Genomic DNA, 57,671 nt, shown 5'->3' with positions numbered 1-57,671 from the left:
CAAGCAGGATTGGGAAGAAAATGACAATGCCAGAAGTTGGACAAGCATGCTTTTAGTGTGTGCACTATCCTACATCAGGCATACGAGGGCACAGCCGAAACCCAAGGGTTTAGGGTAATTTTGGGGCTCATTTCATCTAATGATTCACCCATGAAAAGATTGTTGTTATTCGTGCTGCTACTGGCGCTAGTGGCGGGAGGATACTATTATTACCGCAGCCTCAAGCAAGGGCCACAGGGCGCGCTGGTAGCTGCTGCTGCTGCAGTGCAAACCCACGACATGGCAACGTTTGAGAAGTACGTAGATGTGAGCAGCGTGACCAGCCACTTGGTAGACGACATATCTCAGCAGGGTTCGGTGCTCTCTTCCCTGGTGCCCGGCGGAAGCCTGATGATGGGCGGGGCCATGCGTATGCTCAAGCCAGCCCTAGCCAAAGCAGCCCACCAGGAAGTGCAGCGCTACGTGGAAACCGGTTCGCTGGAAGAGGCAGCCGCGGCCGCTCCGAAGCACGTAGTGAATGTTTCGCTCACCGGGTTGGTGGGCAAAGTGGTTAGCCCCGATAGCCAGTTCAAGGGCATTAAGTACAGCCGGGAGGAAGGCGATAATGCCTTCGTAGGCCTGGAGGTATCGCAGCCGAAATACGACACCACGATGGTAGTGGAGGTGAAGCTGCGCCGCATGGGCGACCACTGGCAGATGACGCAAATCACGAACGGAGGCGAGCTCCTACGAGGTGTGGCCCAGCTCGAGAAGAAGCGTCTGCTGAAACGCTAGCAACACGCGCCCTATTTGACCGAGCACACAACTCGCCAGAGGTCATAAAAGAGAAAGCCCCGGCCAAATCTGGCCGGGGCTTTCTCTTTTATGACCTCTGGAAAGACCTGCTACTTGCGGCCTGAGAAGAGAAAGTAGATGATGGAACCACCAAAGGGGAAGAACCAAATGATGAGGCCCCACATGATTTTCTTACCGATGGACCAATCCTGCTTGATAAGGCTTAGGAAAGCAAAGACGGCAAAGAGGAGGTAAACAACACCGAAGATGGTGAGGGAGCCATCGTCGCTGCGGCCGCTGCCGCAGGCTGTGAGCAAAACAGAAGTGAATAGGCTCAGCAGTAGTGCCAGGGAAGGCAGACGATGGCCAACTGAAGTGAGGAAACGCATTGCGGAAGTATTTAAGATGAAAGGAAATAGGTGATTACCTATCTGCCACCTCTTACGCAAACATCTCCAAATGGATATAGCAAAAGGGACTTTTTTTTATACAAGTTATTGATTATGAAAGCTTTGATTGAATAAACTGACTAATTTGCACAATAAACTCGGGGCCTGCCGAGGGCATGAGGGCCAGCATGAGCACCACGCCGTAGAGTGCGCCGTAGAAGTGGGCATCGTGGTTTATGTTATCGCCCCGGCGACGGCCCATGTACCAGGAATAGCCCAGGTAGAGAAAGCCGAACAGGAAGGGCTGGATGGGAAACGGGATGGGGAAGATGATGATGCCGCCTCCGCTGTTGTTGACCGGAAACAGCAGAATGCTGGCAAACACCACCGACGACACCCCGCCCGAAGCCCCGAGGCTGCGGTAGCCGGGGTCGTTGCGGTGCTGGAAGTAGGTGGGCAAATCGGAGATGATGATGCCGCCCAGGTAGAGCAACAGAAACAGTCCGATGCCCGCGCCCGGCCCGTAGTTGCCGGCCAGCGTCCCCAGCACAATGGGGCTGAAGGAATAGAAGGCAAACATGTTGAAGAGCAGGTGAGCCCAGTCGGCGTGCAGAAAGCCAGAGGTGAGCAGGCGGTACCACTGCCCGCCGGAACGCGCCATAAGGTAGGGATGCATTATCCAAGATTCCATCAGCTGGCTTTTCGACCAAGCGTAGGCGGAGATGGCGACCGTGAGGCCGATGAGGATTAGAACGGGGTTAAACACGTAACGCCAGAAAAGGGTGGATAAAGAAAATCAGATACGGGGCTGAAGCGCATGCGCTTCAGCTAATGCCAGCGGCATAGCACAGGAGCTGGAGCAAGCGCTATACTAGCTTTCGCGGTCCATGAGTTGGAGCGCGAGGTGATGCAGTGGCTCCTTGCGCGCTGCGGGCGCCGCTACACGCTCCAAATGCTGGAGAGCATCCTGGAAGTAATCGTTGATAAGAGCTTCCGTCTGGGGGCGAATTTCGAGCTCGTCGTAGATGGCGCGTACTGCCGTCACCTTGGCTTCGGCATCAGTGACGGGCTGGGCGATGAGCTGGCGCAGGATAGCTTGCTGCTCGGCGTTGGCCTGCGCCTGTGCAGAGAGCAAAAGGAAGGTTTTTTTGTCGGCAATGATGTCGCCGCCCACGCGCTTGCCGAAGGTGGCGGCGTCGCCATACACGTCCAGCAAATCATCGCGCAGCTGGAAGGCCAGGCCGATGTCGGTACCGAATTGCCGGAGGTGGTCGCCATCTTCCTCCGAGGCACCGGCGAGGCGGGCGCCCAGTTCCAGGCAGAAACCGAGGAGGACGGCCGTTTTCAGGCGAATCATGTCTAGGTATTGCGGAATGGTTACCTGGGCTTCGGTCTCGAAATTCATGTCCCACTGCTGGCCCTCGCAGACCTCAGCGGCTGTTTGGCCGAAGCGGCGCAGGATGGTGGGAAGCAGTGCCGGCTCTACGTCCAGGAACAATTCGTAGGCCCGTACCAGCATCACGTCGCCGCTAAGGATGGCCACGTTGGGGTTCCACTTCTCGTGCACGGTGGCCTGGCCGCGGCGCAGGGGGGCCTGGTCCATGAGGTCGTCGTGAAGCAAGGTGAAGTTGTGGAAGACTTCAGTGGCCACTGCGGGCTTGAGGATGGGCGTTAGCTCGTCGGTGAAGAGGTGGGCGCCGAGCAGCGTGAGCAGCGGCCGGATGCGCTTGCCGCCAAGCCCCATGATGTAGCGGATGGGGGCGTAGAGGGTATCGGGTTGCTCACCGTAGTTGAGTTGGGCGAGGGCGGCAGTGATTTGAGCGGGGAAGTCAGCAGTGGTCATAGTGCGTGCAAAGAACGGGGGCGTTTGTCATTGCGAGTGGAGCGTGGCGGAACGCGGCAATCCTTCTACCCCATGCTACCAGCCCTGAAATGCGACAACCCAGACACACCAGCCCAGGTTATTGCTACAAACCCTCATACTTCTCTTCTACATTCGCCAAGACTTCGCAGTCACAATAGCCGCCAAGTTCGCCCAACCATTGCTTGACGGGTTCAAATGCGAGGTTTTGGGTAGCGGCAAATTCCTGGGTGAAACGCAATGTGTCATCGCAATCATGCTCCGTCAGCTGCTGGTCGAGGTAGTCGAAAAAAGCCGCTAGCTTGGGTTTGGGCATCGGCAGCGCTGCGAGCTTCTCCTCGTCGGCCTTTTGCCTTAGCTCATTTTGAATGGCCTTTCGGCGTTGCTTTTCTTCTTGAGACGGCATGATTGAAAGATGAGGCAGGATGTTTACAAACCAAAGACAAAGCCCCGACTCTGGGCAGAGCCGGGGCTTGTCACATCTTAAGGTTGGTCGCATTGAAAGGACGGATTGCCGCGTTCCGCTACACTCCACTCGCAATGACAAACTACTTAGCGGCGCTTGTTGCCTTTGTGAGCACCTTTCGCCATGCCGCTGCCCGAGTGTTCGCGGTAGCCGCGGGGGGCTCCGCCGCCACGGGTCTTGCGCTCGTCGGCTTCGCGCTTTTTCACGTGGTCGGGACGGTCATCCACTAGCTCAAAGTCAATAGTGCGGTCGAGCAGGTTGGCTGATTTCACAACCACTTCCATCACGTCGCCAAACTGGATGAAGCGCTTGGTGCGACGGCCTACTATGCGGTAGTTGTCTTTGTCAAGCTCGAATTCATCGCCGGGAATGTCCGAGAGGCGAACCATGCCTTCGCACTTGTTCTCCTCGATTTCGATGTACATGCCGCGCTCGGTCAGGCCCGAAACCACACCCTTGAAGGTGTTGCCGATTTCATCGGCCATGAACTCCACCTGCTTGAATTTGATGCTGGCGCGCTCGGCGTTGGCCGCGAGTTTTTCGCGGGCCGAAGAGTGCTTGCACTCTTCTTCCACGGGGTCGACGGGCACGTTCTTGCCGCCGAGCAGGTAGTGCTCGAGCAGGCGGTGGGCCATCATGTCAGGGTAGCGACGAATGGGCGAAGTGAAGTGTGAATAGTGGTCGAAGGCCAGGCCGAAGTGACCGAGCGGCTCGGTGCTGTAAATGGCCTTGGCCATGGTCCGAATGGCGAGGCCCTGGAGCACGTTCTGCTCGGGCTTGCCCACCACTTCGGAGCTCAGGTTGTTGAGCTCGGTGCTGATTTTTTTCGGGTTTTCGAGCTTCAGCTTGTAGCCAAACTTCTGGGCGAAGAGGGCGAAAGTCTGCAGGCGTTCGGGCTCGGGCGCGTCGTGGGTGCGGTACACCATGGTGAAGCGCGGCTTGGTCTTTTTGAGGTTGAACACAAACTCAGCCACCTTGCGGTTGGCGAGCAGCATAAATTCCTCAATCATCTTGTGCGCGTCTTTACGCTCTTTCACGTACACGCCAAGGGGCTTGCCATTCTCATCGAGGCGGAACTTCACCTCCTGGGTTTCGAAGGTGATGGCACCTTGCTTGAAGCGCTGGGCGCAGATTTTATGCGCCATGTCGTTGAGCACATTTATCTCCTCGGCGTAGTCGCCCTCCTTGCTTTCGATGCGCTCCTGGGCCTCCTCGTAGCTGAAGCGACGGTCGGAGTGGATGATGGTTTTGCCAAACCACGACTCGTAGAGCTTGCCGTCTTCATCGAGCTCAAACACGGCCGAGAAAGTCAGCTTGTCTTCGTGTGGACGCAGCGAGCAGAGGCCGTTCGAGAGGCGCTCGGGCAGCATGGGAATCACGCGGTCGACCAGGTACACCGACGTTGCGCGGTGCTTGCCCTCACGCTCCAGCTCGGTGCCGGGGCGCACGTAGTGGGTCACGTCGGCGATGTGCACGCCTACTTCCCAGTGACCATTTTCTAGCTTCTGGATGCTCAGGGCATCGTCGAAGTCCTTGGCGTCGGCGGGGTCAATGGTGAAAGTGGTGACGGGGCGGAAGTCGCGGCGACGGGCAATTTCATCCTCTTCGATAACCTCGCTGATGCCTTCCGATTCGGTCTCCACTTCCTCAGGAAACTCGAAGGGCAAGCCGAACTCAGCCATGATGGCGTTAATCTCGGCTTCGTTGCCGCCGGCCGCGCCGAAGTTGCGGATGACCTCTCCCACCGGCTGGCGGTTGCTGTCTTCCGGAAACTCGTTGATGCGGACCAGCACCTTGTCGCCATTGCGGGCATCACCCAAAGCGTGCGGCGGCACAAACACATCGAAGTACACCTTGCGGTTATCTGGCTTCACAAAGCCCAATGTGCCCTGCACCTGCAGGCGGCCCACTACCTCGGGGCGCTGGCGCTTGAGCACCTCCACCACATCGCCAACGGGGCGGCCGTCGCGGGAGCTGCGCAGGCGCACCCGCACCACGTCGCCCTGCAGGGCAAACTTGAGCTGGTCGGTAAACACGCGGATGTCATCGCCGCCGTCTACCCCTTCGGGCACCACGAAGGCGAAGTTGGGCGTGGCCAAATCGACGGTACCAATGACCGTGTTGGACGGCGCACGCTCGGGGCGGTCGTCACCATCCACGTAGTCGAAGCCTGCGGAGCGACGGCGGTGGACGATGGGGTCCTGGCCAAAGGTGGCCTGCACCGAACGGTTGCGCGGGGGTTCAACGGGAGAAGCCGCTTTTTTGGTCGATTTACGGGCGCTGGACGGCATCAACGCCGCCGCAACAGCTTCCGTATCGGCCAAACGGTATTCGTCGTTCTGAAGCAGCAAAATCAAGCCTTGCTTGCGCAGCTGCTTGATGTGGGCAAAGATTTCCTCGCGCTGGCCCTTGGTCGTGACGCCGAGGCGGCGCGAGAGCTGGCGATAAGCGAGGACTTTGGTGGGGTTGTCGGTAAAGGCGCTCAGTACTTGTTCCTGACTGATGGGCGCAGGTTCGGGCTTTTCGCGCTTGGCGCGGGGAGCCTTGGGGGTTTCGGGGGTGTTCATGTAAAAAGTGGCCGCCGAAAAGTGATTGGTCGCAGGCGGCGAGAGCGGAAAAATGAATGGTCCGGTGAATCGGGTCGCTGGTATTAGAACGCGACACCGGCCGGGAGGTTGTAGCGCGGACTTTTAGTCCGCGCCGGATATCGCAGAGCGTCCTTTGAGCGCATGTCGCGAACAACGGAATATGAAGTGCGGCAGCGCAAGGTATCTGTTGGGGCGCGGACTGAAAGTCCGCGCTACCGCGGTCTAAGCCCGGCTGGCAACGGCGGCCTCGATGTCCGCCAAACTATCCTTCGGAATGGCGGCCAGCAGGCCTTGGGTGTATTCGTGTTGCGGCGCAGCGTAAATGGCCGCCGCCGGGCCGCTTTCCACGATGCGGCCCTGGTGCATGACCAGCAGCCGGTCGCTCATAAACCGGGCCACGGAAAGGTCGTGCGTAATGAAAAGATAGGTGATGCCGAACTCGCGTTTGAGGTCGTTGAGCAGGTTGAGGACCTGCGCCTGCACCGAAACGTCGAGGGCCGAAACCGATTCGTCGCACACAATCAGCTTGGGCTGCAAGGCTAACGCCCGGGCAATGCAGATGCGCTGCCGCTGCCCGCCGCTGAACTCGTGCGGGTAGCGCTGGAAATGCTCGTCGCGCAGCCCCACGGTGCGCAGCAGCTCCATCACTTTCGCTTTTTGCTGCTGGCGGGTGCCGCCCACATTGTGCACACGCATCGGCTCCCAGATGGCCTCGCCCACCGTCAGCATGGGATTGAGGGCGGCGTAAGGGTCCTGAAACACGAGCTGCAAATCGCGCCGACGGCGGCGTAAGTCACCGCTGGACAGTTTGGCCAAGTCGGTCCCTTCAAACAGGATGCTGCCCGCCGTTGGTTCCGTGAGGCGAAGCAGCGCCCGACCCAGCGTGGTTTTGCCGCAACCGGACTCCCCTACCAGGCCGATGGTCTCGCCGGGGTAGAGGGTGAAGCTGACATTGTCTACGGCCCGCACATAGTCGGTGGCCCGGCGGAAAAAGCCCTTGCGGAGCGGGAAGTAGACCTGAAGGTTTTGAACCTGGAGAAGCGGTTCGGTTGAGGTGGGCTTTTCAGCCACAACGGGCTCGCTAACGGGCACCGAAATAAGCTCAACAGGACGTGGAACATCGACAATTTGCCCATGTTCCACGGGGAACGTTTTGGTGGTTTCAGTTTTATCCCGTAACTGCTGTTGCTCCACTTCGGGCGAAGATTCCGCAAGTGCCTCATCTGGCAGCGGAAGCACGGGAGCCGGCTGGGCGAAAAGCTGCCCGCTAGCGTCTTCTCCCATGAAATCGGCCACGACAGGCAGGCGTTTTTTGCCCACTGAGAGGCGCGGGCGGCACGCTAAAAGGCCTTTTGTGTACGGATGTTGCGGATTTGAAAAAATATCAAGCACCGTCCCCTGCTCTACTACCTTGCCCCGATACATGACCATAATGCGGTCAGCAATTTCAGCTACCACGCCGAGGTCGTGGGTGATGAATAGTACTGCCGTGTTGTGCTGGCGGCGCAGGTCATCAATCAGGCGCAGCATTCGTGCCTGTACCGTCACATCGAGGGCGGTGGTGGGCTCGTCGGCAATGAGCAGGGCCGGGCGACAGGCCATGGCCATGGCAATCATCACGCGCTGCTTCTGGCCACCCGAGATTTCGTGCGGGTAGCTGTTGAAGATGGCTTCGGGGCGCGGCAGCTGGGCTTCGGCAAATAGCGCGATGGTGCGCTCCTTGGCGGCCTTGGGCGTGCAGTCGGTGTGCAGCAGCAGAGCCTCCACCACTTGGCTACCGCAGGTGTACACGGGGTTCAGCGAAGTCATCGGCTCCTGAAAAATCATCCCGATATCGTTGCCGCGCACCTGGCGTAGGTCAGTTTCGGAGAGTTTCAGCAGGTCAGTATTGCCGAGCTTTTCGGAAAGGAAAACGGTGCTGCCGCTGGCAATGCGGCCAGGCGGCATCGGAATCAGCCCCAGCAGGGCCAGCGAAGTCACGGATTTGCCCGAGCCCGACTCACCCACTATGGCCAACGTTTCGCCCCTATCCAGTTCAAACGACACGTTGTCCACGGCCCGCACGTCGCCGCGGTGGCTGGAGAAGTCAATGGTGAGGTTGGAAACGGTAAGGAGGGGGTTGGGCACGGAAAGAGGTATGACGTTCTAAGAAGCTGTTAAAACAGTAATTACTGCTGAAAAGAATCAATAATTGCGGTTCCCACTAGGCTTACTGCCATGACTGAAGCAAAGTAAATCATTATGTTTTTTGACCTCTTGGTAAAGGCTGCGAACTCCCGATTCGTGTAAAGGCTTGGGTAATCCTTCATATTGGGAGAAAACTTTGAATAGCCCATAAAAGAAGTGTAGCCATCCAACAACTCTGAAAAGTCCCGTTCTGAGAGCTCCCTACCTCTACTTAAGCTTATGTACTTGATAAGCTGCGTGATGCGGTATCTATTATAAGCAACGAAGGCGAAGATGTGAATGAACATAACGCCGAAAAGAAAGAGAGAAAGAGTCTCCATAGATGCATATGTCGCTTTTATTACGCAAGAACGTCATGCTGAGCTTGCCGAAGCATCTCTACCACGATAGTAAACCAATTGAATGATTTAGCCACACGGTAGAGATGCTTTGGCAAGCTCAGCATGACGTTCAAGTTAGGCGTCAGCTCGCTCATCAGCCCGAAGTGTTAGACTTATGCCCGGTTCTCAGAATCAGGGGCTACTAGTGGAGCGCGTTCCGTAGCCACAGCTTGATTTTCTTCTTCTTGCTTGAAAAAACGACTCTGATTGAGCAGAATCAAGGCGACTCCTACGAAAATCGAGGAATCAGCAATGTTGAAGATAGGCCAGAGCGACACGTACTTCCCTCCTAGCAGCGGCCAGTTTTGAGGCAAGAAGCCTTCGTAGATGTCTACGTACAGCATGTCAATCACCTGACCGTAGAACCAACGTGTGGGCGAGGCAAAGGGCGCGTTGTTGTAGATAACGCCGTAGAAAACCGAGTCTATAAGGTTACCAACGGCACCGCCTAAAATCAGGGCCATGCAGGCGATGTAACCACCGGAAGCACGCTGACGGCAGAGGCGAACGATGTAATAGCTCAGGCCAAAGACAGCTACTAGGCGAAAGGCCGTGAGGACCAGTTTACCATAGGGAGCCGGCAGCTCTGCCCCGAAAGCCATGCCTGGGTTAAGCGTGTAATGAAGCTTAAACCAGTTGCCGATGAGGGGAATTTCTCCTGCCATACCGGGCTGCATGTAGGTGTGCACGGCCCATTTCGAGAGCTGGTCGAGGGCAATGATGAGCAAAGCCAGCAGGAAGAATTTAGCGGCAGATTGCTGGCGATTGGAGAGGGTTGGGTGCATTCAGACGGTGCCAAAAGTGGCGAGAGCGACGGCCTTATTTATTACCGTCTTTTTGTACCTTTTATAACTGACTGTCTGACCTTTTAGGCCGATAAAGACGAGCTTATTGAGCGTTTGTGCGACTAAGGACTCACCAGGGTTTTTCGGCCCCAGCGAGTCGTTCAGCATCAAGCAGTTGCAACCTCCAAATGCACGGGCACGGAGTAGTCATCAAATTCGAGCACGGAACCGCCGTTCACATCGGCCGCAAAAGTCAGCGCGAGGGCCTGCGTTTCGGTGCGGATGTAGTCGCCGAACGCAGCCACGGCGGCCGTGAGCTCGGGCTGCTGGTCTGCCAAAGTGACGCGGATTTTGTCCTGCACTTCCAGGCCCGAGTCTTTGCGCAGGTTCTGCAGGCGGTTCACCAGCTCGCGGGCGAGGCCTTCCTGGCGCAGCTCGTCGGTCAGAGTCACGTCGAGGGCCACGGTAAGGGGGCCATCGGTGGCCACGAGCCAGCCGGGTAGGTCGTCGGTGCGGATTTCCACATCGTCCGGGGCTAGTGTGATAGGCTGGCCATCCACTTCCACCGCGAGGCTTCCCTCCTTCTCCAGCTTGCTGATTTCAGCCGCCGTCATCTGCTGAATGCGGGCACCCACGGCCTTAAGGCGCGGGCCGTATTGCTGGCCGAGGCGCTTGAAATTGGGCTTCACCGACTTCACCAGCACACCGCTTTCGTCGTCAAGGAATTCGATGTGCTTCACGTTGATTTCGGCGCAAATCAGGTCCTCCACGAGGCCGACTTGCTCCTTGGTCGAGTCGTTCAGCACCGGCACCAGGATGCGCTGCAAGGGCTGCCGAACCTTCAGCACCGACTTTTTGCGCAGCGAGTGAGCCAGCGAGCTGATGCGCTGAGCCAGTTCCATGCGCTCCTCCAGCTTGGTGTCGATGCGGGCAGTATCGGCTTCCACCAATAGCGTCAAATGCACCGACTCCGGGGCCAGGGGCGTGTTTTTGGCCACGGCTTCGGTGCGCATGCCGTCGGTCATGTTCTTGTACAGCCACTCGCCGAAAAACGGCGCGATGGGCGACATCAGCTGGGCCACCACCACCAGGCATTCCTGCAGGGTTTCGTAGGCAGCGCGTTTGTCCTGGGTCAGTTCGCCTTTCCAGAAACGGCGGCGCGAGAGGCGCACGTACCAGTTTGAGAGCTGGTCGGTCACAAAATCCTGGATAGCACGGGCGGCCTTCGTGGGGTCGTAACCGTCGAGGTGGCCGCGCACTTCCACAATCAGCGACTGCAGCTTGCTCAGTATCCAGCGGTCCAGCTCGCTCAGTTCCGACTGCGAAATGCGGTCGAATTCGCGGGTCTGGAAATCGTCCAAGTTCGCGTAAAGCGCATAGAACGAGTACGTATTGAACAGCGTGCCGAAGAAACGGCGCTGCACTTCGGTCACGCCGGCGGGGTCAAACTTGAGGTTGTCCCACGGTGGCGCGTTGGCGATGAGGTACCAGCGGGTGGCATCGGGGCCGAACTGCTTGATGGTGGCAAACGGGTCTACGGCGTTGCCAAGGCGCTTGCTCATCTTCTGGCCGTCTTTGGCCAACACGAGGCCGTTGGCCATCACGTTCTTGAAGGCCACGGAATCTTCCAGCATCACCGCCAGGGCGTGCAGCGTGAAGAACCAGCCGCGGGTTTGGTCCACGCCTTCGGCAATAAAATCGGCGGGGAAATTCTTCTGGAATTTCTCACCGTTTTCGATAGGGTAATGCCACTGCGCGTAGGGCATAGCGCCAGAGTCGAACCACACGTCGATGAGGTCGGCCTCGCGGTACATGGGCTGGCCGCTAGGGCTCACGAGGAAAATATCGTCCACGTAAGGCCGGTGTAGGTCGATTTGCTCGCCGTTGGCGTAGGGGTTGTGGGTCATGACTTCGGCCGCCACGGCCTTGTCAATCTCCGCCTTCAGCTCGGCGATGCTGCCGATGCAGATTTCCTCGGTGCCGTCCTGCGTGCGCCAGATGGGCAGCGGCGTGCCCCAGTAGCGCGAGCGGCTGAGGTTCCAGTCCACCAGGTTTTCGAGCCAGTTGCCGAAGCGGCCGCTGCCGGTGCTTTCGGGCTTCCAGTTGATGGTTTTGTTAAGCTCGATGAGCCGGTCTTTCACCGCCGTGGTCTTGATAAACCAGGAGTCGAGCGGGTAGTAGAGCACGGGCTTGTCGGTGCGCCAGCAATGCGGGTAGGTGTGCTCGTACTTCTCTACTTTGAAGGCCGTGCCATCGCCCTTCATCTTAATGACGATGCTCTCATCCAGCGTTTTGTAATCGACGCCGGTCTCGTCGTGCCCGTCGTAGTTCTTCACCCAACGGCCGCCAAATTCGCCCATTTGGGCCACGTAGCGGCCCGTCCGGTCCACAATGGGGCCGAGCGTACCTTCCGCATCCGGCACCATCAGCGCCGGGATGTCCGCCAGCTGCGCAGCCCGGAAGTCATCGGCACCAAACGTAGGCGAGATGTGTACGATGCCAGTGCCATCCTCCGTGGTTACGAAGTCGCCGTTGATGACGCGGAAAGCCCGCTCCTCGCCTTCAAACGGCGTGAAATCAAACAGTCGTTCGTACTTGATATCGACTAGTTCTGCGCCAGTAAACTCACCTAGCAAGCGCCAGGGCAGCACTTTGCGGTCGCCTTCAGCATAGCCCTCCAGCGGAGCACCGGCGCCTTTTTCGTTAAAATAACGGCCCACCAGCGCCTTGGCCAGCACCACGTGAATGGGCTCGTAGGTGTAGGGGTTGAAGGTGCGGATAAGTTGATACGGGATGTTCTTGCCCACGGCCAGGCCGGTGTTGGCGGGGAGGGTCCAGGGCGTAGTCGTCCAGGCCAGAATGAACACCTGGGCATCATTGCCAGCCAGGGCGAACAGCTTCTCCGAGGCCGGGCCGGGCTTCACTTTGAACTGCGCTACTACGGTCGTGTCCTTCACGTCGCGGTAGGTGCCGGGCTGGTTCAGCTCGTGCGAGCTGAGGCCGGTGCCGGCGGCTGGCGAATACGGCTGAATGGTGTAGCCCTTATAGAGCAAGCCCTTGTCGTAAAGCTTCTTGAGCAGCGCCCAGCAGCTTTCGATGTACTCTGGCTCGAAGGTCACGTACGGGTCGTCGAGGTCTACCCAGTAGCCCATTTTCTCGGTCAGGTCGTCCCACTGCGCCTTGAAGCGCATGACGGTTTCCTTGCAGCGCTGGTTGTACTCCTCAACGGTGATTTTCTTGCCGATATCCTCCTTCGTAATGCCCAGCTCCTTCTCCACCTGCAACTCGATGGGCAGGCCGTGGGTGTCCCAGCCGCCTTTGCGGGGCACTTGCTTGCCCAGCAGCGTCTGGTAGCGGCAGAAGATGTCCTTCACCGTGCGGGCCATCACGTGGTGGATGCCGGGGGCGCCGTTGGCCGAGGGCGGGCCTTCGTAAAACACGAACGTGGGCTGGCCTTCGCGGCTGCTCACGCTCTTTTCAAAAATGCCGTGCTCTTTCCACCAGGCGAGGATGTCCTCGCCCACCTGGCCGTAATTGAGCGGCTGCTTGTATTCGGGGTATTTCATGTTTGACTTGTTCAATCGTCTCGTTTCAGTCGTGGTCATGCTGCGCTCTGCATGACAGTCTTTTTTAACTGTGCAAACAGCCAAGCTAGCTACCTAACTCGCCGCGGCTTTTCACAGTCATTCTATCCAGGTTTAGCTCCAAGTCATCGTCTTCTTCGTGGTACGACTCGTCGTAGTGCCGAATCAGCGCGTTGTCGTCAATGAAGTTGCCTTTGCCGTGTTCGAAGGTGACCAACAGGCAAGGCAACAAAATCAGGTTGGAAAAATTCGTAATCAGCAGCGAAGCCGACATCAGCAGGCCCAGGGCCTTGGTGCCGCCAAACTCGCTGAAGGCAAAAATGCTGAAGCCCACAAACAACACAATGCTGGTGTAAATCATGCTGGTGCCCGCCTCACTCAGCGTTACCGATACGGCTTGGCGCACGCGCTGGCCATTCAGGGCCATTTCCTGGCGGAATTTGGCCAGCAGGTGAATGGAATTATCCCCATCAATACCCAGGGCAATGACGAAAATCAGGGCCGTGCCGGGCTTGAGCGGGATGTTGAAGTAACCCATGATGCCGGCCGTGAGAATCAGGGTCACGGCGTTTGGCACCAGGGCAAACAGCACTGTGCGGGCCGAGCGGAACAGGATGAGTACAACCAAACCCACTAGTCCGAAGGCGAGCATCAGACTCTCGCCCAGCGTATTGATGAGGTATTCGTTGCCCTGCGTGAACAGGATGGTGGTGCCGGTGGGTCGCACGTCCATGCCCGTGCCGTTGAAAATGCGGCGCATCTCGGGCAGGATTTTGCGGTTCAGGAGCGTATCGAGGTTGCGCGAGCCAATGTCGGCAATCTTGAGGCTGATTCGGGCCTGCTGGCCGGTGCTGTCCACGAAGGAGCGGAGGAGCTTGCTGTCGGTGCCCGCGCCGGTGCCTTTGGAATTGGCCAGACTGCTGAGAATGAAGTTTTTCTCGGTGTTGTCGGGCAGGCGGTAGAATTGCGGGTCGCCGTTGTAATAGGCCTGGGTGGTGGCCTTCAGGAAGGTGACAATGCTGATAGGCGAGGTAACCTCAGGCTGAGTGCGCAGGTAGTTCTCGAACTGGTTGATTTTCTCCAGGTTGCTGAGCTTGAGCAGGCCGCGTTTTTTGTGGGTATCGACCACAAATTCCAGCGGCATCACGCCGTTGAAGTGGCGCTCGAAGAAGGTCAGGTCAGAGTTGACGGTGCTGCCTTTGGGCAGGTCATCAACCATGTACGACACGGCTTCAATGCGCCGGATGCCGATGGCCGCGCCCACCACGAGTATCAGAGCCAGCACATATACCGTGGGTCGGCGGTGCATCACCAGGTCGTCGAAAAACTCCAGCAGCTTGGTGAGCGGTTTGGCATCGAGGTGCTCAAGCTGCTTGGGCGTGGGGGGCGGCAAGTAGGTAAACACAGCCGGAATCAGGATGAAGCTGATGATGAAGGCCACGAAAATATTGACCGTGGCCACCAGCCCAAACTGAAACAGAATGGCGATATCGGTGAAGCAAAACACGAAAAAGCCGATGGCCGTGGTCGTGTTGTTCATGAAAGTAACGAGGCCAATTTTGCGGATTACCCGCGTCATGGCCAGCATCTGGTTACCCGATTTGCGGAAGTCGTAGTGGTAGCGCGACAGCAGGTAGGTGCAGTTCGGGATGCCGATTACAATGATGAGGCTGGGAATGAGACCGGTGAGCAAGTTGATTTTGTAACCCATCAGCACAATGGAGCCGATGGTCCACACAGCTGTCACGGCCACCACCACCAGCGGAAATACTACCGCGGCCCAGGTGCGGAAAAACGCCAACAGCGTCACACCTGTTACCAGCAGGGCCATGATGGTGAAGAAGGTCATTTCTGAGCCCACCTTGCTGGTCATGGTGTAGCGCACGTAGGGCAGGCCAGCGTAGTGCAGGCGAATGCCGGTCTTCTTCTCGAAGGCCTTGGCGTGGCCCAGAATGTTCTTCATCACCCCCTGTCGCTGCGAGGAGTTGAGGTATTTGGGGTCCATCGTCAGGGCCAGCAGCGTGGCTCCGGTAGTGGGACTGATGAGCTGGCCTTTGTAGAATTCGACCTTGTTGACCTCGCGCATCAGGCTGTCGAGCTCACGCTGGGAACGCGGGAAAGTCTTGAAAATGAGTTCGGTTTTAAACTTGTTGGTGGCCGTGTCTTTGCGGATGGCCAGCAGCTTGGTCACGCTCAACACGCCGTTCACGCCCGTCTCTTTGGCGAGCGTATCGGTGAGGGAACGCAGCTCGTTGAAGTTGCCCAGCTTGTACACGGCGCTATCTTGGAGGCCCAGTACCAGCACGTTAGCATCTTCTCCGAAAGTCTTTTTGAAACTTTGGAAGTAGACCATCTCCGGGTCCTGCGGGCTTACGACTTGGGCGAAGTCATAGGTCATCTCCACGTCCTTGGCTTTCCAGGCCATGAACACGGTGATGACCGCCAGCACCGCAATCAGCGAGCGACGAAACCGGATAATGAACAGCGCGAGATTAGCCCACATAAGTCATGTTAAAAGGCAAAGTTACGTAAGGGCGAGGGCCCTAGCGTTGCAACATTGCGCCTGTAGAGCCTCGCGTCGGAAACCTCACCCCCGGCCCCTCTCCAAAAGAGAAGGGAGCCCGATGGTAATTGTCATTGCGAGCGCAACGCCGTGGAGCGCGGCAATCCGTCCTCTCAATGCGACCAACCCTGAGAAGTGATAAGTCCTTTATGGAAAAGCCCCAACTCTGTTCAGAGCCGGGGCTTATTCACAATAAAAGGTTGGTCGCTGAGACCAGGACGGATTGCCGCGCTCCACGGCGTTGCGCTCGCAATGACAGTTCCTACAGCTTCTCAAAGATGCGGCGGAAGCTCACGGCCTCGCCGATGTAGCTGCGCAGCTCCGAAATCGGCATGCGGGTTTGCTCGCGCGAGTCGCGGTGGCGCACCGTCACAGTGTCGTCTTCCAGGGTCTGGCCGTCGACCACGATGCAGAAGGGCGTGCCGATGAGGTCCTGGCGGGTGTAGCGCTTGCCGATGGCGTCGCGCTCTTCCAGCACCAAGCGGAAATCGAAACGCAAGGCGTCGAAAATCTCCTGAGCTTTCTCGGGCATGCCGTCTTTGCGCACCAATGGGAAAATGGCGGCTTTCACCGGCGCCACCGCGGGGTGCAGTTTGAGGAAGGTGCGGGTTTTGGTTTGCTGAGCATCGCCTTCCCCTTCGGTAATGGTTTCCTCGGCGAAGGCGTTGCACATCGTGGCCAGGAACAGGCGGTCGGCCCCGACGGAGGTTTCCACCACGTAGGGAACGTAGTTGCCGTAGGGCTTGCCGGTGGCGGGGTCCACGTCGTTGTCGAAGTACTGCTGCTTTTTGCGGCTCAGGTTCTGGTGCTGGGTCAGGTCGAAGTCGGAGCGCGAGTGAATGCCTTCGATTTCCTTGAAGCCAAAGGGGAATTCGTACTCGATGTCGACCGCGGCCTTGGCATAATGGGCCAGCTTGTCGTGGTCGTGGAAGCGCAGCTTCTCGGCCGGCAGGCCCAGTGCTTCGTGAAACTTGCGGCGGGCGGCCTTCCAGGTTTCGTACCACTCGCCTTCGGTGCCGGGGCGCACGAAGAACTGCATCTCCATCTGCTCGAATTCCCGCATGCGGAAGATGAACTGGCGGGCCACAATCTCATTCCGGAAAGCTTTGCCTATTTGGGCAATGCCGAAGGGAATCTTCATGCGGGCCGACTTCTGCACGTTCAGGAAGTTCACGAAAATGCCTTGGGCGGTTTCGGGGCGCAGGTACACCGGCGGAGCGTCCGAATCAACGGCCGAGCCCTGGGTCGAGAACATCAGGTTGAACTGGCGCACCTCGGTCCAATTGCCGGTTTTTGATACAGGGCAGAGGATTTTTTCGTCGATAATGAGCTGGCGCACGCCGGCCAGGTCGTTGTCGGTGAGCAGGCGGCCCATCTCGGCGGTGAGGGCGGCGCTGCGGGCGGGGTCGCCGGCCTTCTCGTACTCGGCGGCTTTTTCTTCAAGCAGCACGTCGGCGCGGTAGCGCTTCTTGCTGTCGAGGTTGTCCACCATGGGGTCGTTAAAACCGTCGACGTGGCCCGAAGCCTTCCAGGTTTGGGGCGCCATAAAAATGGCTGCGTCGATGCCCACCACGTCGTGGTGCAGCTGGGTCATGGCTTCCCACCAGAGGCGCTTAAGGTTATTTTTCAGCTCCACGCCGTTGGGGCCGTAGTCGTACACGGCGGCCAGGCCATCATAGATTTCCGAAGACTGAAATACGAAGCCGTATTCCTTGGCGTGGGCCACAATATCCTTGAGCTGGGTGGTTTCGAGTGCTGGGTTCATGCTTGCAAAAGTAGGCCGATGTGGCCCAAGGTAAAAGTTGTGCGTAGAAGGCCCGGCTTTCTGTCCGTCATACTGAGCTTGCCGAAGCATCTCTACCGCTTCGTTGAGCTATCATTGATTACTACTGTGGTAGAGATGCTTCGGCAAGCTCAGTATGACGTTCTTTTTAGAAACATGTGGTCCGAGGTCACAATTCGGTAACATAACGTCTGTGAGCTACCGCCCTACCTTTGCCCCATGATTGAAAATATATTCCCACAAACCCGCTGTTTATGTTTGGTTTAGAACCTCACGTGCTGCTGCTTCTCGGCGTGTGCCTGTTGGCCGCCTGTGCGTTCGAGTTCGTCAATGGCTTTCACGATACGGCCAATGCCGTGGCCACTGTCATTTATACCAACACGCTCCGGCCCTGGGTGGCCGTGGTGTGGTCGGCCTTCTGGAACTTCATTGGCGTATTTGCCGGTGGCATTGCCGTGGCCATGGGCATTGTGTACCTGCTGCCGGTCGAAAGCCTAGTAGACTCCAACGTGTACCATGGTATTGCCATGGTGGGTGCCCTCATCCTGGGCGCCATTATCTGGAACGTCGGCACCTGGTACTACGGCATTCCCGCCTCCAGCTCGCACGCCCTCATTGGCTCTATTCTGGGCGTCGGCATTGCCTTTTCGCTGCTGCCCAACGGGCAAGGCGCAGCCGTAAACTGGAGCAAAGCCGGCGAAACGGGCATTGCCCTGCTGGTGGGCCCGTTGCTGGGCTTTGCGCTCACCATCGGCATGATGTTCTTGTTCAAGCGCTTCATTCGCAACAAAGCCATTTTTAAGGAACCCCACAAGCGCAAGCCCCCTCCCCTCTGGATTCGGCTGACGCTCATTGTAACCTGTACGCTGGTGAGCTTTTTCCACGGTTCTAACGATGGCCAAAAGGGTGTGGGCCTCATCATGCTGATTCTAATTGGCATCGTGCCCAGCTTTTTTGCTCTCGACCAATCCAAAAATCCGCTCGACCTGCGTTCATCTCTCAGCAAAGTCGAACAGGTAATGTCCCGTGTTAACCCCAACGAGCTCAGTCCTGCCGACCAAAAGGTGCTGGCCGAAATCCGGACGCAGACCAACGACCTGGACCGCATTTTTGCTAACACCACCCGCATTGAAGACCTGCCCCGGCAGACTCGATTTGAGATTCGCCGCGACATTCTCCTCATCTCCAACCGCGCCAAAAAGCTGCTCGGCTCCGAAAAAGTAAGTATCAGCACCGCTGACCGAAACACCTACGACGCGGCCATTACCGACATGCGCACCTTCACCGACTATGCCCCTTGGTGGGTGCTGTTCATGGTGAGCATTTCGCTGGCCTGCGGCACCATGATAGGCTGGCAGCGCATCGTAAAAACCATTGGCGAGCGCATCGGCAAAGAGCACCTTAGCTATGCCCAGGGCGCCTCCTCGGAGTTCGTAGCCGCTGCCATGATTGGCGTGAGCACCCAGTTTGGCTTGCCGGCTTCAACCACACACGTACTCACTTCCTCCATCGCGGGTTCCATGGTGGCCAGCCGCGGCGTGAAGAACATCAACCCCGGTATGGTGCGCAACATTGCCCTGGCCTGGGTGCTCACCCTGCCCGTAACCATGGTGCTGTCGGGTTGCTTGTTTCTGCTGTTCCGCGCCGTGCTCGACTAGTGCGCTTAGGCACGTTGCCACACAAAAAAGGCTGACCTTGATAGGGTCAGCCTTTTTTGTGTCCGGTTATTTAGCAAGCAGAGGTCTTGCTATCAAATCACGCAAAAGGGGGGATAACCCGACCGTTTTTAGTGACTTGTCCACTTATCCACAGGAAAAAATGGCGATAATGTGGATAACTCAGCTTTATTTGGGCCATTGCACCTCCATGTCGTCGTTGATAAAGACACCGAAATTCACGAATTGCAACTGGCCTTCCTCGAAGTACAGGTCAATCATCGACTTCTCGTAGGAGAGCCGCACGGCGCCTTCTTCCATGGTTTCGAGCTCGGGCGTGGGCAGGTTGTGCTGCTGCATCAGCGCCTTCACCTCGTCCACGGTTTTGCCGTAAATCACTTCGCCGAAGAGGCGCATGTTGGGGTTATCGGTTTCGATGCAGCTCAGGCGGAAGTCGTCTTCGCGGTCGAAGTAGAGCGAGAGCAGGTAATCCTCTTCGTGGTAGTTCCAGGCCTGGTGCTCGAAGTCGTCGTCGTCGTCCGACTCTTCGATTTCCTCGGGCTCGCCCACCAAGGTGCGTACCTCGTCCATGGTTGCGCCAAAGCGCAAGGGTCCCATGCCGGTACCCAGGATAATTTCGTTTTCGTCGATGCTGGAGGGTTGCGTGGTGTTCATGGTGTTGGGGTGAAGGATGGATGGCAAAGGTAGGTAGCAGGGTTACTTCCCGTATTTGGCGATGAAGGCTTCTTTCTGGCGCAGGTACTCGGGATGAACTTTGGCCTCGTCCCACTTGCGCTTGAAAATAGCAGCGGCTTCTACTTTATCCACATCGGGGTGGTCGATGCGCGGGAGCTCAGCGCGGCCGTGGGCGCCGCTCTGGCCTTTCTTGTCGTCGGGTACGGGGCCGTCGTACTTCTTGCCGCCTCGGTGGTTGGCGTAGCGTCGGGCCCGGGTAAAACCCATTTGAATAAACTTCCGGGCCATGTCGGCCCCAACAAAATCCTCGGCCTTCAAATAAGCCTCAAACAGCCCGTAAATCGTCTCCGACGACTCGGTGGCTGCTGCCGCGTCTTTGAAGCGCCAGTGGGACAGGATTTCGCCCTTGTAGGGCTGCACCAGCAGCACGCCCTGCTCGCCCCGGCCCACGCGGTACAGCTCGGGGTGCTGGCGGAAATCGACAGCGTGGAAATCGAGGGTGTAGTCAAACGGCATTGGGCGCTATACGGAAAGCGGGCAGCGCGGGGATATCCGGTACAGTGGTAGGCCCCTGTTGCTCGGTGTCGCCTGTTAATTCCTGTCTGTTGCCGCCTGTCATGCTGAGGCACGAAGCATCTTATCCCCGCCGCACGAAAAGCTCTGACCTGACAGGATGCTTCGTGCCTCAGCATGACAGGCGGCGCAGAGCAAACCCTTGAACCGGGAACAAACCCTTGAACCGGGTTTTCCCCAACCTTAATTTTTTGTTAAATCATTTTTTTAAAAAACCTTTTTTATTCCCACCCATTAGGTCGGTTGATAAGTGGATAAGCTTGGAAGGTTATCCCCAGCGTGGATAACGTGGGGGTAAGCAAGGTCTTATCCACGCACTATACACCGGCATTGTGGAAAACAATTAGCTGATTATTAATAGTTTATTAGTATTTTCAACATTCACACACCCTTTCCACATTTTCATTATCCCCTCTAAAACGGGCGTGTGGGAAGGGCGGCTGGCGTGGAGAAGTTATCCCCGGTTATCCCCCACCGTTTTCCCCTGTGTGGGCTCCTGAACCACCAAAAAAACTTCTACCCCACTTATCCCCGTGTGGCCTTGCTGTTTCCCCCAGGTTATCCCCGAAATTACCCCCAACGCAAAATGAGTGTGGAAAAGCCAGTGGAAAACCGGTGGATTAGTCCTCAAAAAGGCCGTCAGTAACTGGAATCAGCCATTAGTTATCCACGAATGTGGGTAAAGTGAATCAAAATCCTTGTTTTGAGGCTCGCTGGCAGCATTGGGCAGATAATCGACGAGGTTCCGGCTGAGGCAAGACTAATGGTCGCATTTTCCTTGCCTCTCTTGATGAGTTTGGCAGTAAAAGGCCATAAGGAGTAAGTCTTGCGAAAGAAATCCTTATGCTCACATAGATACATGTTGAGCCAGAACGCTCATTTGGGCGCCCGCAAAAGCAAAGGGCCCCTCCCCTTCTGCCAGCAGCCGGGGCAGGCTGACGACTAAAAAGGCAGGGGCCCAGGTAGTAAAACCGTTTCTGCTCGCTGTTCTAAAACGTGAGCGGGGTCACAATATCAAAACCCGCCCGCACTTGCTGAGGTCTGGGGTCGAGAAACACTGGCTCTGGGGGCAAGAGCAGGTTGGGGTCGCCGTTGCGCCACTTGCCGTCGCCGTCGCGGTCAATGAGCACGCGCAGGCGGTAGGTGCCAGGAGCCACGTCGGAAAAGGAATAGGTACCCTTGGGAGAAACCAAGGTGGATACTACTTGCAGCTTTTCATCGAGCAATTGCAATTCAAAATTCTTTTCCTTGGTGGTGATGGTGCCCGACAAACTGGCGGAAACGTCCTGCTCGCTGATGCCCAGGCGCAGGGGCCGCAGCCGCAACGGCTCACCCGTGATGGCTGTGATGGCCGTGCTGTCGAGCACAATTTCCAGCCGGGCTTTGGCCTTTGAGCGGAAGCGTACGGTCAACTGCGTGCGGTCGGTATTCAGCTTGCCATCGGCGGGCAGTGCCAACGGCCGGCGTTTGGTGGAGTCTTCGATGAGGGTGCCAAACGGGCGGCCAGTGGCCAGGCGCACCGGCACGGCAAACACGAATTTAATTTGGCCCTCTGGGAATACGGAACGCGGGCTGCCCTCCACGGAGTACACCGCGGGAGTGGCCGTCTTTTTGGCCGTGGCCGCCGGCGCAGGAAAGCGGAGATTGAGGGTGTCCCGGGCCACGTTGCCGGTGCTGTCGGCCGCAGTGAGCAGGAAGCGGCCTTCGGCCACGGCGGGCGTTTTGAACACCACCACGGTACGGCCGCGGTCGGTGAGCAGCACGGCTTCGGCTACGGCAGGTTGGGAGCTGCCTACAGGGGCTAGGGTGACCGAGCGCAGGCCTTCGTTGAACGCCAGCCGCAGCTGCGTGGGACCGGGCGTGCGGGTGGTGAGCAGGGGCGGGCGCCGGTCGGGCTGCGTCAGCACCAGCGAAACCGGTTTGCTGCTGTCGCCGGCAATGGTGATGGGTGCGGGCAGGTAGGCAATTTTCTCGCCGTCGTCGAAGCGGCCGTTGCCGTTTTTGTCAACCAGCGCGTAGATTTTATAAGGCCCGGACTTCAGAGCACCCAGGCTGAACTTGCCTTCCTTATCGCTGAGGGTAGAGTAGTAGGGGCGGCCGCGCCGAACCCCAGCGGTATCAGCAGCGCGGTAGAGGCCCACGCTGGCCTCGGCCACCGGTCTTGCCGTGAGCAGGTCGACGATGGTTCCGCTCACTTTACCGGAGTCGAGCACAGCGCCGGTGCTGAATGTGAGATAGGCGTTTTTGGCCGGCAGGCCTTCGGTGATGTCCACCACCGCATCGCGAAAATTGAAGCTGTAAGTGGTGTTCGGGTCCAGCGGCTTGTCGAAGAGCAGCGTGATAGAGTTGCGGTCTTCGCGCAGCTTGTAGGGGTTGTCGAGCGGCAGTTGGGGCGTGATGAGCAGGTTTTTGGTGAGCTCCTTGGTGATAACGGGCTCGGAGAAATTAAGCCGCACGAATTTCTGGCTCACGTTGCGGGCGGCGCTATCGGGCGAGCTGCTGATGCGGCGCGGGGGAGTGCGGTCGCGCGGACCACCCAGGGGCGGGGCCACGGCAGCGCAGCTTTCAAGCAAGGCAACCAGCGCCAGCAAAGCCAGCAGTTCAGCGCGAACGGACATTATACAACAACAGCGTGGTGAGGGTAAGCACTACAATAGCCGCCCCCGATGCGCAGCACCAGGGGGCGCGTCACGGCATCGCTCGACTCGGCAGTAACGACGGTAACTTTCCGGGCAGTATCCACCACAAAGGGGAACGGTGTGGATTTTAAAAAGTCGGGCCTCAGCGAAGCGGGTGCAGGTTGGGCCTGAACAGCCAGCAGCGAACCAACTGCCAACGCTGAAACCAGTCCCAAACGTACCGCCCTTCGCATCAGGCCGCCGGGGTGCGCCGCCCGGCCACGTACAGCAAGCTTGAATACTGCCCTTCGTGCTGCGCCGCATATTGGTTAGACTTGTAGCCTGCCTTCAACACCGTAAGCAGACCGCCGGCACGCTCGGCCTTGTGCTTTTCGCTGAGCATGCTCACGTAGTAGGCATCGAGCGGCATGGGCAAGGTGTCGCGCATAGCAAGCTTGTGCTTTTTCAGCAGCTGGGCCATGGTTTTGGGAGCGAAATGGTAGAGGTGGCGGGGCACATCGTAGGCCGCCCACAATTCGCGGTAGTGCTGGGCATCGAGGCTTTCCACGTTGGGCACGGCAATCAGCAGCACGCCATCGGGCTTGAGCAGAGTTGTGAGCCGGGCCAGGGTTTCGTTGAGGGTGTGCACGTGCTCGAGCACGTGCCAGAGCGTAATGGCGTCGAAAGTGCCGGGCTCAAATGTGGCCAAGCTCTCCTCTCCTACCGGTTGGCCAAGGCGCTGGCTGGCTTCTTCACGGGCTCGTTGGTTGGGCTCGAGTCCTGCCACTTTCCATCCCCCCGCCTTCGCCGCGGCCAGAAAATGGCCCGTGCCACAGCCATAATCCAACAGCTTGCCGCGGCGGGCCGAGTACTTATTCAGCAGGGCCACCTTGCGGCGCATGGTGAAAAACCTGGCCACTTTGTAGGCCTGGTTTACCAATCCTGCCGCGCCGCTGTTGTGCGATACGTAGTCGTCGGACTCGTAATACCGGCCAATATCGGCCGCGCCTGGTCGTGGGTTAGTGAACTGGAAGCTGCACGCCGAGCACTGCACAATGGCAAAGCTTTCGTGGCTCACCGTTCGGTCTTCTACCACCAGCTTGTTGCGAAACTCGGTTTTGCCGCACACCGGGCAGCTTTCTAATCGTTCGTAGGACACGGATACTTCTAAATGGCAGAACCGGCCGTTTTGAAACGGCACGGCAGATTTCATAGCCCGGCAAAGTTCGCAAGATTTTAAGTAGCGCGGACTTTTAGTCCGCGAGCGAACCAAACCCTCTCGCGGACTAAAAGACCACGCTACAAGCTACCGCCCCAAATACACCATCAGCACCGACACATCGGCTGGCGAGATGCCGCTGATGCGCGAGGCCTGTCCAATGGTTTCGGGCTGAATCTTGAGCAGCTTTTCGCGGGCTTCGTGGCTGAGCGCAGGCATGGCCCGGTAATCGAGCCGGCCTTGAATGACGAAGTTTTCCAGCTCCTGCTGCCGGGCAGCCTGCTGGTGCTCCTTGGCCAGGTAGGTTTCGTACTTGATGTTGATGATGGCCTGCTCCAGGGCTTCGGCATCGAAAGCAGCCAGCGCGGCATCCAGGGCCGGTAGGGCGCGGCGCAGGTCGGCCAGCTCCAGGTTGGGCCGGCGCAGCAGGTTTACTGCCCGGGTCTTTTCGTGGATTTCGGCCGAGCCCAGCTCCACCAGCAGCGGGTTTATTTCAGCGGTTTCGATGGCGAACTTCTGCAGCAGCTCGGCTACTTCCGCAGCATGCGTTTCTTTCATTCGCACACGGGCCAAGCGCTCATCCGAGGCCAGGCCAAGTCCGTGCCCTAGCGGTGTGAGGCGCAAATCGGCATTGTCCTGGCGCAGCAGAATGCGGTGCTCAGCGCGGCTCGTAAACATGCGGTAAGGCTCGTCGGTGCCCTTGTTCACGAGGTCATCGATGAGCACGCCAATGTAGGCTTCGCTCCTTTTTAGGACGAACGGCGCCTTGCCATGCACTTTGTTGTGGGCGTTGATGCCGGCCATCAGGCCCTGGCAAGCCGCTTCCTCGTAGCCCGTGGTGCCGTTGATTTGGCCCGCGAAGTACAGGTTCTGGACGCGCTTGGTTTCCAACGTCAGGCTGAGCTGGGTGGGTGGGAAGAAGTCGTACTCAATGGCGTAGCCGGGCCGGAACATCTTGGCCTTTTCGAAGCCGGCGATTTCGCGCAGGGCGCGGTACTGCACGTCTTCGGGCAAACTGCTCGAGAAACCATTGATGTAGCATTCCACGGTGCTCCAACCCTCGGGCTCCACAAAAATCTGGTGCCGGTCCTTGTCGGCAAAGCGGTTAATTTTATCCTCCACGCTGGGACAGTAGCGCGGCCCCAGGCCCTTGATGCGGCCCTGGAACATGGGCGACTTCTCAAAGCCTTCGCGCAGGATATCATGCACCCGCTCGTTGGTGTAAGTGATGTAGCAGGGGCGCTGCTGCGTCAAGCGGGGCGTGTCGAGGTAGGAAAATTTGCTAGGTACGTCGTCGCCGCCCTGCACTTCCATTTTGGAGTAGTCAAGGCTGCGGCCGTCCACGCGGGGCGGGGTGCCGGTTTTCATACGACCGGCTTCAAAGCCCAACTCCACCAGCTGCTCGGTGATGCCGCGGCTGCCTTTTTCGGCGGCCCGGCCTCCGCCAAAGTTCTTTTCGCCGATATGAATGAGACCGTTCAGAAAGGTGCCGTTGGTGAGCACCACCGACTTGCCCCGGAACTCAATGCCGAGCTGGGTTTTCACGCCCACCACGTTGTCGTTTTCCACCACTAGGCCGGTCACGGCTTCCTGCCAGAAGTCCACGTTAGCAATGCCCTCCAGCGTCAGGCGCCAAGCTTCGGCGAAGCGCATCCGGTCGCTTTGGGCACGGGGGCTCCACATGGCGGGGCCTTTCGAGCGGTTCAGCATCCGAAATTGAATCATGGTCTGGTCGGTGATGATGCCCGACTGGCCCCCCAGCGCGTCGATTTCGCGCACAATCTGGCCCTTGGCCACGCCGCCCATGGCCGGGTTGCACGACATCTGTGCGATGGTGTTCATGTTCATCGTCACCAGCAGCACCTTCGAGCCGAGGTTGGCTGCCGCGGCCGCCGCTTCGCAGCCGGCATGGCCCGCTCCTACTACAATGACGTCGTAATCTTCTTGCTGAAACATAATCGGGGAAGCGCCAGTGCGCCTGCGGTATAACGAACCGCCATTAGGAGCGGCAATAGAAACAGTCCAACGTGGAACGCGACCTCGTGCGTTCCAGCGGTATTAACTACAAAATTACGAAATCAAAAACCCGCAGCCAGTTTTACGTGAAACGAGTTGTGGCATTGGACTTTTGGGTGTAATCAGAGCCTTAGTGAAGTGCTTCGCTGTGTTTTATTCCACAACTCCACGCAATTCCTCCGGTAGCCAATCGGCCAGCAAATCGGCAGAATGAGCAGCAACTATCTCTTTAGAAAAAGGTAGCCAACGGCCGCTAATGCTATCAAAAACTTCGGTTGCCGCCGGGCTGAGGAACAACTTATAGTCAAATTTGGGATAATCGTGCACCACGTAGCCGGGGTAATAGTAGTCGAGTTGCAGGCGGCGGGCATAATCGGTTTTTAGCAGCAGCAAGTACTTGCCCAAGCTGTATTGCCGATAATCAGGGTCGTAGTAATTGAGGATACCGGCCAGGCTGCGGTCGCCACGGTCGAAAATGCCAGCCGCAACCAAGCGCTCGCCATCGCGCAGCTCGATAATGTACGTGTTGAACACGTTGTGCTCTTCGCCACCCAGCAACACAGCTTCTACCGTCGGGGCCGCGTCGAATGAGATGGAATTGCGGTAGCGAGTGTACAGCTCTTCGTATTCGGTAGTGAGGCGAAACGGCTGGACGGTGGCCGCAAACCGGGCATTGCGCCGCTGCAGGCGGCGCTGTTCGGGCCCCCACTCTACGTTGGCCAGCGCCAGACGCAGCCAGTGGGCAGTGTAAAGGCGCCCATTAAAAGGCACAAACTGGCAGGTAAACAAATCCTGTTGCATCCGATAGTAGCCCTGGCCCAAGTAAAAGTCCAAGGCTTCGCCCCGAATGAAGCGTAAAGCAGAAGAAGAGGCGGACATAAAAGGGTGACGAACTACTAAAGAAACGGCAACTGCGCCCCGCGAGAATTAGAAATGCCAACGCCCGCTAGAAGCGGGCGCCGGATGGTTTCAGCAAAAATAAGGGTGCCTTAGAAGGTACGCAAGGACAAGCAGTGGTCCTCTTTGGCGCGCATAGCCGTTTGGCTCAGCAGGTCTTTGTCGTGGTAGCCGAGCAGGTGCAGCACGCCGTGAATCATGACGCGGTGCAGCTCGTCGCGGAAGCTTACGCCCAAGTCGCGGGCGTTGTCGCGCACGCGCTCTACGCTGATGAATACATCGCCCTCGATGATGTCGGCATCGTCGGAATTATCGAACGTGATAACATCGGTGAGGGTGTCGTGGTCCAGGTACTCTACGTTGAGCTGATGCAGGTAGTCGTCGGAACAGAAAATGTAGGTCAGCTGCACAATGCGGTGCTCGTGCACGGCCGCGATGCGCTCAATCCATTCCACCAGCCCTTCGGCGTCCGACAGTTCGAACTCGGGCACGTCCTCCACCATAAATTCGATGCCGGGGGCCTCGTGGTGCAGCTCGCCGGGAGGGAAGTTGTCGTGGTGGGGAGGCCCCACCGGCGGGTGATTAATCATGCGGCTTTAGGCGGCGATGTGGTCGGCAGCAGATGTTTCGTCGGCGGGCGCTTGGGTTAGCTGGAAGGTGAGCTGCACGCGGCGGCCTTCTTTGCTAAATTGGACCTCATCGGCCAAGTGACGGATGAGAAAGATGCCCCGGCCCCCAGGATTTTCCAGGTTTTCGGGAGCTGTGGGGTCCTCCAGGTTGTCGAAATTGAAGCCAGAGCCTTCGTCTTCAATTTCAAATTTCAGCTGTTGAGGCTCTACATACAACGACAAGTAGACGTTCTTGTCCTTATCGAACTTATTGCCATGGCGGATGGCGTTGTTCACCGCCTCAGTCACAGCAACCATGATGTTGCCGTAGATATCGTCCTCAATCTGAAAGGTATCCTTGGAATTATCGATAAAACTCTCCACCACACGGATGTTTTCGACGAGCGACGGAATCTGAATTTTTACCTGCTTCATAAGGCGGTTTGATAGGAAGGGCGGCAGCGGGTTAGGGGCGGCAAAAATAGTGTATTGTGCGGTAGAGTTCCGCTTACCAGGTGGGGAAGCGGAGCAACCGTACGGCAAGTAAGGCTACGTTTACTTAATCTTCTGAAAGTACTCCCCTACTTCGCGTTGGTAATACGGGGTGAGGCTCGGGGGTGTACTACGTAGTAATTCCGTCTGGCGTTCCTTGTTTGCTCGGTATTTGTCGAAAGCGGGCGGAAAAATAGGTGGTTTTACCTGTGCGGCCTGCGCTTCGCGCTTCGTGTCCTGGTCCCGCTCCCGCGCCGACTTCTCCACTTCTAGCAGCCGGGTGAGGATTTGCTGCTGGCGCATGATGGTTTCCTCGGACAGCCGCTTGTTCACAAGGTCGGTTTCGGTTTGCTCCATTAGCTTCTTGATGTCGCCGGTGCCACCACCGCCTTCCTCACCTTTGCCGTCTTTGCCGTCTTTGCCGTCTTTGCCATTGGAGCCGCCTTCCTTGCTCTGGCCTTCTTTGCCGCCGGGCTTGCCGCCCTGCTGCATTTTATCGAGCTGCTGCATGGCCTGGCGCAACATCTGCTGCTGCCCGGCCAGCTTGGCCAGCTCCTGCGACATCTCCCGGCCCGACTTGCCACTCTGCGAGAGCTTCTGAATCTGCTCGTTGAGCTGCTGCTGCATTTTGCCCATGTTGCCGGGTCCAGGCTTGTTGCCTTGCCCCTGGCCTTTGCCCTTGCCTTTTTTCTTGCCGGGCTTGCCTTGGCCGTCCTGGGGCTGGCCTTTGCCGGCCTGCGCTTCCTGTTGCATCTGGTTGAGGGAGCTTTGCAGCATCAGGGCCAGGTTATTGATGCTGGTCATGGCCTGCTGCTGGGTGGCTGTGGCCCGGCCCGGGTCGCGCTGCTGAATGTGGGTGAGCGACTCGTCCATGCGGCCGTTCATCTCGCCTACTTCGCGGGTCACGAAGCTTTGGATTTTTGGCTCTTTCTTGGCCAGGGCGTAGAGCGAATCCTGGATAATCTTGGCATCGTCGCGCAGCTTGCGCTGGGTTTGGCCCAACTGCACGAAGCGCGGGTCGCTCTGATTCACCTTGCGGAAATCCTTCATCAGGCCCTCCTGGTCGAAGCTAAGAGTGAGCAGGTTTTCCAGAATGTCGCGCAGGTCGTCGATGTTCTGCTGGGCCTGGTCGCTTTCCTGGTCGCTCATCTGGTCGCGCATCTTTTTAGCCATCTGCTTCATGCGCGCGGCGGCGCTTTTCTGCTTGGCAGCAGCCTTGGAGTTCTGGTTTTTGCTTAGCTGCTGCTGGCTTTCCTGCATGTCCTGGTCGGTCTGCTCCTGCTCGGGCTTCTGCTCGTCGATGTCGTTCTGGTTGCCTGTTTCCTTGTCCATCTGCTTCAATTCCTGAAGCTCCTTTTTCAAGTCTTCGAATTCCTTTTGAGCTTGGGCTTGCTCCTGCTTCAGCTGCTCTTGCTTGGCCTTTTGCTCCTGGTTCGAGGCCTTGTTATCGGGGTTGTCTTTGTCGTTTTTCTCGGTTTTGTCGGCGAGCTGCTCTTCCTGCTTGGCCAGCTCTTCCAGCTTGTCGGCTACTTCCTCAGCCTTCTGCTCCAGTTGCATCTGCTTGAACATCTCCAGCGCCCGGTCCAACTCTTTTTGCAGCACGTCTTCTTTGTTTTCAAGCTGCTGCAGCAGCTTTTGCATTTCGGCGTCGGGCTGCTTCTGCTGTTCGAGCAGCTTCTGCAGCTTGTCGTAGAGCTTCTTGGTTTCGGGGTCGAGCAGGTCGTTCATGAGCTTTTTCAACTCTTCGGCTTTTTTGGCCAGCTCCTCGCTTTTGGGGTTGAGCTGGTCCTGCTTCTGCTGCAGCTGCTCAAACATGCGCTGCATCTGCTCCAGCTGCTGGTTCATCTGCTGCTTCTGGTCGAGCATGTTTTCCAGCTGCTTGCGGTCCTGGAAGCTAATTTCCCGCTTGGTCTTGAGCTTGTCCTGGGCCTTAGCCAACTCGCGCTTCAGCTTCTCGCTTTGCTTGGCGGCCTGGCTCATCTGGCTGGCCACCGACTGGGCCTGGGCGTTCAGCTCCTGGCGCATTTCGCGCCGGCCAGGCAGGCGAAATTCTGCTGGCCGCGTGCGGCTGGCCTTGGGGCCGTGCACGCCGTCGTTGTCCCAGGCTTCCACGTAGTATTCGAGGCGGTCGCCGGGCTGCAGGTTCAGCGCGTTCAGGTTCCAGGTGTAGGCGTAGGTGCCGGCGCTTTCAGTGGGCAACGCCAGGAGCTTTTGGCTGCGGGCGCCTTGCTTCTGGTTGTTGCGCTTCACCTCGTAGTGCAGCACCAGCCGCGTCAGGCCATAGTCGTCGCGCACGGTGCCACCCAGCGCCAAGTAGCGCTGCGTCACCGTGTCCGAAAACGCTTCCAGCGTGAGCATGGGCGCTTGGTCGGGCACAGCCGTCAATTGGTAAGAAATGGGGTCGCGGTTCAGGCTGGCCGGGTTTTTCAGGCGTAGCAGGTAGGGCTGCGAGCGCAGCACCCGCCGCGTGGCCACGAAAGTGCCGTTGGCTTTATCAGTGCCGTTGGCGGCAACCGTTTCGTCAGGGTTTTGAAACATTAGCGCCAGCTCATCGGTGGCAGCCGTGGCAAATTCCCAGCGAACTGTGCTGCCCTCGGGCACCGTGAGGTTGCCGCCGTTTGCTATGGTTTCGGCCGCTTTGCCAGTGTAGGCTGGGTAGGTAATGTTGACTTTGAAGTCGCGCAGGTTGGGCCGCTCCAATACGGTTAGCTTGTACTCGGGCGAGTTGAACCCAGCGCCTGCCAGCTGGAAAGTCACGTCGCCCTGGGGCTGCTCAAACGTGTAGCGGAACTGGTCGCCGCGGCCCGCCACCTTGCTCAGACGCCGCTCGCCGCCGCTGTAATTGATGCTCACATCGGCCGGAACCGCGGCGCCCGCCACGCCCACATCCAGCGTGAAGTCTTCGCCCCGAAAAGCCGTCAGCTTCGGGTTTTTGATAACAAACTGAAACGGAGCTGGCGGTGAGTACGCCCGCCGGTAGTGCCAGATGCGCTCCGTGCCCTGCACCAAAAAGGCTGGATAAAACGCCAACAACACCAGCAGCACGGCCACTGGCACGGCAGCATATTTCCAAAGCGGCTTGCTCTGCTGCTTTATGTCGATGCCCTGGGCAAACGAAATGTTGCCCATTTGGGCGGCGCGCTGCTCAAGGCTGGCCGCAATTAGAGCGTTGTCGCGGGCTTGGCCCTGCAGCTGCAAAGCGTTCAGCAGCCGGTCCTGCACTTCCGGGAACAACTCCCCTACCCGGCGGGCCGCTTGCTCGTCGTCGAGCAGCTTGCGCAGGTTGGTGAGGGCCGCCAGCGGCGTCCAAATCCACCGCATGAAGCTGTAAGCCGTAAGGCCCAGAAACCCAAACAGCAGCCCGGCCCGCACCACCGTGGGCAAGTACAGGAAGTACTCTAACACGTTGAACACCACAAATAGCGTGAGCAGTAGCCCGACGGCTACCAGCAGCCCACGCACCAGCAGGTTCAGGTAAAACTTGCGCTTGAAGGCTTCCAGCTCCGTCCGGACCCGCGCCAGGGCCGGGTACTCGGCCGCCGCAGCGCCGCGCTCTATCTGCATCGCCATAAATAAGGTCTTGTTAAGGAAAGATACATCAAGACGGGGTGCATGGTTCGAGGATGTAGCGCGGACTTTTAGTTCGCGAGTAGCAGTTCCTTACAAAGCAGCTTACTCGCGGACTAAAAGTCAGCGCTACTACTGCAGCTCTACCCAGGCCGGGCAGTGGTCCGAATGCACCACATCGGGCAAAAGACCGCCCCCGGTCAGACGCGGTTGCAGCGTTCCATCGGCCAACCAGTGGTCGAGGCGCCAGCCCACGTTGCGCTGGCGCGAGCCGGCCCGGTAGCTCCACCACGAGTAGTGCCCTACGGCCTCGCCGTGGTGGTGACGGAACGTGTCCACAAACCCATCGGCCAGGAGGTCCTTGAACCACTGCCGTTCCTCGGGCGTGTAGCCGGGGCTGTTCTGGTTGGCCTTCGGGTTGTGAAGGTCGATGGGCGTTTGGCAGCAGTTGAAATCGCCGCCAATGAGCAGCGGCGGCACCTGGTCAGTCCGCAGGCCGGCTACGTATCGCCGAAAAAAGTGCAGCCACTCCACCTTGAAGGCCTGCCGCTCCGGCCCACTGGTGCCCGAGGGCATGTAGGTGTTCAGCACCGACACGTTGTCGAAATCCAGCCGCAGCACCCGGCCTTCGTCGTCGTAGCAGCTTTGGCCGCAGCCGTGCACCACGGCAGTGGGTTCAATTTTGGAGAAGGTTGCCACGCCACTGTAGCCCGGCTTTTGAGCCGGGTGCAGGTAGGCGCGGTAGCCTAGCGCTTCAAAGCCCGAAACGTCCATAGCATCGCGACCCGCCTTGATTTCCTGCAGGCACAGGACGTCGGGCGCCGCGGTAGCTACCCAGTCCAGCAGCCCTTTGCTGAGCGCAGAGCGTAAGCCGTTGACGTTGTAAGAGATTATTTTCATGGTTCTTGATTTCAAGAAAAAGAACGTCATGCTGAGCTTGCCGAAGCATCTCTACCTCAGTAGTAAATTAGATTACTTACGCGGTAGAGATGCTTCGGCAAGCTCAGCATGACGTGCTATCAATATGGCATGACGGCCTTATTGGGTTACAAACTATCACCCGGGTCCAACGAGAAATACTCCAGCACGTGCCACTTCAGCATGCGCTCCTGTTCCTTCAGGTTAGCGAAGGGCACGGGGCGCAGCAGCTTGTAGTGCGGCCAGCCGTCCTCGTCCACGCGCTCTAGCTCGTAGTGCCCGCTGAGGCTGAAGAGCCGGCAGGTAGCAATGTGCATCAGGTCCTGCTTTTGCTCTTTGGTGAACGTGGTGATGCCCTGGTTCAACTCTTGGATGCCGATGAGCAGCAGCAGCGCGTTCAGGTCGGGCCGCTTATGGAATCGGGCCTCCATTTCCTGCATCAGGGTTTCCCAACGGGACTCAAAGTCGGCCTCGGATTCGGGGTGCTCGGTGGGGTTTAGGTCCTCGCTCATACCGCGTGCTCGGCGTGGGGTGGCGCAGGAGCAACGGCTTCCGTCTTCAGAATTTCCCAGTACTCCACAGCACGGCGGAAGTGCGGAATCACGATGCTGCCGCCAATGATGTTGGCGATAGCAAACACCTCGTAAATCTCTTCATCGTTGATTTTCTCCTCGAAGCACTTGCCGAGGTGGTACTTGATGCAGTCGTCGCAGCGCAGCACCATGGAGCAGGCCAGGCCCAGCATTTCCTTGGTCTTGACGTCGATGGCGCCGGGCGCGTAAGTGTTAGTGTCGAGGTTGAAGAACCGCTTGATGACCTTGTTATCCGCCGCCATAATGGTTTCGTTCATCCGCTGGCGGTACTCGTTGAATTCGGTTACTTGGGACATAAATCAAATAATTAGGAACATCAAGCTTCGACAGGCTCAGCATGACGTTCTTGTGGGGTACAGTGTACATTGCTCCTCCAAAATTACTGCCCAAAACCTCGCCCTTCCTTCTACCGTGTTCCGCTCCCTGGCCGCCGATTTCATTGGTTTGATTTTCCCACGTTTGTGCCTGGCCTGTCGCGAACCACTGATGACGGGCGAAAACCACCTCTGCACCGGCTGCCGTGCCGAACTGCCCTACACCGATTTTCACCTGCTGCCGGCTGACCAGAACCCGCTGGGCCGCCGCTTTTGGGGTAAGCTGCCCATCCGCCACGCCCTGAGTTACTTGCGCTTCGTGCGCCACGGCCGTGTTCAAAACCTACTGCACGAGCTTAAGTACCAGGGCCAGCGCGACGTGGGCACGGCCCTAGGCCAGCTTTATGGCTCGGAGTTGCACACGGCCGGCTTGGCTGCTGATTTCGACCTCATCGTGCCCGTGCCACTGCACCCGCGCAAGCTGGCCAAGCGCGGCTACAACCAAGCCGCTGCTTTTGCCACCGGCCTTTCGCATGGCCTGCAACTGCCCGCTAACAATACTGCCCTCCGCCGCACCACTAACACCCAAACCCAAACCAAAAAGAACCGTGCCCAACGCTGGGAAAACGTTGCTAATGTCTTCGAAGTGGAAAATCCCGCAGCGATTATTGGTCAGCGCATCCTCGTTGTCGACGACGTGCTGACCACGGGCGCTACGCTCGAAGCCTGCGGGGCGGCTTTGCTCGCGGCTGGCGCGGCCGAAATCAGCATAGCTGCCATCGCCTGTGCCGACCGATAAATGGAGAAAGACCAAAGACAAACGGCATAAAAAAGGGCCGCTCCTGATTCAGGAGCGGCCCTTTTACTTATTGAGGTCGATTACTTGTTTGAGCCGGCATTAATCATTGCGCAACGGAAACCAATGGTTGCCGTGGCCGAATCTTCAGCCATGAAGCGGCGGGTGCCGGGCGACAGCCAATAGGCCACATCGCGCCACGAGCCACCTTTGTACACGCGCACGTGGTCGTCAATCAGCGACTGGTAGCCTTTCTTATCGTACTTGTCGGCGGGGTCAGCCACGCCGTTACGACGGAAGGGGTTCAGGTCTTCTACGTCCTGGTACGAGAGGGGACGGTATACGTCCTGCACCCACTCGTTCACGTTGCCGGCCATGTTGTAGAGCCCGTAGTCGTTAGGAGGGTACGAGTAGATGTACTCGGTAATCATAGCACCATCGTTGAGGCTGCCGGCAATGCCAGCGTAGTCGCCACGGCCACGCTTGAAGTTAGCCAGGAACTGGCCCTGCTTGCGACCGTAAGCGTTGCGGGTGGTTTTGCCATCCCAAGGGTAGATGCGCTTCTCCTCCTGGTTCTCGTTGCCCACTTCCTGGGTGCCTACGAGGGCTTGAGCGGCGTATTCCCACTCGGCCTCGGTGGGGAGGCGGTAGTTAGGCAGTACGTTGCCTTTCTCGATAGAAACGGTGTTGCCAGCCGAGCTGTTGGTGCCTTCAGCACCTGCGGCTGCATCGCCTTCTTTCTTTTTCTTTCTACCAAACAAGCCGCCACCGCTGGAACTCTTAGCATTGCTATTTGCAAGGCCTTCGTTCACTTTGGCAGTACGCCAGGTGCAATAGTCGTCGGCCTGCAGCCAGCTCACGCCCACCACGGGGAAGTAGCGGAAACCGGGGTAACGCAGGTAATAGGTTACGTAAGGGTCGTTGAAGGAAAGGTCGCGGGCCCACACGGTGGTGTCGGGCAGCGCGGAACGATAAAATTCCTCGGTTGAGTCGGTGCGGATGAAGTGCAGGTATTCCAACCAGTGAATGTTGGCAACTTCGGCTTCGTCCATATAGAACGATGCGATGGTCACCGTGCGCTCGATGTTATCGTGCGTCATGGTCACGTCTTCCGACTGCGAGCCCAATACGGTGCGGCCACCTTCGATAAAAATAAGGCCCGGGCCCTCGGGTACTTTCTTGAAGTTGGCCACAGCCATGCCCTTCTCAGTATTGTACTCGATATTTGTTGTAGAGGAATATTTACCTGGTTTTGTAGCAGTGGGAGGACCTCCTTTGCCACAGCTGGCCAAGGTCACAAGGCCCACTACAGCCAAGCGTAAATAATTAGGTAAGTTCATAACAAAGTTAAAATGACTATGAGAAAGGAGGGTTTAGCAGGGGCAATTAGGACACAATAGTACAAAAAATTAGAATGCCGGACAAGGGGCTGTTGGGTAAACGCGTCTTTTTAGTCGGCGGTGGGCATTTTCGAACCGGTCAAATGCGCGCAAAGCCAAGGTTATCTCGTGTGCACCACCCAAATCGGCACTAAGCTGACTTAGGCCTACATCGTAGCTGTAGCCCAGGCGGAGGTCTCCCGCCTGAATGCCTGCCACTACGGCGAGGACGTGCTGGGAACCAACGTTGCTGGGTGAAAAAATATTGCGATAAATCGCCCCTAGCGTAACGGGCGCAGCGGTCACGTACATCCCGGTTTCGGTGCGCTGCGAACCACCTTGCCGGCTGTAGGCCCCCACCGGCGTCACGCTAACCTCGCGGGTAGCCACCCCGCTGGAGGGTTTAATTATAAAAAATTTGTACCCGCCGGAGAGGCTAAGCAGCATGGGAAGCTGGCTTTGGCGCTGAAAACCAAGGCTGGGCTGATTGAGATGCTGCCCTGCCAGGCTAAGCCAGGCTTGCTCAGAATACAGCACGGCCCCGGTGCCCAGGCTGAGGTAGTTAACGGGCTGAAAGTCCAACGATTCGGCGCTGGGTCCCACTACGGTGCCATCTTCCAGAATTTGGTCGCCAAACACGAAATTGTCATATCCTACGCGCTGGCGGCCGTAGCTGGCCCGCATGCCGCCGCTGAGGGCCAATTTTTGGGTTAGGCGCATGTGGTAGGCGTAGAGCGCACCGGCTTCCAGGCGGGTGTAACCGACCGAGCCCGTCCGGTCCTGATTGAAGAGCACACCCAGCGCGTGGTGCTGGCCGGGTCGGTCGAGGCGCACATCGGCGGCGGCCTGCGTGCTAACGAAGGAGCCCGCCAAGGTTGGAAATTGATTGCGGAAACTCAGCGTGACACTATAATCGTCGAGCAAACCCGTGAAGGCAGGGTTGGTGTGCAGGCGGGTGGCAAACGGCTGCGAGAAAAAAACATCCTGCGCCTGCGCCCCCGAAGCGGTGGCCAGCAACGCCCCGGCAGCAAGGCCGAGCCGTAGTCTGGCAAGCAATAGGGGACAAAGCACTGGCATAGGGACCGAGGTAACGCCACCGAAACACAGTTTAGTGCGACCGGCCACGCAAATGTATGGCCTGATACAGTGAGGCCAGGCCAAACAGTTCCGCGTAGGGAGCAGGAAGTGAGGCACAAGCATAGCGCCGTTGTGCATTCGGGCCAAGCAGGGACCGGTGCTGGTGATGTATCTGTTGAGCTAAGCGCGATGATTAGGAAAGGCTTTGGATTAAGCCCGAGCAGACTACTTACTATAGGATGGTAATACTTGGTTAATAGCTTTCGTTAAAAGACTGATTTGAATAGTGACAGGCAGAATGGCAAATGGGAATGAGCCTTTTTGGAGAGACTGTTGTTGTTCGAAACCCGAACAGTAGACTTAGATTGAGCGGTGGCAGTGTTGAAGTCCCGTTGTGGTTGAATATATGCACGGCTGGTCCCGGCACCCTGTTGAGGGTTGGACAGGCTGCGAAAGCCCGCGCCGCAACGTTTGGCCTGATTTTGAACTCTCTATTGAAAAATCATGGTAGTATCTGGGCTCTACCTTTGTTCGAATAACTAATTGTCTCCTGCCATGCGGAAAATTTTGTTGGGTGTCGTTGTTTTTTTCGTGTTGTTGGTCGTGGCGCTGGCCCTGGCTCCGGTGCTGTTCAAGGACAAGCTGCGGGCGCTGGCCGACGCACAGATTGCGCAGCGCGTGCGGGCCAAAGTGCTGTATGACCCTGCCAATATTGACGTGAGCCTGTTGCGCTCGTTCCCGGACATGACGGTGAACATTCGGGAGCTGCGCGTGATAGGTCTCGATTCATTTAGCCGCGATACGCTGGCGTACCTGCCCAACCTGCGGGTGGGCCTGGACGTGATGAGCGTGATACGCGGCGGCGCCGTCGACATCAAATCCATTGACCTGGAACGTCCCGACCTAAGCTTGCGCGTGCTGAAAAGCGGCTTGGCCAACTGGGACATCATGATTTCGGACTCGGCCGCAGCAGCCCAGGGCCAGGACACCAGCCAAGTGCACCTCGCCATTAAGGGCTGGAAAATGACTGATGGCCGCCTGCGCTACGAAGACCTGACCCTCCCCTTCTCGATGCAGGCTGCCGGCGTGAACCACACCGGCAGCGGCGACTTTGCCAGTAACGTGTTCGACATGAAGTCGCAGACCACTGCCACCGACCTCGACATGACCTACAACGGCGTGGCTTACGTGAGCAACAAGCAGCTCACCGCCGACGTGACCATGAACATGGACCTGGAGAAAAGCCTCTACACGTTCAAAGACAACAAAATCAAGCTCAATGATTTCCCGTTCAGCTTTGCGGGTGCCATCGGGCTGCCCAACGAAAAGGATATTACCTACGACCTGACCTTTAAAGCCCTGGAAACGGATTTCAAAACCTTGCTTAGCCTGGTGCCCGGGGTGTATACCGACAAGTTTAAGAACATTGAAACCAGCGGGAAGGTGTCCTTCGATGGCTATTACAAAGGCACCCAGAACGAGTTGAAGATGCCCGGCTACGGCGTGAACCTGGCCGTGACCAACGGGCAGTTCCACTACCCCGACCTGCCCCAGGCTGCCAAGAACATCAACCTGAAAATGCAGGTGGATAACCCATCTGGCTACACCAACAACGTGAAGGTGAACATTCCGCAGTTTCACCTCGACCTCGGGCCCAACCCGGTGGACGGCAACATTGCCATCGACGGCCTGGAGCCCATGCGCGTGGACGGCCGCGTGAAGGCCAACGTGAACCTGGCCGAAGCCCTGAAAGTGTACCCGGTGAAGGACCTAGCCATGCGCGGGCAGCTGTTTGTGGACGGTACGGCCAAGGGCATTTATTCCAAGACGCAGATGCCGGTAGTGAACGCTGCCATTCGACTGACCAATGGCTTCGTGAAATCGGCCCAGTTTCCGGCGCCCATTGAGAACATCAACCTCAACGGCACGGTGGTGAACACCACGGGCCAAGTCAACGACACCCAAATCAACCTGCCACAGTTCCGGATGGTGCTGGAGGGCGAGCCGCTGGAAGGCCGCCTCACGGCCCATAACATCGACAAGCCGGTGTTTGATACGAACGTGCGCGGCACAGTGGACTTAACCAAAATCACGAAGATTTTTCCGCTCAAGGACATGACCGTGACGGGCCGCGTGGCCGGCGACATTGCCGCCAAAGGCAACATGGCCGACGTGGAAGCCGGCCGCTACCAGAACGTGGTAGCTAGCGGCACCGTGAAGGCCACCAACGTAACCTACAAGAGCAAAGACCTGCCGCAGGGCGTGCGCATCAGCAGCGGCACGGCCACCTTCAACAACAACCAGATTAACCTGCAAAGTCTGAACGGCACGGCCGGGAGCTCCGACTTCGCGGCTTCGGGCACGGTGAGCAACTACCTGGGTTACCTGTTCACGCCGGGCCAGTCGCTGAAGGGCACGATGACCGTGAACTCGCGCAACTTCAACGTGAACGAGTGGATGGTGGACGAGGTATCGGCCAAGCCTACCGCCACGGTGGCCAGCGGCAAGGCCCCGACCAAAGCAGAAGGCGTATTGCAGATTCCCAAATACTTTGACCTGGTGCTGAACAGCCGCGTCGACAACGTGACCTACGACAACCTAAAGCTGACCAACGTGGCGGGCACGGTGACGGTGCGCGACGAAACGGCCCGGCTCAGCAACATGACCTTCAACACGCTGGGTGGCAACTTCGGCACCACCGGCAGCTACAGCAGCAAAAACCTGGCTCACCCCACGTTTGATTTTGGGTTGAATATCAAGAACCTGGACATTCAGAATGCTTTCTCGGCCTTCACGACACTGAAAAGGCTGGTGCCGCTGGCTGCGCAGGTGGAGGGCGTGTTCGGCACCAACTTCAGCATGAGCGGCGAAATGAGACCCGACATGATGCCCAACCTGGCCACGCTCACGGGTAAGGGCGTGGTGGACGTGGTGAAGGCGGCCATCAACCAGTCGGAAGTGATGAGCAAGATTGCCAGCCTCACCACGTTGCCCGAACTGAAAACCCTGGTGGTGGTGAACAAGGCAATTCAGGCCAACATTGTGAACGGCAACCTCGTGGTGCAGCCTTTCGACCTGACCGTGGGCGACGTGAAGATGACCTTTGGCGGCTCGAACAGCTTGGCCGGTGCGCTGGCCTACGTCACGGCCCTGAACGTGCCCACGGGCAAGCTAGGCAACGCCGTGACGAGCAAGCTCACGCAGCTGACGGGCGTGAAGGACATTCAGGGCACCGACCGCGTGACGCTGGGCCTGAACATCGGCGGCACCATGACCAGCCCCGTGGTGCAACTAACCAGCGGCAGCGTGAAAGACCAGGGTAAAGCCATCGTGACGAACGTGGTAAAAACCAAACTTGCCGACGCCCTTATTGGCCTCACGCAAAAGAAGCAGGCAGCGCAGGATAGCACCAACCGCACGGATGCAGCGGCTGAGCATACGGCGGAAGAAAAAGCGCGTATAACGGCCGAGAAGGCGCGTTTGGAAGCGCAAGCCCGGCTGAAAAATCAGGTTGGCCAGGGGCTAAACACGCTGTTCGGCAAGCCCAAGCCCCGGCCAAAGGCAGCTGACCCAGCGCCAGCTGATAGCACGAAATAAGACAATTGAGGAAGGAAGTATAGAAGGTTGGCAGTATTATTGTGAACAGCAGCCAACTCGTCGATGTGCGGCGCCGTTTTACGACCAATAAACTAATCTTATCCATTCCTTCACATGAACCCTACTCGTTTATTCCCTTTGGCTTGCCTTGCGGCTTTGAGCCTTGCCAGCTGTTCCAAGGATTCTGATGGCAACACCGCCAAGCTAGAGGTGCGCATGACCGACGCCCCCGGCGACTTCCACCAAGTGGTGCTCGACGTGCGCCAGATTGAAGTACATTCAAATGAAGAACAAGACAAGGATGGGTGGAAGAACCTGAGCTTCACGCCCCAGACACTTAACATTCTGGAGTACGTGAATGGGAAGTCGGCCCTGTTGGTGAAGCAAGACTTCGCCCCCGGTGACCTCAAGGAAATCCGCTTGGTGCTCGGCCCCGACAGCTATGTCATTGGCCGCGACGACCAGCGCTACGACCTCAAAACCCCCAGCGGGCAAACGTCGGGCGTGAAGCTGAAGCTGGACAAAACCACCCTGCGCGACGGCGAAACCTACCAGTTGCTGCTTGATTTCGACGTGGCCAAGTCGGTGGTGGAGCGCGGCACCTGGCGCACCGGCAACGACCGCAAAGAGCGTTACCTGCTGAAGCCCGTTATCCGGGTAATGACCCAGGAAGTGCGAGGCGGCCTGAGTGGCACCGTAACCCCAGCGGCGGCACGGCCTCAGGTTCTGGCCATTCGCAGCACCATTCTCGGACCCGACACGGTGAGTACCTCGGCCGATGCCTCCGGCGCATTTCAGCTGGGTGCCCTGCCCGCGGGCACCTACCGCGTGGAGTTTTTCCCGAGCACCAGCGCGCCCACCGGGCAGCCCGCCTACCGCAACGTGACCCGCACCGGCGTGGTGGTAACTAACGACAACGTAACCAATATGGGCACTACCTCGCTGAACTAAGCAGCAAAGCGTAAGCAGCTGAAAAGCCCCTGCCTCATACGAGGCAGGGGCTTTTTTTATTTTTGACAATTCAGCCAGCCCACTGTGGAGAGCTGTCAGGCAGAGGCCAGCCTTATCCTTTGCTGGTAGCTTGGCCCTATAGGCTCTGCAGTAGGGCCAGCAGCTCGCGCTGTGTGCTCAGGGTGCGGTCTTTGGCGTACCAGCCGTGCAGCTGCGTCACAAACTCTTCGTAGGGCACTTGCTCCTGCTTTAGACGCACAAACAACTCCTGGGCGGGCATGGGGCGCGGGCCCCAGGTGGCCGCTTCTGTTAGGGTGTCGGCGTGGAGCACGATGAGCTTGGGAATGGAGCGGCCGCCATTGGTGAGGTAGCGGTCCATGAGGTCGAGGTTTTCGTCACGCAACACATAGTGGGTCGTCAGTTTGCCGTGGCTAGCTCGGGCAATGGCTTCGAGCACAGGCACCAGTTGGGCCGCGTCGCCGCACCAGCCTTCGGTGATAACCAGCCACGCGTAGCGACGCGGTAGCTGCTCCAGGGCCGTCTGCAACTCGGGCAGCAGCTGCACGGTCTTGTCCACGCGCTGCATGCGTTTGATGTTCAGGCGGGCATATTGCACGAGTTGCTCGGTTTGGACAGTGCCCGTGGTGCGGTTCTGCAACATCAGCTCGTCGATGAGCTGGCGATAACCGGCATAGGAATAAGCGCGGCTGAGCTGGTCGGCTGTAATAATTGGCTTAGAAGAAAGTGTTTCAGACATGGAGAAGAAAGGCTTGGTTTGGGGAAGTCACTAAAAAACCCTTCCGGGTGGGGAAGGGTTTTTGAAAATCGGAAAACGGCTTGAGCTACAAACTTGGCGAGGCCTGCCTAGCCGCTGCCGAGAGCTCGCGGCAATAAGTGATAAAGTCGGAATTGACGGGTTCGAAACCGTGGTCGCGTAGGCGGGTGGCCACTTGGGCGCGGTGGTAGCTGGCGTGCACCACGGCGTGGGTTAGGATGTCGTGCACCATGCTTTCGTAGCTGTCGCCCAATGAATTGGTGTAGGAAATAAGGCGCTGCAGCTCTGTTTCATCGGCATTCACCATGAGCTGGTGCAGGGGCTCGGAGGTTTGCTGGTGCAGGGCGTGGCAACCGGTCAGGTCGTGCTCCTGCCATACTTTCACGGGGCTGGACGTGCCGCCAATGCGCGAAATCCAGATGGCTTGGGCATTGAGCACGTGGCTGAACAGGCGCAGCGCCACGGGTGGAACTTCTTGGCCGGAAGCGGCCACTTCGTCGAGACGCTTGAGCACGGTGGTATTGGCCCACACGTTGAAAGCACCGAGTTTTTCTAGTGTATTCATAGTTTGATTATATGTTTTGGGTTAAGAGTTATGAGTTGAAAATCAGGAATTGCTAAACCGACAACTCATGAACTTTAACTCAAAGCCGATAACTCTACCGAGGGTCTTGCCAGACCAGTTTTTCGTTGGTTTTGTTTTTGTCGAAGTCGGGGCATTTGCCATCGCCTTTGCCCGTGATGCCGCCTTCGGGTTGGCACACCAGGCGGCCCTGCGAGTCGAATACCTGAGAATATTGGTCGCAGCACGGCGCCGACTGGTAGTACACAGTTTGGCCCCGGTAGTCGTAGCTCAGGATGCGGATAATGGGGTTGCGCTTGCGCTCGGCGAGCACGGCCGAAATCCGATTTTTGAGCCAGGCCGGGCGAGCCGCGGTGTCGGAAATGGCCACGCGGGTGGGGGCCGGAACCACCGTGCTGTTCCCAATGGGGGCTGGCGTTACGGGGCTGTTCACCTGCTGGGTTTGGGGCGTGGCGGGCGTGGTCACGCTCACTTGCTTGGGCGCACAGGAGGCAGCCAGCAACGCGAAAATGGCTAAGGCGAGCAGTTTGTTCATGTAACAGGTTTAGGCTTATTCAATAGTCAGGCCGCTCCGCACTTCAGCTTTCCTTACGCCGGGCTTAGGCAATGAGTTGGTTTTTGCGCGTCTTTTCGCTCGTTTGACCTTTGCGTACTCTCGGCCTCGATGGCAATGCCTACCTGGCGACTGCAAGAACGTAGGGGCCAAACACCAGTGCTCCTACCAGCAACGCACCCAGCGCGGCCAGCAGCACCGCGCCTGCGGCCACGTCTTTGGCCTTGCCCGCCAGCGGGTGGTAGCCTGGCGAAACTAAATCGGTGAGGGCTTCAATGGCGGTATTCACCAACTCGGCGGCCCACACGCACGCTACGGCCAGGGCCACGAGGGCCCACTCGAGGCGGCTGATGCCGAAATAAAAGCCCAGGCCAATAACAACTACGGTAGCTACCGCGTGAAACTGAAGGTGCACTTCGGAGCGCAGCGCGGCCCACACGCCGCGAATGGCGTGCCCAAAGCTGGCCACACGGCGTCGCCACAGCCCATCGGGCGGACGCAGGCGGTCGGAAGCGGTCGGTGTGGGCTCAGCCACGGACTTCAAACTCTTGAAACACCGACTGCCGCAGCTCGGACCATTCCGGCTTGATAACGCTGAAAATCACGGTGTCGCGCCGGATTCCTCCCTGCGTGGGGCGGTGGCTACGTAGCGTGCCTTCCTCGGTGGCGCCCATGCGGAGCATGGCCTCACGCGACTTGTTGTTGCGCGAATCGGTTTCCAATTCTACCCGCTCGCAGCTCAGCTGGCCGAAGGCGTGGCTGAGCAGCAAGTGTTTGGCCGCGCGGTTGAGGCCGGTGCGCTGGAATTTTGCGCCTACCCAGGTGTAGCCGATGCTTATGCGCTGGTCGGTTTCACTCACGTTGTAGTAGCTGGTGCTGCCGATTATCTGGCCACTGGCTCGGTCGATGATGGCAAAAGGGTAGCGCAAGCCCTGTTCGCGGGCTTCCACGGCCTGGCGTACGTAGGCGGCCAAGCTCACGGCGTCATCGCCACGGGTGAGGGTGTAGCGCCACAGCTCGGCATCGAAAGCCACAGCTTTGAGAGCATCAAAGTCGCCGATTTCCAGCGGCCGCAGGCGAACGCGACTGTTTTCGAGAACTATGGGAGCGGAGAAATTCATGGTGGCGCAAAGATGCTGGGAAAAAAGAAAAGCCGCCCTCCAATAATGAAGGGCGGCCTTAATAGGGCTGGTTATCTACCGCCCCACCATTTCCTCGGGCTTCAGCCACTCATCGAACTGCTCCTCGGTCACGTAGCCGAGTTGCAGGGCGGTTTCCTTCAGCGTCGAGCCGTTTTTGTGGGCCGTTTGAGCAATCTCGGCCGCCTTGTAGTAGCCGATGTGCGGGTTGAGGGCGGTCACCAACATCAGCGAAGAGTTCACGTGCTTGTCGATGTTGGCCTTGATGGGCTCGATGCCCACGGCACACTTGTCGGTGAAGCTCACGCACACATCGCCAATGAGGCGAGCCGAGTGCAGAAAGTTGTAAATCATCATCGGCTTGAACACGTTCAGCTCGAAGTGGCCCATGGAGCCACCGACGGTGATGGCCACGTCGTTGCCCATTACCTGAGCGGCCACCATGGTCATGGCTTCGGCCTGGGTGGGGTTCACCTTGCCGGGCATGATGCTGGAGCCGGGCTCGTTGTCGGGGATGTGGATTTCGCCAATGCCAGCGCGCGGGCCCGAGCTGAGCATGCGGATGTCGTTGGCGATTTTCATCAGGCTCACGGCCACCGTTTTCAGAGCGCCATGGGCTTCCACGATGGCGTCGTGCGCGGCCAGGGCCTCAAACTTGTTTTCAGCCGTCACGAAGGGCAGGTCGGTGAGCTCGGCAATGTGCTTGGCCACGTTCTTCGAGTAGTTGGGCGGGGTGTTGATGCCCGTGCCCACGGCCGTGCCGCCCAGGGCCAGCTCGCTCAGGTGCGCAAACGTGTTGTTGATGGCGCGCAGGCCGTGGTCGAGCTGCGACACGTAGCCCGAAAATTCCTGGCCAAGTGTGAGCGGTGTGGCGTCCATGAAGTGGGTGCGGCCAATTTTCACGATGTCCATGAACTCCTCCGATTTGGCTTTCAGCGCGTCGCGCAGCTTTTCGATGCCGGGGATGGTGGTTTCCTTCAGGATTTTGTAGGCCGCAATGTGCATGGCCGTCGGGAAGGTGTCGTTCGAGCTCTGGCTCTTGTTGACGTCGTCGTTGGGGGCCAGGGCCTTCTTTTCATCGGCGAGCTGGCCGCCCTGCAGCACGTGGCCGCGGTAGGCAATCACCTCGTTCATGTTCATGTTGCTCTGCGTGCCGGAGCCCGTTTGCCACACCACCAGCGGGAAGGAATCGGCCAGCTCCCCGGTCAGAATTTCGTCGCACACTTTGCCAATCAGCTCCGCCTTTTCGGCCGACAGCACGCCGGCGTCGCGGTTGGTGAAGGCGGCGGCTTTTTTCAGGTAAGCGAAGGCCGCGATGATTTCCTTGGGCATCTTGTTGATGTCCTGGGCAATGGGGAAATTTTCGATGGAACGCTGCGTTTGAGCGCCCCAGTACGCGGTAGCAGGCACCTGCACGGTGCCCATGGTGTCCTTTTCGGTGCGGAAATCCATGCTTGAGGTGAAGTGATGAAGTGAAAATGCTGTGGGCTCAGGAAGAGCCGGTCCGGCCGTGGCCGAAGGCAAAAGTACACCGGCCGGCCGGCCCGGAGCGGCACAACGCAGCCATTAGCCGCTCAAAGTCGTACACCAAGTCTATCCACATAGTTTGTTTTATGAATCAGCCCACTCCCAGCCCCGACCCGCAGAACGAGCCGCCCGTACCCGTGCAGGGCGATGGCACCCCCGATTATACCGATGTCGACATCAAGACAGAAAGTGACCTGCCCACGCCTACCAAGCCCGGCGGCAGCGCCACCGAGCCGGAGAGCGGCGGCGGGTACAGCGGATAGCCTGCGCAACCGCACCCATCGGGTGACCTCACCCTCGGCTCCCTCTCCCGCGGAGATGGGGAGCCTGGCGAAATTCAAAGTAACAGAAAGCCCTACTGCTCATTGCTGTGGGGTTTTCTGCTTTATTAGTATTGGCACCCTTGTGCCGTCGCTCCCCTCTCTTATGGAGAGGGGCCGGGGCCGTGCCCGGCAGGGGTGAGGTTCCCCAGGTGAGGTGCCTCACCTGACCAGAATTTAATTTCCAAACAACCCCCAGTTTCCGCTACCTTTCGCAGACTCAACTGGATGCAGGTTTTACCAGCCTCCCTCCTATTTACTGCAAGGACTACATATGCTGAAACGCTACTCTTTGCTGCTGGCCGCCGCGCTGCTGGCCAGCCACCTGGCCACCGCCCAAACCCCTACTGCCGAACCCAAGCCGCTGCTGGGGTTTGATATCCCCGGGGCCGCTACCCAATACGAGCTTGAAACCCGGTTCGACGCCCAACTGAAAACCGACAACCTGCGGGATTGGATGAAGCGCATGGCGTCCCACCCGCACCACGTGGGCTCGCCGCACGGCAAGGACAACGCCGAGTTCATGGCCGGGCTGTTCAAGTCCTGGGGCTACGATACACGCATCGATGTGTCGTACGTGCTGTTTCCCACGCCCAAGCTGCGGGTGCTGGAAATGGTGGCGCCCACGCAATTCAAGGCCAGCCTCACCGAAAAGTCACTGAGCGAGGACGCCACATCAGGCCTAACCGCCGAGCAGCTGCCTACCTACAACTGCTTCTCGAAGGATGGCGACGTCACGGCCGAGCTGGTGTTCGTGAACTACGGCGTTCCCCGCGATTACGAAGAATTAGAGCGCCGCGGCATCGACGTAAAAGGCAAAATCGTCATTGCCAAATATGGTGGTTCCTGGCGCGGCATCAAGCCCAAGGTGGCCGCCGAAAAAGGAGCCATTGGCTGCCTGATTTACTCTGACCCCAAGGATGACGGCTACTGGCAGGGCGACGTGTACCCCAAAGGCGCCTTCAAGCCCGAAAGCGGGGCCCAGCGCGGCTCCGTGCTCGACATGCCCACCTATCCCGGCGACCCACTCACGCCCGGCTACGGCTCCACTAAAAACGCCAAGCGCCTCGACTACAAAAAGGCCCCCACGCTGACGCAAATCCCGGTATTGCCCATTTCGTATGGCGATGCTCAGCCCCTGCTCGCCGCCCTGGCCGGCCTCATGGCCCCGGAGGCCTGGCGCGGCGCCCTGCCCATCCCCTACCACCTCGGCCCCGGCCCGGCCAAGGTTCACCTGCAGCTGGCTTTCAATTGGAAGACCGAGCCTGTTTACAACGTCATCGCCAGCATGAAAGGGAGCCTTTATCCCGACCAGTGGGTGATGCGCGGCAACCACCACGACGCCTGGGTGAACGGCGCCAGCGACCCACTCTCCGGACTGGTGGCGCTGATGGAAGAAGCCCGCGTCGCCGGCGAGCTCGTGAAATCCGGCTGGCGCCCTAAGCGCACGCTCATGTTTTGCGCCTGGGACGGCGAAGAGCCCGGCCTGCTGGGCTCCACCGAATGGGCCGAAACCAACGCCAAGCAGCTGCAAAAAAACGTGGTGGCCTACCTGAACACCGACAACAGCGAGCGTGGCTTCCTTTTCGCAGCCGGCTCGCACACGCTGGAAAAGTTCTTCAACCAAGTAGCCCGCGACGTGACGGACCCGCAGAAGAACATTTCCATCAGCGACCGCCGCCGGGCCTACGACCTGATAAACGGAAGCCCCGAAGCCCAGAAAGATGCCCGCGACCGCGCCGACCTCCGCATTGGCGCGCTGGGCGCCGGCTCGGACTACTCGCCCTACATTCAGCACCTGGGCATTCCGGCTATGAACGTGGGCTTTGGCGGCGAGGGAGAAGGCGGCGAGTACCATTCCATCTATGATTCCTTCGACCACTTCACCCGCTTCAAGGACCCCAATTTTGCCTACTGCAAGGTGCTGGCCCAAACCATGGGCCGCGCTGCCCTGCGTCTGGTCAATGCCGACGTGCTGCCCTTCGAGTTCCAGAATTTCTCCAACACCGTGGCCAAGTACGGCACCGAGGTGAAGCAGCTGGCCGACAACATGCGCACCGAAACCGAGAAGCAGACCCGCCTCCTGGCCGAAAAGCGCTACGAAGCCGTGGCCGACCCCACCGAAACCCTGCTTCCGCCCAAAGCCCGCGAAGCCGTGCCCTACCTCAACTTCTCGCCCCTCGACAACGCGTTGCTGAAGCTCGAGCAAAGCGCCCAGACCTACGCCTTGGTGCGCAAGGGGAATCCCAGCCTCACCGCCGCCCGCAAGAAAGAGCTTGACCAGCTGCTCCACCAAGCCGAACAGCAGCTTCTCAGCACCGAAGGCCTTCCCCGCCGCCCCTGGTACCGGCACCAGATTTACGCGCCCGGCTTCTACACCGGCTACGGTGTGAAGACTCTGCCCGGCATTCGCGAAGCCGTGGAAGAGCGCAAGTGGGCTGAGGCCGACGAGCAGATTAAGCGCACGGCGGCAGCCGTGGAGCGTTTTGCGGGACAGGTGAGTAGGGCGGCGGCCGTGGCTAGCCCGCCACCGACGCAGTAGCGCTAGTGGCTTCCTAAAGATTAGATTCGCCTGTCATGCTGACGAAGGAAGCATCTTATCACGCTACAACGATGCGTTCGGCGGGAGAAGATGCTTCCTTCGTCAGCATGACAGAATTACATAATTGAATCAAAAACAAACCGTTCTCCATGAAAACCATAGTCCTTGGCTTGCTCTGCTGCTTGGCGGCAAATTCCGCCAGCGCCCAGCAAGGCGCCGAGCCAATCAAAATCACCGATTTGTTGAAAATTAAGCAAGTCGGCGGCATCACTCTCACACGCGACGGCCGCAAAGCTGCCTTCACCGTTCTGGGCATTGAGCCCGATGAGAAGAACAAAGCCGACTACAAAAATGTGAGTCAGCTCTACCTCTTGGGCACGGAAGCCGGCTCCAAGCCACGGCAGCTCACTTCGGCCAGAGAGGGAGCTACGCAGCCCGCCTGGAGTCCGAACGGCCAGCAGCTGGCCTTTGTGCGGACGGTGGACGAGAAGCCCCAGGTGTTTGTGATGGCAGCCGATGGCGGCGAGGGGCGGCAACTCACCAAGTACAAGCACGGCGCCTCAAACCCCAAGTGGTCGCCCGATGGCAAGCAGGTGCTGTTTTCGTCGGCCATTCCGCTGCGCGAGCTGCTGAAAGATTCGCTGCTGAACGCCGCCAAGTCCCTGCCGCGCTGGCCTTTTGAAAAGCCCGGTTTCGATAAAAATGACCAGCTGGCTGCTACAACTGCCAAGCCCAACGCCGACGGCAGCCTGGCCGAAATCCGGGCTTACCTCGACAAAAACGAAGTCGATAAAAAAGCCAAGGTGCTCACCAAGCTCAACTTTCAGGATGAGCGAGACGTGACGGCTGAGCAGACGTTCTCGCAGTTTTTTCTGATTGACGCTGCCCTGCCCGATGCCAGACCGGTGGCCATCACCAACGGGTTCTACCGTTTTAATCAGGTCGACTTTACGCCGGATGGCAAACACCTGCTGCTCTCAGCCGACATTGACTCGCTGCAGCACCCCGACCGCTCGCTGGAAAACGAAATCTACCTGGCCGACCGCGACGGCCGCCGCCCGCGCCTACTGCTGGGCCAGGACAACACCATCTACACCAACCCCGAGATTTCGCCCTCCGGCAAATGGCTGGCCTTCCAGATGACGCCCACCAACGGCGTGAACGTGCCTGAGCTCGCCGTAATGCCGCTCAACGGTACCGCCAAGGACATCATCACTATTCCCTTCGACCGCAACAAGAGCAACCTGACTTGGAGCGACGACGAGAAGTACGTGTATTTCGTCGCCCAAAGCAACGGCGGTGCCCCGCTCTACCGCGCCAACATCAAGACCCGGAAAGTGGAAAAGCTCTCGGCAGCCGATACCGGTATTCTGAGCTTTGCTGTGGCCAAAAACAAGGTGGTATACGCCCAAACCGGCATCTCCAACCCCTCCGATTTGTTTGTGGCCGATGCCAGCCTGAAAAAGGCCCAGCGCGCCGGCGACTTCAACGACTGGGTGAAAACCCGCCGCCTCTCGCTTCCCGAGAAGCACACCTTCGTTAACGACAAAGGCCTCACGGTGGAATATTGGGTGATGAAACCAACTGGCTACCAGCCCGGCCGCAAGTACCCGGTGGTGCTCGAAATCCACGGCGGGCCCTCGGCCATGTGGGGCCCGGGCGAAGCCAGCATGTGGCACGAATTTCAGTACTACGCCGCCCAGGGCTACGGTGTGGTGTACAGCAACCCCCGTGGCTCGGGCGGCTACGGCCAGGACTTCCTGCGCGCCAACATCAAGGACTGGGGCACTGGCCCGAGCAGCGACGTGCTCACGGCCCTCGACAAAACCGTGGCCGAAGGCTGGGCCGACCCCGCCAAGCTCACCGTGACCGGCGGCTCCTACGCTGGTTACCTCGTGGCCTGGATTATCAGCCACGACCAGCGCTTCAAAGCCGCCTGCTCGCAACGCGGCGTGTATGACTTGGCGACCTTTTTTGGTGAAGGCAATGCCTGGCGCCTCGTGCCCAACTACTTCGGCGGCTACCCCTGGGAGCCCGAGGTGCGGGCCGTGCTCACTCGCGAGTCGCCCTTCACCTACGTGAACAATATCAACACGCCCTACATCCTCTTCCACGGCGAAAACGACCGCCGCACAGGCTTTGTGCAGAGCGAAATGATGTATCGCAGCCTCAAGGTGCTGGGCCGCCCGGTGGAGTACGTGCGCCACCCCGGCGGCACCCACGAACTCACCCGCTCCGGCGACAACCGCCAGCGCATCGACCAGATGCTGCGCACCTACGAGTTTTTTGAGCGCTACATCAACACCAAAGGCATAGTCAATTAACAGTTGGCAGCAAGAATAACAAAGCTATTCTTGCTGCCAAGGAGGCCGTCATGCTGAGCGCAGCCGAAGCATCTCGCTCGCATCGTTGAATCAATGGTCACCGCAGCGAACGAATGGGTTTGCTACCACACGCGAGATGCCTCGGCTGCGCTCAGCATGACGGCCTTTTATTTTTATATCACTCATTCTGCACGTCAATGAAAAATTTGTCCTGCCTATTTCTGACCACTACGCTGCTTGGAATGATGCTCACAGGTTGTAACAAGGCCGATAGTACAGCCGATACTACAGGTACTGCCGCCACTTCAGCGGTTCCTGCCACCTACTTCTCCCCCACCGAAACCGGCGTGCAGGATGGCGGCGTGCAAATTATTCCCATCACCACGCCCAAAGGCAAATTCAATATCTGGACCAAACGCTTCGGCAATAATCCTAAGGTGAAAGTGCTGCTGCTTAACGGCGGCCCCGGCGCCACGCACGAGTACTTCGAGTGCATGGAGAGCTTTCTGCCCAAGGAAGGCATCGAGTTTATTTACTACGACCAGCTCGGCTGCGGCCGCTCCGACGACCCCAAGGACACCGCCATGTGGAGCCTGCCGCGCTACGTGGAAGAAGTAGAGCAGGTGCGCCAAGCCCTGAACCTCGACAAGACCAACTTCTTCCTGCTCGGTCACTCTTGGGGCGGCATACTGGCGGCCGAGTATGCCTTCAAATACCAGCAAAACCTCAAGGGCCTCATCATTTCCAACATGATGATGAGTTGCCCCGACTACGGCCGCTACGCCCAAGAGGTGCTGGCCAAGCAAATGAAGCCCGAAGTACTGGCCGAAATCCGAAAGATTGAGGCCCGCAAAGACTTCGGCAACCCGCGCTACATGGAGCTGCTCATGCCGAATTTCTACGCCGAGCACGTCCTCCGCCTGCCCCTCGATAAGTGGCCCGAGCCCGTGAGCCGCGCAATGGCTAAAACCAACCAGTCGCTCTATGTCACCATGCAGGGCCCCAGCGAGTTTGGCATCGCCGGCAAACTGGCCAACTGGAACCGTGTCCCCGACCTGCCCAAGCTCACGGTGCCGGTCCTCTCCATCGGCGGCCAGCACGACACCATGGACCCCGAGCACATGCGCATGGTGGCCCAGAAGGTGAAGAACGGCAACGCCCTTATCTGCCCCAACGGCAGCCATATGAGCCTCTACGATGACCAACAAACGTATTTCACCGGCCTCATCAAATTCCTGAAGTCGGTGGACGACGGCTCGTTCCGCGGCGGCACGACGCTATAAAGAGTAGCAGTTGAGACGGTCAGGCAGAGCGCAGCGAACCGAAGGCCTATTACCCCACAAAAAAGGCAGCCCATTTGGGCTGCCTTTTTCTATTCAAGCACAGGCGCTTACAAATGTGCAATACGGTCGGCAACGCCGTCGGGGTCGTTCTTTACGCTGCCGCTAAGGGTGAAGGCCTTGCCGCGCAGCAAAAGAACGCCCGCCATGTGGGGCGTGGCCATAGAAGTGCCGCTGCTGGTGCTATAGCCGTCGTTAATCCAGGTGGAGTTAATGTATACGCCGGGCATGCAGTAGTCCACGGGCGGGTTGCCGAAGTTGGAGAACGAAGCCCAGTTGTCGTTGCTATCCATGGCCGAGACGGTGAAAATGTTGGCGCCGTTCACCCGAGCTGGGGAGTTGAGAGCCGCATTACCGCCGTTGTTGCCCGCTGCCAGGGCAAACAGAATACCTTTGTTTGAAGCATTTAGCACCGCGTCGTCGAGGGCTTGCGATGCGCCGCCGCCCAGGCTCATATTGGCCACATCGCCGTCCTTGGCCGTAGCGCCTACGTAGTCGATGCCGGCAATTACGCCTGAGGAGGTACCACTGCCGGCCGCGTCGAGCACGCGTACCGCTACCACGGTCGCATTGGCCGCTACGCCTACCACGCCGTAGGTATTGTTCTTAGCCGCGATGGTGCCGGCCACGTGCGTGCCGTGGCCGTGGCCGTCTTCAGCCGAGGTGCTGGAACTTAGGAACGAGCGGCTGCGGGCCACGTCCACGTTCAGGTCGGGGTGGTTGAGGTCAATGCCCGAGTCGATAACCCAGGCAGTTTTGCCAGTGCCATCGCCGTAGCCCACCCGGGTGATGCCGTAAGGCACGGTTTGGGTGCTGGTTGTGGGGACTGGCGCTGGTTCAGAAACTGGCTCTTTAGGAGATTTCACTGGTTTGCCCAGCGATATAATGCGGTCCGCTTCCACGTAGCTTACCTGCCCGTCTTTGGCAAGTGCGGCGGCTTCTTGTGGCGTCAGCTTGGCCGCAAAGCCTTTCAAAACATGGCCATAGGCAACGCCTACCGCTTCGGCACGCAGGCCGCGGCCGCGCAGCAAGCCCTGGGCAGCAGCTTTCACCTTCCTCACTTTGTCGTCGTAGGTGTCTGTCGGCGAGGTAGCTACGGCGGCCTCTTTCAACACCACAATGTATTGGCCAGGAATCGCATCATCGGCTCGCGAATCGGCGGCGGCAGGTGCTACATCAACCGAACTCGTCGGCGACACCGTTTCGCGGGAACAACCCATAAAGACAGAAGTGCTTGCCACTAGCGAGCCACTCAAGAGCCATGAAGCGAGGCGGATGTTCAAAAAGCGTTTTTGCATTACGTGAACTATAGGAAACTAAACAAATTAAAACGCAGCCTTGAAAAAGCAAGGCCCCCCAAAGCCGGTATGTATGCTCTGCTGAACCCAAAAATTTATATTCTACACCGGAAATATGCGGGTATGAAAAATCTGAGAGAAAGGAATAAGCTTGCTTTTCAAACCTAAGCAATAGCAGTGGTCGCGCAACTTGCAGGTTATTAGAATAATTCCTTTAGCTGGATAATGAAGATGATTTTGTCGAAGGTTATTATCGATAGTTATTAAAGTGCAATTACAAGCTGCCCAATCTTTCAGACTGATTGTGCTAATACATAGGAAATGTATTTTTAGAATTTTAGATAAAACAACTTTTGCCTTTAATGAAAGGCAGGTGGGAGGCATGTAAAAAAGCCACCCACGCTAAAGGCAATGGGTGGCATAGCGAGTGTAAATGCAGCTGCCGGCTAGAATGGCACCGTTACCTCTGCCGGTAGCGGAGAGCGCCGGCCGCCTGAAATGCCTGGTTGCCATGTCGGCCCCTCGCACACGATACGCAAGGCCTCAGCGTCATAGTCCTCGCGCAGGCCACGGGTCACTTTCAGATTGCTGAGCTTCCCATCGGCTTCCACCACGAAACTGACGCGAACGGTGCCTGGGATGCGCCGGGCGCCATTCTCTGGCTCAAACGCCGCCGCCTCGCGACGGATGTAATTGCGAAGTGCCGGCGAGCCCCCCACGGGCGCAGGCTTTATGCTGGGCGAGGCGAGCATGGGGGCAGCCGTCACCCAGGCAGCTTTGTCGGCAGTAGCGAGCAGCGAGGATTTAGCCATGGCCGCGCGGCCGGCCACCGCCTCTTGCCGGCCAGCGGAGAGGGTATCGGCAACTGTCGGTTTCTCGGACAGCGCGCTCTCTGAGGGCGCAGCCACTGGATGGGCCATGGTGGGTGGCGCCAAGGCTTCTTCCTGCACGGCCACCGCTTCCTGAGTTGTGACTTTATCGGCCAAGCTCTCCATATCTGCTATCACGACACGCTTGGGGCCATTTTTGCTGGTGGGCCTGCCTCGCCGTGCTGCTTGCTGGGCACCCAGGGGAGTAGACTTGGGTGGCGTAGTAACCGCATAATCAGATGCTGGCGGTTTCTGGGGGGGGCTTGAGGAAACTGCTTCTGGCGTGGTTGGCGGCGTGGGTGCTGTTTTGGTTAAGGGGGCGGGCTCCCTCGATGCCATTGGCTGCACTGCCTCGGTGCGGGCAGCGGTGCTGGCGTCGTCGCGGTGGTCCCAGGTCCAGACGCCGGTGGCTACTACCCCTAGCAAAGCCGCTGCCGCGGCCAGCCGCGGCCAGGCCCAGCGGGTGGCAACCGGCACCGGCTGGGGGACACCGATGCGCTCCTGCAGGCGAGTACGCAAAGCCGCCACGGACTGGTCGGTAGTGGCGGCGTCGCTCATGGAGAAGCCGTCCACCAAATCGGCGCACCGCTCGCAGTCTAGGGTGTGCGCCTCAATGCGGTGCTGCTGGGCAGGGGGCAGCGTGCCGGCCGCGTAGGCGCGCAGCTCCTCCGTGGCCGGGTGTGGGCCAGGAGCGGGCAGCGGAGCAAAAGGCGAGTCAGCGGGCGACATGAAGCGGGTTGTGGGTGGACGCGGGTGAAGGAGAACTTGAAGCGGCAGCCCTGGCGGGGGCTGGCGGCTCTAGCTGGCGGCGCAGCATGCGCTTGCCGTTTTGTAAGTGGCTACGCACCAGGTTCAGTTCCAGGCCGGTTTCGGAGGCGATGTCGCGGTAGCACTTCTTTTCGAGGTAAAATAATTCTAAGCACCTGCGCTGGGCTGCCGGAAGTTGAGCCAAGGCTGCCTCCATGCTTTGGAGGCGGGCTTCGGTAGCTTGGGCGTCCTGCGTGGCAGCATCTTCGTCTACCAGATGCCGGGCGCCGGCGGTTTCCACATCGGCGGCATCGGGAAAGGTGAGGATGAGCGGCCCAGCACTGGGGCCGGCGCGTTTGCGGGCGCGCAGCTGCATCAGGCAATGGTTGCGGGCGGTGGTATGCAGCCAGGCAGGGAAGTTGTCAGGCGCGTGGGTGCGCAGGGCCTTCACCAAGTGCTCAAATAGCTGCATCACGGCATCTTGGGCGTCTTCGTCGGGCGGGGCGAGGTAGCGTCGGCACACGGCAAATGCCTCGGGCAGGTAGCGGTCGTAGAGCAGGCCCAGGTCCGTCACCTCGCCGTGCAGACGGTAGCGGGCCAGCAACTCCTGGTCGGAGAGCGGCGCGGCAGCAGCGGGCGAAGAGCGACGGAAGAACATGGGGGAGGGAAGATAGCGCCGCCGCTAATTTTTTTCGCTCGCCGATGTGCAATCGGTGGCCGGGTCGCATCAGCTAGCCATAGTTCATCACCAAACCCTGCTGCCATGAAAACCCTCTTGCTTCCGGCGCTGCTCGCGCTGCTGGTTTCGGCCCAAACCGCTTCGGCCCAAACACCCCAATCTGCCTCCGCGGCCCAGGACACCTTGCGTAACCGTATGGTGCGTGGCACGGTGCGGGATAAAGCCACCGGCCAACTCCTGCCCGGCGTAACGGTGCTGGTGAAGGGCACCACCAACGGCGTTTCCACCGATGTAAAGGGCACTTATGCGCTGACGGTACCGCTGGCGACGCAGGCTACGTTGGTGTTTTCCAGTGTGGGGTATGTGACGGCAGAGCGGCCGGTAAACCAAGCGCGCGTGGTGGATGTGGCCCTGGCACAAGACGCCCGACAGCTAAATGAAGTAGTGGTGACGGGCTATAATGTGCGCGGCGCGGCTCAGGTAATTACTGGTAGCGTAAGCGCGCTAGCCGGCAAGGTGGCAGGAGTCAGGATAACTGACAAAAGCAGGCGTAATGGCCGCCCCTCACCCAGCCTGTCTTACCCTGCGCGCGAAGAAGCCGGGGCCGGAGATACCTACGCTGCAATCAAAGAGAACACCTTTTTTGATGTGAAGAAAGCTCCACTCAGCACCTTCTCGCTCGATGTGGATAATGCCAGCTACGCCAACGTGCGGCGCTTCCTGAACGAAGGCCAGCTGCCCCCACGCGATGCCGTGCGGGTAGAAGAAATGCTGAACTACTTCCGCTACGACTACACCGCGCCGGCTGCCGCCTCGCCCGACCCTGTGCGCATCAGCACCGAGCTGGCGGTGTGCCCCTGGAACACCGCCCACCAGCTGGTCCGCATCGGCATTCAGGCCAAGAAAATAGAAACTGCCAAGCTGCCGCCCGCCAACCTGGTTTTTTTGGTCGACGTGTCGGGCTCCATGTACGGCCCCGACCGCCTGCCCCTCGTTCAAGCCGGCCTGAAGCTGCTGGTGAAGCAGCTACGGCCCCAAGACCGGGTGGCGCTGGTGGTCTATGCCGGAGCCGCAGGGCTGGTGCTGCCGCCCACGCCCGGCTCGCAGCCTCAGGTTATCCTCGACGCCATTGACCGCCTGCAGGCCGGGGGCTCCACCGCGGGCAGCGCGGGCCTGCGCTTGGCTTACGCCACCGCCAAGCAGTACTTCAACAAAGAAGGCAACAACCGCGTCATCCTCGCTACCGATGGCGATTTCAACGTGGGCGAAAGCAGCGACCGGGCCATGGAGCAACTCATCGTAGAGCAGCGCGAAAGCGGTGTGTTTCTCACGGTGCTCGGCTGCGGCCGCGGCAATCTGCGCGACTCCCGAATGGAGGCCCTGGCCGACAAGGGCAACGGCAATTACGCCTACCTCGACAACCTCGACGAAGCCGCCCGGGTGTTGGTGGCGCAGTTTGGCGGCACGCTCTTCACGGTGGCCAAAGACGTGAAGCTGCAAATCGAGTTCAACCCCGCCCGCGTGGCCAACTACCGCCTCGTGGGCTACGAAAACCGAATGCTGGAAGCCGAGGATTTTAACAACGACCGCAAAGACGCCGGCGAGCTCGGCGCCGGCCACACCGTGACGGCGCTCTATGAAATTGTGCC

General features: G+C 58.7%; 43 protein-coding genes (1 of these 43 only partly in view). 10 read left to right on the top strand and 33 right to left on the bottom strand.

Going from position 1 to position 57,671, the window contains the following annotated elements; all coding sequences use genetic code 11:
- Positions 1-150: 150 nt before the first annotated feature.
- A complete protein-coding gene (locus tag ACP7AJ_RS01075; RefSeq protein ID WP_426058338.1) occupies positions 151-774 on the top strand; it encodes a hypothetical protein in 624 nt (207 codons plus the stop codon).
- 110 nt (positions 775-884) lie between these two features.
- Here the strand turns inward: ACP7AJ_RS01075 and ACP7AJ_RS01070 are convergent, their stop codons facing one another.
- From ACP7AJ_RS01070 to ACP7AJ_RS01025, 10 genes are all read right to left on the bottom strand, one after another.
- A complete protein-coding gene (locus ACP7AJ_RS01070; RefSeq protein ID WP_426058337.1) occupies positions 885-1,163 on the bottom strand; it encodes a PLD nuclease N-terminal domain-containing protein in 279 nt (92 codons plus the stop codon).
- Positions 1,164-1,275: 112 nt separating this feature from the next.
- The gene (locus ACP7AJ_RS01065; RefSeq protein WP_426058336.1) at positions 1,276-1,929 is read right to left on the bottom strand and encodes a rhomboid family intramembrane serine protease; all 654 of its coding nucleotides are present in this window, start codon (positions 1,927-1,929) and stop codon (positions 1,276-1,278) included.
- Positions 1,930-2,034: 105 nt separating this feature from the next.
- Entirely contained in the window at positions 2,035-3,006 is a 972-nt protein-coding gene (locus ACP7AJ_RS01060) for a polyprenyl synthetase family protein (RefSeq protein WP_426058335.1), read from the bottom strand.
- A 124-nt stretch (positions 3,007-3,130) separates the two neighbouring features.
- A complete protein-coding gene (locus tag ACP7AJ_RS01055; RefSeq protein ID WP_426058334.1) occupies positions 3,131-3,430 on the bottom strand; it encodes a DUF2695 domain-containing protein in 300 nt (99 codons plus the stop codon).
- Positions 3,431-3,576: 146 nt separating this feature from the next.
- Complete coding sequence (gene rnr, locus ACP7AJ_RS01050; protein ID WP_426058333.1) at positions 3,577-6,057, bottom strand: ribonuclease R; 2,481 nt, start codon at positions 6,055-6,057, stop codon at positions 3,577-3,579.
- 243 nt (positions 6,058-6,300) lie between these two features.
- Entirely contained in the window at positions 6,301-8,205 is a 1,905-nt protein-coding gene (locus ACP7AJ_RS01045; RefSeq protein ID WP_426058332.1) for an ABC transporter ATP-binding protein, read from the bottom strand.
- Positions 8,206-8,758: 553 nt separating this feature from the next.
- Positions 8,759-9,430, bottom strand: a complete 672-nt coding sequence (locus ACP7AJ_RS01040; RefSeq protein WP_426058331.1) for a lipoprotein signal peptidase — start codon at positions 9,428-9,430, stop codon at positions 8,759-8,761.
- Positions 9,431-9,597: 167 nt separating this feature from the next.
- Complete coding sequence (gene ileS / locus ACP7AJ_RS01035; RefSeq protein ID WP_426058330.1) at positions 9,598-12,996, bottom strand: isoleucine--tRNA ligase; 3,399 nt, start codon at positions 12,994-12,996, stop codon at positions 9,598-9,600.
- Between the two features lie 85 nt (positions 12,997-13,081).
- Entirely contained in the window at positions 13,082-15,517 is a 2,436-nt protein-coding gene (locus tag ACP7AJ_RS01030; protein WP_426058329.1) for an efflux RND transporter permease subunit, read from the bottom strand.
- 322 nt (positions 15,518-15,839) lie between these two features.
- Positions 15,840-17,342, bottom strand: a complete 1,503-nt coding sequence (locus ACP7AJ_RS01025) for a glycine--tRNA ligase (protein ID WP_426058328.1) — start codon at positions 17,340-17,342, stop codon at positions 15,840-15,842.
- A gap of 272 nt (positions 17,343-17,614) precedes the next feature.
- Here ACP7AJ_RS01025 and ACP7AJ_RS01020 point away from each other — a divergent pair, with 272 nt between their 5' ends.
- The gene (locus tag ACP7AJ_RS01020) at positions 17,615-19,018 is read left to right on the top strand and encodes an inorganic phosphate transporter (protein ID WP_426058327.1); all 1,404 of its coding nucleotides are present in this window, start codon (positions 17,615-17,617) and stop codon (positions 19,016-19,018) included.
- Between the two features lie 186 nt (positions 19,019-19,204).
- On the opposite strand, the gene ACP7AJ_RS01015 is transcribed toward ACP7AJ_RS01020, so the two are convergent.
- The 12 genes from ACP7AJ_RS01015 to ACP7AJ_RS00960 all read right to left on the bottom strand — a co-directional run bounded on the left by ACP7AJ_RS01015 (position 19,205) and on the right by ACP7AJ_RS00960 (position 33,508).
- Positions 19,205-19,717 (bottom strand): hypothetical protein, encoded by a 513-nt coding sequence (locus tag ACP7AJ_RS01015; protein WP_426058326.1) that lies wholly within the window; start codon positions 19,715-19,717, stop codon positions 19,205-19,207.
- Positions 19,718-19,732: 15 nt separating this feature from the next.
- Positions 19,733-20,227: a DUF4385 domain-containing protein gene (locus tag ACP7AJ_RS01010; RefSeq protein ID WP_426058325.1), complete on the bottom strand. Its 495-nt coding sequence runs from the start codon at positions 20,225-20,227 to the stop codon at positions 19,733-19,735.
- Between the two features lie 1,046 nt (positions 20,228-21,273).
- Positions 21,274-22,902: an Ig-like domain-containing protein gene (locus ACP7AJ_RS01005; RefSeq protein ID WP_426058324.1), complete on the bottom strand. Its 1,629-nt coding sequence runs from the start codon at positions 22,900-22,902 to the stop codon at positions 21,274-21,276.
- 253 nt (positions 22,903-23,155) lie between these two features.
- The gene (locus ACP7AJ_RS01000; protein ID WP_426058323.1) at positions 23,156-24,115 is read right to left on the bottom strand and encodes a class I SAM-dependent methyltransferase; all 960 of its coding nucleotides are present in this window, start codon (positions 24,113-24,115) and stop codon (positions 23,156-23,158) included.
- A gap of 93 nt (positions 24,116-24,208) precedes the next feature.
- Positions 24,209-26,077, bottom strand: a complete 1,869-nt coding sequence (gene mnmG, locus ACP7AJ_RS00995) for a tRNA uridine-5-carboxymethylaminomethyl(34) synthesis enzyme MnmG (RefSeq protein ID WP_426058322.1) — start codon at positions 26,075-26,077, stop codon at positions 24,209-24,211.
- Positions 26,078-26,290: 213 nt separating this feature from the next.
- On the bottom strand, positions 26,291-27,016 hold the full coding sequence (locus ACP7AJ_RS00990) for a GNAT family N-acetyltransferase (protein ID WP_426058321.1): 726 nt from the start codon (positions 27,014-27,016) through the stop codon (positions 26,291-26,293).
- A gap of 110 nt (positions 27,017-27,126) precedes the next feature.
- The gene (ybeY, locus tag ACP7AJ_RS00985; protein WP_426058320.1) at positions 27,127-27,624 is read right to left on the bottom strand and encodes an rRNA maturation RNase YbeY; all 498 of its coding nucleotides are present in this window, start codon (positions 27,622-27,624) and stop codon (positions 27,127-27,129) included.
- Between the two features lie 6 nt (positions 27,625-27,630).
- Positions 27,631-28,077 (bottom strand): ATP-binding protein, encoded by a 447-nt coding sequence (locus ACP7AJ_RS00980; protein WP_426058319.1) that lies wholly within the window; start codon positions 28,075-28,077, stop codon positions 27,631-27,633.
- Positions 28,078-28,197: 120 nt separating this feature from the next.
- Positions 28,198-31,704: a DUF4175 family protein gene (locus ACP7AJ_RS00975; RefSeq protein WP_426058318.1), complete on the bottom strand. Its 3,507-nt coding sequence runs from the start codon at positions 31,702-31,704 to the stop codon at positions 28,198-28,200.
- A gap of 129 nt (positions 31,705-31,833) precedes the next feature.
- On the bottom strand, positions 31,834-32,601 hold the full coding sequence (locus ACP7AJ_RS00970; RefSeq protein WP_426058317.1) for an exodeoxyribonuclease III: 768 nt from the start codon (positions 32,599-32,601) through the stop codon (positions 31,834-31,836).
- Positions 32,602-32,747: 146 nt separating this feature from the next.
- Positions 32,748-33,131, bottom strand: a complete 384-nt coding sequence (locus tag ACP7AJ_RS00965; protein ID WP_426058316.1) for a hypothetical protein — start codon at positions 33,129-33,131, stop codon at positions 32,748-32,750.
- Positions 33,128-33,508, bottom strand: a complete 381-nt coding sequence (locus tag ACP7AJ_RS00960) for a carboxymuconolactone decarboxylase family protein (protein ID WP_426058315.1) — start codon at positions 33,506-33,508, stop codon at positions 33,128-33,130. The genes ACP7AJ_RS00965 and ACP7AJ_RS00960 overlap by 4 nt, the downstream gene beginning before the upstream one ends.
- A gap of 115 nt (positions 33,509-33,623) precedes the next feature.
- On the opposite strand from ACP7AJ_RS00960, the gene ACP7AJ_RS00955 reads away from it, so the two are divergent.
- The gene (locus ACP7AJ_RS00955) at positions 33,624-34,325 is read left to right on the top strand and encodes a ComF family protein (RefSeq protein WP_426058314.1); all 702 of its coding nucleotides are present in this window, start codon (positions 33,624-33,626) and stop codon (positions 34,323-34,325) included.
- 80 nt (positions 34,326-34,405) lie between these two features.
- Here the strand turns inward: ACP7AJ_RS00955 and ACP7AJ_RS00950 are convergent, their stop codons facing one another.
- Both ACP7AJ_RS00950 and ACP7AJ_RS00945 read right to left on the bottom strand, forming a co-directional pair.
- On the bottom strand, positions 34,406-35,662 hold the full coding sequence (locus tag ACP7AJ_RS00950; protein ID WP_426058313.1) for an SUMF1/EgtB/PvdO family nonheme iron enzyme: 1,257 nt from the start codon (positions 35,660-35,662) through the stop codon (positions 34,406-34,408).
- A 69-nt stretch (positions 35,663-35,731) separates the two neighbouring features.
- Positions 35,732-36,778 (bottom strand): PorP/SprF family type IX secretion system membrane protein, encoded by a 1,047-nt coding sequence (locus ACP7AJ_RS00945; RefSeq protein WP_426058312.1) that lies wholly within the window; start codon positions 36,776-36,778, stop codon positions 35,732-35,734.
- A 555-nt stretch (positions 36,779-37,333) separates the two neighbouring features.
- On the opposite strand from ACP7AJ_RS00945, the gene ACP7AJ_RS00940 reads away from it, so the two are divergent.
- Positions 37,334-40,375, top strand: a complete 3,042-nt coding sequence (locus ACP7AJ_RS00940; RefSeq protein WP_426058311.1) for an AsmA-like C-terminal region-containing protein — start codon at positions 37,334-37,336, stop codon at positions 40,373-40,375.
- Between the two features lie 156 nt (positions 40,376-40,531).
- On the top strand, positions 40,532-41,326 hold the full coding sequence (locus ACP7AJ_RS00935) for a DUF4382 domain-containing protein (protein ID WP_426058310.1): 795 nt from the start codon (positions 40,532-40,534) through the stop codon (positions 41,324-41,326).
- Positions 41,327-41,462: 136 nt separating this feature from the next.
- Here ACP7AJ_RS00935 and ACP7AJ_RS00930 read toward each other — a convergent pair whose 3' ends face one another.
- The 6 genes from ACP7AJ_RS00930 to fumC all read right to left on the bottom strand — a co-directional run bounded on the left by ACP7AJ_RS00930 (position 41,463) and on the right by fumC (position 45,828).
- Entirely contained in the window at positions 41,463-42,083 is a 621-nt protein-coding gene (locus ACP7AJ_RS00930; RefSeq protein WP_426058309.1) for a thioredoxin family protein, read from the bottom strand.
- Positions 42,084-42,168: 85 nt separating this feature from the next.
- Positions 42,169-42,666, bottom strand: coding sequence for a DinB family protein (locus tag ACP7AJ_RS00925; protein WP_426058308.1), 498 nt, complete (start codon positions 42,664-42,666; stop codon positions 42,169-42,171).
- A 94-nt stretch (positions 42,667-42,760) separates the two neighbouring features.
- On the bottom strand, positions 42,761-43,219 hold the full coding sequence (locus ACP7AJ_RS00920) for a DUF6970 domain-containing protein (RefSeq protein WP_426058307.1): 459 nt from the start codon (positions 43,217-43,219) through the stop codon (positions 42,761-42,763).
- Between the two features lie 139 nt (positions 43,220-43,358).
- On the bottom strand, positions 43,359-43,772 hold the full coding sequence (locus ACP7AJ_RS00915) for a diacylglycerol kinase family protein (protein WP_426058306.1): 414 nt from the start codon (positions 43,770-43,772) through the stop codon (positions 43,359-43,361).
- Positions 43,765-44,358 carry a GNAT family N-acetyltransferase gene (locus ACP7AJ_RS00910; protein ID WP_426058305.1) on the bottom strand — a complete coding sequence of 198 codons (594 nt, stop codon included), beginning with the start codon at positions 44,356-44,358 and terminating at the stop codon, positions 43,765-43,767. The genes ACP7AJ_RS00915 and ACP7AJ_RS00910 overlap by 8 nt, the downstream gene beginning before the upstream one ends.
- A gap of 75 nt (positions 44,359-44,433) precedes the next feature.
- Positions 44,434-45,828 carry a class II fumarate hydratase gene (gene fumC / locus ACP7AJ_RS00905; protein WP_426058304.1) on the bottom strand — a complete coding sequence of 465 codons (1,395 nt, stop codon included), beginning with the start codon at positions 45,826-45,828 and terminating at the stop codon, positions 44,434-44,436.
- 161 nt (positions 45,829-45,989) lie between these two features.
- Here fumC and ACP7AJ_RS00900 point away from each other — a divergent pair, with 161 nt between their 5' ends.
- The 4 genes from ACP7AJ_RS00900 (at position 45,990) to ACP7AJ_RS00885 (ending at position 52,372) form a co-directional block, all read left to right on the top strand.
- Positions 45,990-46,166, top strand: coding sequence for a hypothetical protein (locus tag ACP7AJ_RS00900; RefSeq protein ID WP_426058303.1), 177 nt, complete (start codon positions 45,990-45,992; stop codon positions 46,164-46,166).
- Positions 46,167-46,497: 331 nt separating this feature from the next.
- Positions 46,498-48,765, top strand: a complete 2,268-nt coding sequence (locus tag ACP7AJ_RS00895) for a transferrin receptor-like dimerization domain-containing protein (RefSeq protein WP_426058302.1) — start codon at positions 46,498-46,500, stop codon at positions 48,763-48,765.
- A 149-nt stretch (positions 48,766-48,914) separates the two neighbouring features.
- Positions 48,915-51,089 (top strand): S9 family peptidase, encoded by a 2,175-nt coding sequence (locus ACP7AJ_RS00890; protein ID WP_426058301.1) that lies wholly within the window; start codon positions 48,915-48,917, stop codon positions 51,087-51,089.
- 197 nt (positions 51,090-51,286) lie between these two features.
- Positions 51,287-52,372: a proline iminopeptidase-family hydrolase gene (locus ACP7AJ_RS00885; RefSeq protein WP_426058300.1), complete on the top strand. Its 1,086-nt coding sequence runs from the start codon at positions 51,287-51,289 to the stop codon at positions 52,370-52,372.
- A 107-nt stretch (positions 52,373-52,479) separates the two neighbouring features.
- On the opposite strand, the gene ACP7AJ_RS00880 is transcribed toward ACP7AJ_RS00885, so the two are convergent.
- The 3 genes from ACP7AJ_RS00880 to ACP7AJ_RS00870 all read right to left on the bottom strand — a co-directional run bounded on the left by ACP7AJ_RS00880 (position 52,480) and on the right by ACP7AJ_RS00870 (position 56,001).
- On the bottom strand, positions 52,480-53,649 hold the full coding sequence (locus tag ACP7AJ_RS00880) for a S8 family serine peptidase (RefSeq protein ID WP_426058299.1): 1,170 nt from the start codon (positions 53,647-53,649) through the stop codon (positions 52,480-52,482).
- Positions 53,650-54,173: 524 nt separating this feature from the next.
- Entirely contained in the window at positions 54,174-55,325 is a 1,152-nt protein-coding gene (locus ACP7AJ_RS00875; protein ID WP_426058298.1) for an energy transducer TonB, read from the bottom strand.
- Positions 55,312-56,001, bottom strand: coding sequence for an RNA polymerase sigma factor (locus ACP7AJ_RS00870; protein WP_426058297.1), 690 nt, complete (start codon positions 55,999-56,001; stop codon positions 55,312-55,314). Before ACP7AJ_RS00870 ends, ACP7AJ_RS00875 begins: the two co-directional genes overlap by 14 nt.
- Before the next feature lie 105 nt (positions 56,002-56,106).
- Between ACP7AJ_RS00870 and ACP7AJ_RS00865 the strand changes: the two genes are divergently transcribed.
- Positions 56,107-57,671, top strand: the 5' portion of a protein-coding gene (locus ACP7AJ_RS00865) for a YfbK domain-containing protein (protein ID WP_426058296.1). Its footprint extends 397 nt past the window's final position; only the first 1,565 of its 1,962 coding nucleotides appear in the window; it begins with the start codon at positions 56,107-56,109; the stop codon falls past the right edge of the window.

The organism is Hymenobacter sp. B1770, from assembly GCF_049896385.1.
In the GTDB taxonomy this organism is placed as follows: domain Bacteria; phylum Bacteroidota; class Bacteroidia; order Cytophagales; family Hymenobacteraceae; genus Hymenobacter.
This window is presented reverse-complemented; position numbering and strand designations above follow the sequence as displayed.

Coding starts and splice junctions, on each gene's coding strand:
- ACP7AJ_RS01010 (WP_426058325.1), bottom strand. CDS start 20,227: ATGCCGTTTGACTACACCCTCGATTTCCACGCTGTCGATTTCCGCCAG.
- ACP7AJ_RS00965 (WP_426058316.1), bottom strand. CDS start 33,131: ATGAGCGAGGACCTAAACCCCACCGAGCACCCCGAATCCGAGGCCGAC.
- ACP7AJ_RS00900 (WP_426058303.1), top strand. CDS start 45,990: ATGAATCAGCCCACTCCCAGCCCCGACCCGCAGAACGAGCCGCCCGTA.
- ACP7AJ_RS00890 (WP_426058301.1), top strand. CDS start 48,915: ATGAAAACCATAGTCCTTGGCTTGCTCTGCTGCTTGGCGGCAAATTCC.
- ACP7AJ_RS00885 (WP_426058300.1), top strand. CDS start 51,287: ATGAAAAATTTGTCCTGCCTATTTCTGACCACTACGCTGCTTGGAATG.
- ACP7AJ_RS01005 (WP_426058324.1), bottom strand. CDS start 22,902: ATGTCCGTTCGCGCTGAACTGCTGGCTTTGCTGGCGCTGGTTGCCTTG.
- ACP7AJ_RS01075 (WP_426058338.1), top strand. CDS start 151: ATGAAAAGATTGTTGTTATTCGTGCTGCTACTGGCGCTAGTGGCGGGA.
- ACP7AJ_RS01040 (WP_426058331.1), bottom strand. CDS start 9,430: ATGCACCCAACCCTCTCCAATCGCCAGCAATCTGCCGCTAAATTCTTC.
- ACP7AJ_RS01000 (WP_426058323.1), bottom strand. CDS start 24,115: ATGAAATCTGCCGTGCCGTTTCAAAACGGCCGGTTCTGCCATTTAGAA.
- ACP7AJ_RS00925 (WP_426058308.1), bottom strand. CDS start 42,666: ATGAATACACTAGAAAAACTCGGTGCTTTCAACGTGTGGGCCAATACC.
- ACP7AJ_RS01025 (WP_426058328.1), bottom strand. CDS start 17,342: ATGAACCCAGCACTCGAAACCACCCAGCTCAAGGATATTGTGGCCCAC.
- ACP7AJ_RS00910 (WP_426058305.1), bottom strand. CDS start 44,358: ATGAATTTCTCCGCTCCCATAGTTCTCGAAAACAGTCGCGTTCGCCTG.
- ACP7AJ_RS00990 (WP_426058321.1), bottom strand. CDS start 27,016: ATGTCCGCCTCTTCTTCTGCTTTACGCTTCATTCGGGGCGAAGCCTTG.
- ACP7AJ_RS00875 (WP_426058298.1), bottom strand. CDS start 55,325: ATGTCGCCCGCTGACTCGCCTTTTGCTCCGCTGCCCGCTCCTGGCCCA.
- ACP7AJ_RS01055 (WP_426058334.1), bottom strand. CDS start 3,430: ATGCCGTCTCAAGAAGAAAAGCAACGCCGAAAGGCCATTCAAAATGAG.
- ACP7AJ_RS00960 (WP_426058315.1), bottom strand. CDS start 33,508: ATGTCCCAAGTAACCGAATTCAACGAGTACCGCCAGCGGATGAACGAA.
- fumC (WP_426058304.1), bottom strand. CDS start 45,828: ATGGATTTCCGCACCGAAAAGGACACCATGGGCACCGTGCAGGTGCCT.
- ACP7AJ_RS00895 (WP_426058302.1), top strand. CDS start 46,498: ATGCTGAAACGCTACTCTTTGCTGCTGGCCGCCGCGCTGCTGGCCAGC.
- ileS (WP_426058330.1), bottom strand. CDS start 12,996: ATGAAATACCCCGAATACAAGCAGCCGCTCAATTACGGCCAGGTGGGC.
- rnr (WP_426058333.1), bottom strand. CDS start 6,057: ATGAACACCCCCGAAACCCCCAAGGCTCCCCGCGCCAAGCGCGAAAAG.
- mnmG (WP_426058322.1), bottom strand. CDS start 26,077: ATGTTTCAGCAAGAAGATTACGACGTCATTGTAGTAGGAGCGGGCCAT.
- ACP7AJ_RS00870 (WP_426058297.1), bottom strand. CDS start 56,001: ATGTTCTTCCGTCGCTCTTCGCCCGCTGCTGCCGCGCCGCTCTCCGAC.
- ACP7AJ_RS01020 (WP_426058327.1), top strand. CDS start 17,615: ATGTTTGGTTTAGAACCTCACGTGCTGCTGCTTCTCGGCGTGTGCCTG.
- ACP7AJ_RS00970 (WP_426058317.1), bottom strand. CDS start 32,601: ATGAAAATAATCTCTTACAACGTCAACGGCTTACGCTCTGCGCTCAGC.
- ACP7AJ_RS01030 (WP_426058329.1), bottom strand. CDS start 15,517: ATGTGGGCTAATCTCGCGCTGTTCATTATCCGGTTTCGTCGCTCGCTG.
- ACP7AJ_RS00945 (WP_426058312.1), bottom strand. CDS start 36,778: ATGCCAGTGCTTTGTCCCCTATTGCTTGCCAGACTACGGCTCGGCCTT.
- ACP7AJ_RS01070 (WP_426058337.1), bottom strand. CDS start 1,163: ATGCGTTTCCTCACTTCAGTTGGCCATCGTCTGCCTTCCCTGGCACTA.
- ACP7AJ_RS00975 (WP_426058318.1), bottom strand. CDS start 31,704: ATGGCGATGCAGATAGAGCGCGGCGCTGCGGCGGCCGAGTACCCGGCC.
- ACP7AJ_RS00930 (WP_426058309.1), bottom strand. CDS start 42,083: ATGTCTGAAACACTTTCTTCTAAGCCAATTATTACAGCCGACCAGCTC.
- ACP7AJ_RS00980 (WP_426058319.1), bottom strand. CDS start 28,077: ATGAAGCAGGTAAAAATTCAGATTCCGTCGCTCGTCGAAAACATCCGT.
- ACP7AJ_RS00920 (WP_426058307.1), bottom strand. CDS start 43,219: ATGAACAAACTGCTCGCCTTAGCCATTTTCGCGTTGCTGGCTGCCTCC.
- ACP7AJ_RS00940 (WP_426058311.1), top strand. CDS start 37,334: ATGCGGAAAATTTTGTTGGGTGTCGTTGTTTTTTTCGTGTTGTTGGTC.
- ACP7AJ_RS01060 (WP_426058335.1), bottom strand. CDS start 3,006: ATGACCACTGCTGACTTCCCCGCTCAAATCACTGCCGCCCTCGCCCAA.
- ACP7AJ_RS00950 (WP_426058313.1), bottom strand. CDS start 35,662: ATGAACTTACCTAATTATTTACGCTTGGCTGTAGTGGGCCTTGTGACC.
- ACP7AJ_RS00880 (WP_426058299.1), bottom strand. CDS start 53,649: ATGGGTTGTTCCCGCGAAACGGTGTCGCCGACGAGTTCGGTTGATGTA.
- ybeY (WP_426058320.1), bottom strand. CDS start 27,624: ATGATTAATCACCCGCCGGTGGGGCCTCCCCACCACGACAACTTCCCT.